Here is a 56,678-nt window from a genome sequence, read left to right on the forward strand (position 1 = left end):
TCGCCACCAACCACGCCGTCGATGTGGTCTCGGGTGAAGCGGTCGTGGCCCTGGCGCAGAAGCTGGACGCCGACCTCGTGGTCATCGGACCGGAGGTGCCACTCGTCCTCGGCGTCGCCGACGCCCTGCGCGAGGCCGGCATCGCGACCTTCGGTCCGAGCGCCCGGGCCGCGCAGATCGAGGGTTCCAAGGCCTTCGCCAAGGACGTGATGGCTGCCGCCGGCGTCAAGACCGCGCATGCGGAGATCGTCGACAACCCGGCCCATCTCGACGCCGCCCTCGACCGTTTCGGGCCCACCTGGGTCGTCAAGGACGACGGTCTGGCCGCCGGCAAGGGTGTCGTCGTCACACCCGACCGGGACGTCGCCCGCGACCACGCCGCCGAATGCCTGGAGAGCGGACACCCCGTTCTGCTGGAGAGTTTCCTCGACGGACCCGAGGTCTCGCTGTTCTGCCTCGTCGACGGCGAGACCGTGGTCCCGCTGCTGCCCGCGCAGGACCACAAGCGTGTCGGCGACAACGACGCCGGACCCAACACCGGTGGCATGGGCGCCTACACGCCGCTGCCGTGGCTGCCCGCCGAGATGACCGAGCGCATCGTCGACGAGGTCGTCAAACCCGTTGCGGCCGAGATGGTCAAGCGCGGTATCCCGTTCTCGGGCCTCCTGTACGCCGGTCTCGCGATCGGGAAGGACGGTCCCGCGGTCGTCGAATTCAACTGTCGCTTCGGTGATCCCGAGACCCAGGCGGTCCTCGCACTGCTGAAGTCGCCGCTCGGTGCGGCACTCAACGCGACCGCCACCGGGACGCTCGCCGACCTCCCGCCGCTGGAATGGCGCGACGGCGCCGCGGTCACGGTGGTCGTCGCCGCCGAGAACTACCCCGGCAAGCCGCGTACCGGTGACATCATCACCGGCGCCGACGCCGAGGGGGTGCTGCACGCGGGCACCGCTCGCAATGCCGACGGCGCGATCGTCTCCGCCGGTGGCCGCGTGCTCGCCGTCGTCGGTACCGGCGCCGACCTCGCCGAGGCCCGCACCCAGGCCTACGCCCGCATCGAGAAGATCAAGCTGCCGGGCTCGCACTTCCGCACCGACATCGGGCGCAACGCTCTCGAAGGTCGCATCAGCATCTAGACACTGGTCCGCTCACGTTCTCCGTTCCCGCTCACCCGATTGATTCGCGTGAGCGGGAGCGGAACGAGTGAGCGAAACGCTCTCATACCGCGAGATTGCGGCCCAGGAACTCGATCTGCTCGGGCAGCACGCTGCGCCAGTACCGGTTGGTGTGACCGCCGGCAGCGGTGCCGAAGGCGGCCGGCGGGTGCAGACCCGCGGCCCACTGGCGGGTGTAGGTGTAGAACTGATCGCTCGAACCGATGTTGATCAGCAGCGGGATCTTCGCAAAGCTCGGTTGCGCGCCGAACAGCGAGTTGGCCTGGTAATCGTCGAGGCTGTCGAAGGCGCGCGGCGGGAAGTTGCGCGGGTCGGCCCACATCGCGGGCGAGCTGACGGCCACGGCCGCGACGCGCGGGGCGCCGACCATCGACGCCAGGCGCAGCGCGCCGTATCCGCCCATGGACCAGCCGAAGAGTCCGATGCGGTCGGTGGACAGGTTGAGCTTCGGGTCGTTCGCGAGCATCGGCAGGAACTCGTCGAGGATCATCGCCCCACCATCGGTGCCGTCGGTCCGGCGATGGTAATAGTTGCGACCCACGTCGGCTGCGGCCAGCGCGAACGGGGTGTTGCCGTTGTCCACGTACTGCTGCATGACGGTCTGCATCTCGAGCTTCGGCCCGAAGATGGACTTCTCGTTGGTGTTCAACGCGTGCAGCACCACGACGACCGGGAGCTTGCCGGTCACCCCGTTGGGCCGGGCCACCGCCCAGCGGGTGTCCCGACCGCCCATGCGGACGGATCTGAAGCTTCCGGTGATCAGTGGGGGACCGCTCGTGACCGGCGGCGGCGACGTCTCGACGGGGAGTTCGTCGTCGGCGGCCCGGCCTTCGAGGTTGCGCGGCTGCACCGAAGTCGAGGGCGCCTTGCCCGAGCAGGCGGCGATCCCGATGGCTGCCGCCCCGACCCCTGCGGCGAGTACGGCTCGACGGCCCACGCGCGGCAGGTCGCGGTCGGCAGCATCGGAGAAACGGGATCGCACGCTGGTCATCGAATCAACAGGGTAATCGTGGACCCCGGGCTCGACGCAACGTCGAGTCGGCCGACTCGCCGACGCTGTGAGATATCTGTCCCTGACTTGACGTTCAGTCGAGTGAGGCGATGGCCTTCTGTAACAGTTCGGCGGCTCCGGCGGCCACGTCGGGGAGGCCGGGGGCGTCGGTCACCGCGACCATGATGTCGGGATTCATCGCCTCGACGATGATCGTCCCGGCGTGGTCGGTGTCGTCGCGCACCACGACGTTGCAGGGCAGCAGCAGGCCGATCTGACGCTCGACGCCGAGCGCCCGATGGGCGAACTGCGGATTGCAGGCTCCGAGGATGAGGTAGTTCTCCATGTCCTCGTCGAGCTTCTTCTTGAGGGTCGCCTTCACGTCGATCTCGGTGAGCACACCGAAACCCACATCGCTCAGCGCTTCTCTCGTGCGGGCGACGGCGTCGTCGAAGCTGGTCTGCAGGGTCGTCCGGTATCCGAGTTTCATGATCGCTCCTCTCGTACTCCTCGCGCCCGATCAGGCGAGCGCCAGGAACAGCTTTTCCAGTTGGTCGATGGTCATCGGTTCCGAGTCCTGCGATTGTTCGCCGGTCATGCATTCCCGAAGGCCCGTCGCGACGATCTTGAAACCGGCCCGATCGAGCGCACTCGACACCGCGGCGAGCTGGGTCACGACATCCTTGCATTCGCGTCCCTGTTCGATCATCGAGATCACGCCGGCAAGCTGGCCGTGAGCCCGCCGCAACCGGTTGAGCACGACGCCGATCGATTCTTCGTCGCCGACCATGGCGACCTCCTACTGTTCTTGCACGTGTGCAACTGCTATGACAAGAGGCAAGTATACCCCTTGGGGTATCAGTTCCGGTCTGCCAGTTCGCAGCGGTAGTCGATCGGCCGGCCGCGCCGGTCGAAGTTCACCCTGGCCATGGAACGACCGTCGGTCACATCACAGATCGGTGAGCGTCCGCCGTCTGTCCCGGTGCGCCAGCTGATGTGCCAGCCGCGCCGTGCGGCCATCCCGTGGATGGCGACCCGATGATCGTTCACCGCAAGGGAACCCATGATCCTCGGCAGTCCGGTGGCGAAGTCGGCGAAGGTCGGCTCGGGAAGGGTGAGGTCGTCGAGAAGAAAAACGCCGCGATCGTCGCCGTCGAGACGAACCGTGCAATACGGACTCATTCCCGTGCTGCCGACGGCCGCCGCCGCGATGACGTCGATGACCCGGTCGGCCGGATCGTCGGCTCGGTCGCGAGACGGACCGGGTGGCAGCGTCACTCGCGGAGAGGTGAAATCGTCGATGCCCAGTCGCGCACCGGCCTCGCGCAGTCTCGACGCGAGCCCGGTCTCGTCGCCGAGCGGGTGAGCCCAGCCCCAGACGATCGCCGACGGTTCAACCACGGCGACCAGCGACGCCCGGCACCGGACGACCGTCACCTCACCGTCCGATCCGGAACCGGCGTCGTCGGAGGTGAACACGACCACCCGGTTGTCCTCGTCGCACCGTACATCGAAGGCGCCCAGCCTCTCACGGAGGAAGTCGACGAACGCGGACTGTCTCAGCGAGGTGTAGAGCGCCGCATAATCGGCGACAGCGTGGAGGCCGTCGAACTGCATGGCATCACGGTAGACGCGGTCGGGCGCGGACCGATCCTCTCGTCCGACGACCGACTGACGTGGACCGTGAACAGTGCATTCAGCACGGGCGTCGTCGTCTTATACGGGAATTCGCCTGTGGTCGTGCCGCTTTGGTCAAAAGCAATACGGCGGTACGGACGCCTTTGGCAGCATGAACCACATGATGACGTCGGCAGCGACACCGAAGGGTGCGCGACGGCGGTCCCGTTTGATCGAGGCCGCCGGTGAGCTGCTGCTCGAAGGCGGCTTCGACGCCGTACGTCATCGTGCGGTGGCCGAGCGCGCCCAGCTGCCGCTGGCGTCGACGACGTACTACTTCGCCTCGCTCGACGACCTGATGGCCGAGGCCGCGGCCAGTCTGTGCAGCCACGACGCGTCCGCAGTCTCCGAGCGCTGCAACGCACTTCCGCGCCGACGCCGCGGGAGGACCGCGACCGCGTCCGCGCTCGCCGAGGTCATCGTCGGCGTGGACACGACGATCCAGCAGCTGTCGGCCCGCTACGAGATGATCGCGCTGTCGGCGCGCTACCCGATGTTGCGTGAGGTGGTGAGCGACCGGTGGCGGACGTTGTCGCTGTGCCACCTCGATGTGCTCGCCAAATCCGGCCGGGTCGCCGATCCAGCCCACATCGCCCAGCTGATCGGGATCGAGGACGGTGCCATCGTCGGTGCACTCGGACGCAACGGTGTCCGGCCCATGGACGCGGTGCGCGACGCCCTGCTCGAGGTGGTCGACGTCCTCGCGCCGCGGGCGTGACGGCATGCAAGGAAACGGATCGGATGTCCGGGGGAGCCGATGAGTAGACACAGCACCCGCGCAGGCCTTGTCGCCGCGCTCATGTGCCTGATCGCCGGGGTGGCGATGCTCGTCGCCCCCGGCGCACACGCCGCGCCCGCCGGTCGCGTCGACGCGGGTGTTCCGCTGTCGTCCGCGGTGTACGGCACCGGATGCACCTATCCGGTGACGATTCCCGTGAACTCGTCGGGTTGGGTGTCGTTCTGGGAGGTCAAACCCGGTCTGCCGGCACGTTTCATCGGCCGCGATCTCCCGTCGGGTGCCCTCGCCTCGGTCACCTGGGTTCCCCGTCGTATCGGTGACAAGTACCTCTATGCCGTACAGAACGGCAAGGCCTCGCCGCCCACGCTGGTGAAAGTGCGTCAGGGCTACGGGTCCAACGGAACGTGTTTCGCGTTCTGAGCGCCGGGGACGGTGGAATTCGGGATCCGTCCGCGACCGACCTACACTGATCGGGTGTCGAAGCCTGCCATCGCCAACGTCCTGGCCAGCCGCTATGCCTCCACCGACCTCGCCGAGCTGTGGTCGGCCACCACCAAGATCGCACTCGAACGGCGCCTGTGGATCGCGGTACTGAAGGCACAGCGCGACCTCGGGATCGACGTCCCGGCCGATGCCATCGCCGACTACGAGCGCGTCGTCGACCAGGTGGATCTCGCCTCGATCGCCGATCGTGAGCGCGTCACGCGCCACGACGTGAAGGCCCGCATCGAGGAGTTCAACGCCCTCGCGGGTCACGAACAGATCCACAAGGGCATGACCAGCCGCGACCTCACCGAGAACGTCGAGCAGCTGCAGATCCTGCGTTCTCTCGAACACGTGCACTCCCACGGTGTCGCGGTCCTGGCCCGCATCGTCGAACGTGCCGCTCAGTATTCGTCGGTCGTCATGGCCGGCCGCAGCCACAACGTCGCCGCTCAGGCGACGACCCTAGGCAAGCGGTTCGCCTCGGCCGCAGACGAACTGATGATCGCCCTCACCCGCCTGCGTGAGCTGATCGACCGATACCCGTTGCGCGGTATCAAGGGCCCGATGGGCACCTCGCAGGACATGCTCGACCTGCTCGGCGGTGACGCCACCAAGCTCGCCGATCTCGAGTCCCGGGTCGCCGATCACCTCGGTTTCGCCCGGTCCTTCACCTCGGTCGGCCAGATCTACCCGCGGTCGCTCGACCACGATGTCGTGTCCGCGCTGGTCCAGGTCGCTGCCGCGCCGTCGTCGCTGGCGCACACCATCCGACTCATGGCCGGCCACGAGCTGGTGACCGAGGGCTTCCAACCCGGTCAGGTCGGCAGCTCGGCGATGCCGCACAAGATGAACACCCGCAGTTGCGAGCGTGTCAACGGCCTCGCGGTGGTCCTGCGCGGTTATGGCTCGATGGCCGCCGAACTCGCCGGTGCCCAGTGGAACGAGGGTGACGTGTTCTGCTCGGTCGTCCGCCGCGTCGCGCTGCCGGATGCCTTCTTCGCCATCGACGGCCTGATGGAGACCTTCCTGACCGTCCTCGCCGAGTTCGGTGCGTACCCCGCGGTCATCGCCAACGAGCTCGACCGTTACCTGCCGTTCCTCGCGACGACCAAGGTGCTGATGGCCGCGGTGCGCGCGGGCGTCGGTCGCGAGACCGCCCACGAGGCGATCAAGGAGAACGCCGTCGCGGTGGCGCTGGCGATGCGCGAGGAGGGGCGTGAGCCCGATCTGCTCGACCGCCTCGCCGCCGATGACCGCATCCCGCTCGACCGGGCTCAGCTCGACGAGCTGCTCGCCGACAAGTCGGTCTTCGTCGGTGCTGCCGAGCAGCAGGTCGCCGACGTCATCGCGGCCGCGGAGAAGATCATCGGCCAGTACCCGGAGGCCGCGGCATACGCGCCTGCGCCGATCCTGTAGCGCACCGACCTCCGGGCGACGCCGCTGACTACGCGGGCTGGTTCTTCCGCTTGGAGATGTCGACGCGGAACTCGTCCTCACCCTCGGGCGGAACGTAGTTGAAGTCGAACGGGTCGCGGTTGAGGATCACGCGGAGAATCAGGTAGAAGTGCGCGAACCCGAGCGCGATCGAGGCGAAGCCGAGAAGCTGGGTGGGCAGCCACGGGTAGTCGCTGTTGACGGCGATCCAGCCGGGAAGGGCTGCGAAACCGTAGGCGGCGGCCATGGTGATCGGCATGATCGGCAGCAACAGTAGCGCCCGCACGCCCGTGAAGTACGACCGAAGCCGGTAACCGAGGGCGACTGCGAGGGTGACGCCGAGCGGGTTGCATGCTTCCCACCACCACGGCAGCTCTCTGACCAACACCAGCGGATGATTGCCGTAGTAGTGGTAGAGGCCCATCGACAGGAGGATCTCCTCGAAGATGATCGCCGCCACCACGAGGCCGCCGAATGCGAACCAGATGTGCTTGGTCGGCGGCTTCTTGGCGAGCGTCGCGTACTCGAATGCACCGAGGGCCGCATAGCCGAACCACGCCGCGACGATCCACCACGGCATCTGGCGACCCATCAGGGTGAAGGCGTGGCCGAGGAATTCGGTGTCGCTCCACGGGAAGTAGACCGCACCCATGATGTCCAGGAAGACCTCGGTGAACACCACCAGAGGAGCGCTGATGGCCAGCATGAGGGGCACGATGTCGCGGGTCCGGCGGTAGAAGGCGACGCCCATCGCCACGCCGGAGAGCCCGAGCAGTGTCATCAGGATCGTGGCGATCACGTTGTTGCCGACGAGGTAGGGCTCGTAGAGGGGCTTCATCGGGAGGTTGAAGTGGTCGTCCATGCTCGTCTCGGACAACCGGTTGTTGTCCTGTTTGGTGATGATGAGGGACACCACCACGAACAGGGTGGCCGCACCGAATGCGACCCACCTGGCTGACCATCGCTTCTTCCCCTGGATCCCCTCGGCGGGATCCGTCGTCAACGCAGACACCGGCGTCACTCCTTCAGGTTCATCTCTCCTGGAACTCCTCACGTGCCGCGCACGTCAGTGGCGGCATGGAAGCCGGCACGTAGGGGACAGGGTTGACCCTTACTTGCCAGATCGTGGTCCGCGTCGACGAAGCGCCACAGCCCCGGATGTGTGATCCATGCCACGGTTCAAAGTATTTGTTATCTAGACTATTTGTCAATCAATAGTTGATCGACATAATTCGAAAATCGAGGCAGACTGTCAGGACGGGTCGCCGTGTCCGAGTCGCCAGTCCGGGAGTGCGACGTCGCGTACCCGTCGCTTGAGTTCGGGTGCGTCGGGGAAACCGCCGTCGCGCTTGCGCTCCCAGATCTGCTTCCCGTCGACGTCGATGTGGAACACGCCCCCGGTTCCCGGGATCAGGGTCACCGAGCCGAGTTCGGTGCCGAAGGTGTTCAGCAACTCAGAGGCCATCCACGACGCCCGCAGCAGCCAGTTGCACTGGGTGCAGTAGGTGATGGTGATGTGTGGTGCGCTCATCGGTCAAGAATGTCAGAGGCTGCCGCCCCCGGCGGACCGGTGACCCTCTAGGGTCGAGTCCATGCGTCCTGAACTGCAGTCCTACCGGCATCTGGCGTCGGGGAAGGTCCGGGAGATCTATGAGATCGACGCCGACACCCTGCTGTTGGTGGCCACCGACCGGATCTCGGCCTACGACCACATCCTGAGCCCCGCGATTCCCGACAAGGGGCGCATCCTGACCGCGATGAGCTTCTTCTGGTTCGACGAGCTCGGCGTCCCCAATCATCTCGCCGGTGGTCCCACCGACGAGCGCATCCCGGGCGAGGTCGTCGGCCGCTCGATGGTCGTGCGTCGGCTCCCGATGGTCCAGGTCGAGTGCGTCGCGCGTGGCTACCTGACCGGGTCGGGACTGCTCGACTACCAGGCGACCGGCGCGGTGTGCGGCGTCGAGCTGCCCGCGGGCCTGACCGAGGCCGGCAAGCTGCCGGAGCCGATCTTCACCCCGGCCACCAAGGCCGAGCAGGGTGAGCACGACGAGAACATCAGCTTCGAACGGGTCGTCGAGCAGGAGGGGGCCGAGTTGGCCGAGGCGCTGCGGTCGGCGACCCTCGACATCTACGGACGCGGCGCGGCGGTGGCCGCTGAACGCGGGATCATCCTCGCGGACACCAAGTTCGAGTTCGGACGCGGCCCCGACGGTGAACTCGTACTCGCCGACGAGGTCCTGACGCCCGACTCGTCCCGGTACTGGGAGGCCGCGACCTACGAGGCGGGCAAGGTGCAGCCCAGTTTCGACAAGCAGATCGTTCGCAACTGGCTCACCAGTGCCGAATCCGGTTGGGACAAGGCATCCGACGAGGCTCCGCCGACCCTGCCCGGCGATGTCGTCGAACGTACGCGGCAGCGGTACATCGAAGCCTACGAATGGATCACGCAGAAGTCCTTCGCCGACTGGCCCACCGCGGAGGTGGTTTCGTGATCGACGAGCGCGAGACCCCGACACCCCCGGTCGCGAAGAAGGTCCCGGCGGAGCGCACCCATCACGGCGACACCTTCGTCGACGACTACGAATGGTTGCGCGACAAGGACGACCCGGAGGTCACCGCCTACCTCGAGGCGCAGAACGCGTTCACCGAGGCGCACACCGGCCATCTGTCGGATCTGCGCAAGCAGATCTTCGACGAGATCAAGAGCCGCACCAAGGAAACCGACATGTCGGTGCCGGTCCGGCGCGGACGCTACTGGTATTTCGCCCGCACCCACGAGGGCAAGCAGTATTCGACGTCGTGCCGGTGCCCGATCGCCGCGGACGACGACTGGACCCCGCCGAAGGTCGACGACGGTGTGGAACTACCCGGTGAGGAGATCCTGCTCGACAGCAACGTCGAAGCCGAGGGACACGACTTCTTCAGCCTGGGCGCACTGACCGTCAGCGACGACGGGAACTGGCTGGCCTACAGCACCGACGTCGTCGGTGACGAGCGATATACGCTGCGCATCAAGGATCTTCGCACCGGTGAGGTCCTCGACGACGTGGTCACGGACACGTCGGGCAGCGCGGTGTGGTCGGCCGACGCCCGCCACGTCTTCTACTCGACGGTCGACGCGGCGTGGCGTCCGGACACGGTGTGGCGCCACGACATCGGTGCCGGCACCGAGGACGTCAAGGTCTTCCACGAACCAGACGAGCGGTTCTGGGTCGGCATGGGCACCACCCGCAGCGACAAGTACGTCGTCATCGGTGTCGGCTCCAAGATCACCTCGGAGAGCTACATTCTCGAGGCCGACGACCCGACGGGTGAATTCCGCAGTGTCGCACCGCGGGTGGACGGCGTCGAGTACAGCGTCGAACATGCCGTCATCGGTGGCGACGACTATTTCGTGATCGTGCACAACGAGGTCGTGGACGGTCAGAAGGCGGAGAACTTCGCCGTCGACATCGCGCCGGTCGACAACCCGTCGGACCGGCGTCCGCTGATCGCACACGACCCGGCCCGCCGAGTCGAGGACCTCGACGCCTTCGCCGACTACCTGGTGCTGTCGTACCGGCGAGAGGCGTTGCCGCGTCTGGCCATCGCCGATCTTCGTCAGATCGAGGGCATCCCCGCCGAATCGGATTTCCACGAGGTCGAATTCGAGCAGGAGCTGAGTACGGCCGGACTCGGTGGAAACCCCGAGTGGTGGTCGCCGAAGCTGCGCATCGGATACGGCAGTTTCATCGAACCCGCGGAGCTGTTCGAACTCGACGTCGCGACCGGCGAACGCACGTTGCTCAAGCGGCAGCCGGTGCTCGGCGGCTACGACCCCGCCGATTACGTTCAGTCCCGCGAGTGGGCGGTCGCCGACGACGGCACCCGGATTCCGCTGTCGGTGGTGCGCCGCAAGGAGACCGACGCCGCCAAGCCCGCTCCGTTGCTGCTGTACGGGTACGGCTCCTACGAGGCGAGCATCGACCCGTACTTCTCGGTGGCCCGTCTGTCCATGCTCGATCGCGGCATGGTCTTCGTCCTCGCCCACATCCGCGGCGGCGGCGAGATGGGACGCTACTGGTACGAGAACGGCAAGGAACTCAGCAAGAAGAACACCTTCAACGATTTCGTCGCGGCGGGACGGCATCTCGTCGAAACGGGGTGGACGACGCCGCAGCAGATGGTCGCCGAGGGTGGTTCGGCCGGTGGTCTCCTGGTGGGCGCGGTCGCCAACCTCGCGCCGGAACTGTTCAACGGGATCCTGGCGTCGGTGCCGTTCGTCGACGCCCTGAACTCGATCCTCGACCCGTCGCTGCCGCTGACGGTCATCGAATGGGACGAGTGGGGCGACCCGTTGCACGACCCGAAGGTCTACGAGTACATGAAGACCTACACGCCCTACGAGAATGTCGACGCGAAACCGTATCCGCCGATCCTCGCGCTGACGTCGCTCAACGACACCCGGGTGCTCTACGTCGAGGCGGCGAAATGGGTTGCGCGACTTCAAGAGAATTCGACGTCGGACAATCCGATCCTGCTGAAGACGGAGATGACGGCCGGTCACGGCGGCGTGAGCGGACGCTACAAGCAGTGGGAGGAAGTCGCCTTCGAGCTGGCGTGGATCCTGCAGCAGTCGGGTGCGTTGGAACGGTCCGGAGACTGACCCCGTGACCGGAAGAGCCCCACCGACCCGCAAGTCGGTGGGGCTCTTCCGGTCAGGTCGCCCGATCAGTGCATCATGATCGGTCCGCGGTCCAGATCCTCTTCGGTCAGGGGTGACGCGATCTTCTTGCGGGGCAGGAAGAACGCCGGGATCAACGTGAGCACGATCAGCACGACCGACACCACGAAGGTGTTGGAGAACACGTCGGCCGCGGTGTCGAAGAACGACTCCGGCAGCGGGTTCGGGACTCCCGGCGGCAGCGGCTTGTCGGAGGTGTTCGCCATGATCGCGAGACCCGCCTCCGGCTTGTTCGCGAGACTGCTGGCGAGGATCACCGAGATCACCGCGGTGCCGATCGAGGTGGCCGCCTGCTGGATGACATTCATCAGCGTCGAACCGTCGGGCACCTGCGCATTGTTCAGGGTGGCGAGCGCCGCCGACATGATCGGCATCATCGTCATACCCATGCCGAGACCCTGCACGAACAGCGAACCGCAGATCAGCCAGTACGAGGTGGTTGCACCGAGCATGGTGAAGGTCGCCATGCCGACGAGGATCAGCACGATGCCGCCCAGCACGAACTTGCCCGGGCCCATCTTGTCGGTGAGCTTTCCGGCGATCGGCATGGTCAGCATGGCGCCGATGCCCTGCGGTGCCAGGAGGAGACCGGCCGCCAGGGTGGATTCGCCGCGGACGCCGATGAAGTACTGCGGGAACAGCAGTGCGGCACCGAAGAACGCGATCATGAACAGCACCATGGTCAGCACCGCGATGCTCAGCGTGCGGTTCTTGAAGAGCTTCAGATCCAGGAGCGGGTTCTTCTTGCGCAGCGCGTGGGCGATGAACGCGACGATCAGGATCGCGCCGATGATCGTCGGGATCAGCACCTGCCCGCTGACGAAGGTCCGGTGCTCCGCGCTCGAGGAGATGCCGAACAGGAACAGCGCCAGGCCCGGCGACAGGAGCAGCAGACCGACGACGTCGATCGACGAGCGCGTGGTCTCCGCGTCGTCGCGAAGGACGATCCAGGAGAAGATCAGGGCGCCGATTCCGATGGGGACATTGATCAGGAAGATCCAGTGCCAGCTCAGCTGCTCGATGAGGACGCCGCCGAGGATGGGGCCCGAGATCGGGCCGAGCAGCATCGGGATGCCGAGGACTGCCATGACCGAGCCCACTCGTTCCGGGCCGGCGGCCTTGGTCAGCATCATCATGCCGACGGGCATCAGCATGCCGCCGCCGAGACCCTGGATCACGCGGAACGCGACCAGCGCACCGATGTTCGGGGCCAGCGCACACAGCACGGAACCGAGGGTGAACAGCACCAGTGAGACGAGATAGACCTTCTTGGTGCCGAAACGCGATGCCGCCCAGCTCGACAGCGGGATGACCGCGGCCAGGGCAAGGGTGTAACCGGTCGCGGTCCATGCCGCACCGGCGGCGTCGGTGTTGAACTCCTGCTGGAAGGTGTTCTGTGCGACGGCCACGACGGTGACATCGAGAATCGACATGATCGCGCCGAGCACGACCACACCGGCGACCATCAGGACGTTGCGGTCCAGCTTGGTGTCCGGCGGACCTTCGTGGAGGTGGCCTCCGGTGGATGATGTCATGCGTGTTCCTATCGGTCGGTCGAGAGACGGCCCTGCGCAAGGGCGGTCTCGATCTACTACGTGCGGGCGACGAGCGGGTGTCGGGAGTTGTTCGCGGTCAACGGGCGAGGAGATTGCCGTGGGGGCGGCCCCGGGTGGGGGTCACGACGCCTCCTGCCTGGTCGGGACCGTCAGGCAGAAGTGGTCGACGGCGTCGTCGACGATGGGTCGCAGCGCCGAACACAGGTTGTCCCGGAGTTCGGCGGGCAGGCCGGCCACGAACCGTCGTACGGTGTCGTGCTGCAGCGCCAGGTGTGTCTCGAGGTAGCGCACGCCGTCGTCGGTGAGCGAGACCCGCTTGATCCGACGGTCCGCCGAGTCCTCACGACGGTCGGCGAAGCCGCTGCAGACCAGCTTGTCGACCGTCCGGCCCGCGGCCGCGAGGGACAGCTGAACCTGCTCGGCGATGGCGTTGACCGGCATCGGACCGTCATGGCTGCCGAGCGCGCAGAGCACCCTCAGCTGCGAGAAGGTGATGTCGGTGGCGGCGAGACTCTCCATTGTCTCGGGCCGGCCGAGGTCGAGGAGCCGATCGAGGAATGCGACGAGGGCCGCCGAAGCGGACTCGATCGATGCAGAATCGATCGGGTCGGCGGCGCCGTAGGCGCACGAGGTTTCCTCAGACACCGGAAAATGCTAACTCCGATGCAACTATTGCGGAAACGCAATAGGTGTGAAATGGCACATATGCTGCGAGATGGTGTGAGCCCCGTCTCACGCTGCGTGGTGCACTTCCGTCGAGGACGTCTAATCTCTCCCCATGGGCAACATCAAAGACATCCCGGTCACCTCTCTCGACGGCTCCGACGTCTCGCTGAAGGACTTCGGTGGGCCGCTGCTGATCGTCAACGTCGCCAGCAAGTGCGGCCTCACCCCGCAGTACGAAGGTCTCGAGCAGCTCGCCAAGTCCTACGGCGACAAGGGGCTGACCGTCGTGGGCGTCCCGTGCAACCAGTTCATGGGCCAGGAGCCCGGCACCGCCGAAGAGATCGCGACCTTCTGCTCGACCACCTACGGGGTCACGTTCCCGCTGCTCGAGAAGACCGACGTGAACGGCGACGGGCGCCATCCGCTGTACGCCGAGCTGACCCGGCACGCCGACGCCGACGGAGAGGCCGGCGACATCCAGTGGAACTTCGAGAAGTTCCTCGTCAACGCCGACGGTGAGGTCGTCAACCGTTTCCGTCCGCGTACCGAGCCGACCGACCCCACCGTCGTCGCCGCGATCGAATCCGTGCTCTGAGCCGATTTGGGGCACCCGGTAAGCTGACCAGGCGAGAACTGATCAGTAGACATTGAGGAGCGGTGCCATGGCGCGAGTGGTGGTCGACGTGATGCCCAAAGCCGAGATTCTCGACCCGCAGGGGCAGGCCATCGTCGGCGCACTGGGTCGGCTCGGATTCACCGGGATCGGCGACGTCCGTCAGGGCAAGCGCTTCGAACTCGAGGTCGACGACACCGTCGACGACGTGACCCTGGAGCGGATCGCCGAAGAGTTGTTGACCAACACGGTCATCGAGAACTTCAACGTCTCTCGGGTCGCGGAGTAGGCGGCATGACAGCTCGGATCGGTGTCATCACCTTCCCCGGCACCCTCGACGACGTCGACGCCGCGCGCGCGGTCCGGCTCGCGGGTGCCGAACCCATTGCGCTGTGGCATGGCGACGCCGACCTGAAGGGCGTCGACGCGGTCATCGTGCCCGGCGGCTTCTCCTACGGCGACTACCTCCGTGCCGGCGCCATCGCGCGTTTCGCGCCGGTGATGGGCTCGGTCGTCGACGCGGCCGGCAAGGGTATGCCGGTTCTCGGTATCTGCAACGGATTCCAAGTGCTGTGCGAGGCCGGCCTGCTGCCGGGCGCGCTCACCCGCAATGAGGGCCTGCATTTCATCTGCCGCGACGAGTGGCTGCGCGTCGAGAACAACACCACCGCATGGACGACCCGGTTCGAGCGGGGCGCGGAGATCCTCATCCCGCTGAAGTCCGGCGAAGGTCGGTATGTGGCGTCGGAGCGCAAGCTCGAAGAGCTCGAGGGTGAGGGCCTGATCGTGTTCACCTACCCGGAGCGCAATCCGAACGGGTCGGCACTCGACATCGCCGGGATCTCCAGCCCCAACGGGCGGATCGTCGGGCTCATGCCGCATCCCGAGCACGCGACCGAACCGCTCACCGGCCCCAGCGACGACGGTCTCGGCCTGTTCTACTCGGTGATCGACTCGGTGCTCGCCTCGGTATGACCGGACCGAGGATCCCGACCAGCGCCTCGGCGTCCGGGCTCGGCGGGTTCATCGACGCGTCGCCGTCGCCCTTCCACGTCTGCGCCACCGTCGCCCGCGAGCTCGAGAATGCGGGGTACACACGGCTTTTCGAGGATCAGGCGTGGCCGTCCGCGGTCAGTGCGGCGTCGTCGAAGTCCTATGTGATCCGCGGTGGCTCCCTCATCGCGTGGGAAACGGGTGGAGGTCCGGCGTTTCGTATCGTCGGCGGGCACACCGACAGTCCCAACCTCCGGCTGAAACAGCATCCCGACCGTTCATCGGCCGGCGCGGCGATGATCGCGCTCGAACCCTACGGGGGCGCGTGGCTCAACTCTTGGCTCGACCGTGATCTCGGACTGTCCGGGCGACTCGCCTATCGGGCGGGAGATCGCGTGGCGCACACGCTCGTCCACGTGACCGAAGCAGTGGTACGGGTGCCGCAGCTGGCAATCCACCTGTCGGAGGACCGGAAAGGCGTCTCGCCCGATCCGCAGCGGCACGTCGACGGACTCTGGGGCCTCGACGACGGCGCCCCCGACGTCCTCGGCTGGGTCGCCGAATATGCGGGGATCGACCCCGGCACACTGCTGGGCTGGGAACTGATGACCCACGACATCGCGCCCTCGGCGCTGATCGGTACGGCGGAGAATCTGCTCAGCGCACCGCGTTTGGACAATCAGGGCACCTGTTACGCGGGACTGCGGGCGCTGCTCGACGGCTCGTCGTCGACGAATACCCGCATGCTGGCGCTGTTCGACCACGAAGAGGTCGGCAGCGGCTCCGAGCGCGGTGCCGCATCGGACTTCCTGGCCTCGGTGTGCGAGCGGATCGTGTTAGCGCGCGGCGGTTCTCGCTCCGACTATCTGCAGGCGATGGCGGCGAGCGTGTGCCTGTCCGGAGACATGGCCCACGCGACGCACCCGAACTATCCCGAGCGACATGAGCCCGGCCATCGGATCTCGATCGGCGGCGGTCCGGTGCTCAAGGTGAACCAGAATCTCCGCTACGCCTCGGATGCTCTGGGGGAGGCCGTCTTCGCGATGGCCTGCGACGACGCCGGCGTACCGATGCAGCGCTACGTCCATCGGGCGGATCTGCCCTGCGGTTCGACGATCGGACCGATCACCGCGACCCGCACGGGACTGGCGACGATCGACGTCGGGGCTCCACAGCTCGCGATGCACTCCGCGCGCGAACTGATGGGTGCCGCCGACGTGCCGATGTATTCCGCTGCGCTACAGGCGTTTTTAGCCCAGCAGTAGTTCGGGTCAGTAGGAACGCGCGAACCCGAGTACGTTGTTCACGTACTCCATCGAGTTGTTGTACCGCAGGATCGCGGTGGTCAGCGACGCCGGGTTGCGCAGGTCCAGGTGGTCGTCGCACAGGTAGCGCGCAGTGGTCAGCGCGGCGTCGAAGATGTTCTGCGGGTCCGACTTTCCGTCACCGTTGCCGTCGGCCGCGTAGGCCTTCCAGGTCGACGGCAGGAATTGCATGGGGCCGACCGCGCGGTCGTAGGCCGCGTCGCGGTCGAGCTCACCGCCGTCGGTGTCGCTGATGACCTCGTTGCCGGCGAGCGTGCCGTTGAGGACGGGACCGAAGATGGCGCTGCGCAGCACGCCGTCGGGATTGACGTTGCCCTGGTCGGCGTGATGGGACTCGACCTTGCCGATGCCGGCGATGACCTTCCAGTCGATCCCGCAGCGCGGGCTGGTGTCGGCGATGGTCGTCGCGGCCCTCTTGTAGGCGTCATAGTTGGTCGCGGGGACTGCGCCGGAGGTGACGCTCGCCGGTCGGATGACCGGGGCGGGTGCCGGCTTCGGTACGGGGGCGACCGGGTGGACTTTCACGGCGGGGGTGAGCGCCGGAGCCGCGGTGGCCGTCACGCCCTTGGCGGGGATGCTGGGCTCCGGGGCGGCTGTCGGGTGGGACAGCTCGGCTCCTGCGGTTGCCGCGCCCGCCAGGACCCCGACGGGGAGGAGGGCTGTGGCCCACAGCGGTGTGCGTGTTTTCTTCCGTGGCTTGGAATGCTTACCCAAAACTGTGACCTCGCGTGTACTGCTGATGGTTCGTGCTTTCGGAACCGAGCCGACCGTACACGTGGTCGTGAGCAAAGCGTTATCTGTCCGTGACCAACCTAGGTCTGGACAGTTGGACGACTGTGTGTCTTCGCAGGTAGCCGCGGGCGCACTCGTGTGGATGTGAGACGGCCCACACGAGCCTCAATTCGGACGCAGAACGGACATCGTGGCGCCCTCGCTGAGGACGATGTAACCCTCGATGACTTTGATCAGCCCGGGGGAGCCGACGCCCTGTTCCCAGGCCACGGTGTTCTCCGGCGTCAGGGCGGTCAGCTGTCCCTGATTCGAGAGGATCATGGTGGTGTCCGTCGACCCGATGCAGGCGGGGTTGGCCAGGATGGGTTGCTCCGGACCGGGCGGCGGACCGCTGCCGATGTGCTTGCCGTCCGCGAGCGCGTACGTCGTCCGCGAACCGTCGAGGCGCCCGAAGTTGACCAGTGAGCCGCAGGCGATGGCCCCCGACTTGGAGAGTTCCCGGTCGCTGATCCGCCACAGAGCGCCCTGTCGGGCCGGGTCGCGGACCTCGTACTCTCCACGGTCGGCGAAGATGCGGTTGGACGCGGTCAGCAACGCAAGCGTCGACGGACCGGACTCCACCTGCAGGCCTTCTGAGTCGCTGACGGGGTCCGCGTCGACGCGTCCGTTGACGGTGGCGTAGCTGGTGACCCGCTCGGCGTTGTGGTCCTGGTGCTCGACGGTCACGCCCGTCGGATAGAGGGCGATGTTGCACTGGTCGCAGGCGATGCGGTTGTCGCCGTTCGTCGGGTTCACCAGGTACTGGCTGGCGTCCGCGGTCTTGACGACGACGATGTCGCCGGTGACCTCGATGTCGACGACCGGCGCGGCGAAGGTTCGTGCCCAGATGGTGTTCCCGGCCGGGGTGTTCAGCGAGACCTGGTGGCCGACGCGGTTGACGCGCAGGAAGTTGTTGCCGAGTCCGACGACCTTCTTGGTGTCCAGGTACTCGGAGGTCTGCGTCGGGTGTCCCGCGTCGTCGACGAGATAGAAGCCGTCGTCGAGCGGCGTGCCGAGTTGGACGGCGCAGCCCACCTGCCCGGCCTCGTTGACGGCGCAGTCGCCTTGGCCGGCGTTGATGGGTGAGTCCCAGAGCATACGACCGTTGCGTCGGTCCACCATCGTGAACGAGCGGCCCAGGCCGGAGGGGTAGGCGATGAGCCAGCCCTCGTCCGAGGTGTCGACGACCTGGATGGTGACCTCGTCGCGATAGTCGGGCAGATCCTCGTGGCCGACGATGGTCCAGGCGATGGACGGCGCCCGGTGGTAGTCGCGCAGTTCCCCATATGCGTACTCGGTGTCGTCCACCTGGTACTTGCCACCGGAGAGCACCACGCCGACGGTGACGAGCATCGCTGCGCAGAGGATCAGTACGACGGTCCCGATACCGAACGGCAGGCGCGCGGAAAGCGCCCGGGCGCGGGAGCGTGAGGACATGGGTAAGAGTGAACCATGGCGTTCTGTCGTCACACGCGGTGGACTTGTCCTCGTGGACTTTTTGCAGGACGTACTCGTGACCCTCACCGTCGTCTCCACTGGACTCAGCGTTGGTGTGCTGGCGGGCTTCGGTTACTCCGTCATACCCGGCCTGACCCGCGCCGGCGCCGACGTCGCCGTCCCGGCGATGCAACGAATGAACACTGCCATTCTGAATCCCCTGTTCGCGGTCATCTTCGGTGGCGGTGTGGTGTTCGGCGCTCTGAGTACGTGGGCGGCCTGGAATGACGGCTTGCGCTGGTGGGTCCTCGGCGCGACTCTTCTCGCTCTGCTCGGTGTCGTCATCACCTTGACCGTCAACGTGCCGGCCAACAACCGCCTCGACGCCGCCGCCGACGCGCGTGGCGACGAGGCTGCCCGCGTGTGGACCGAGTTCACGTCGGTCTGGGTCCCGTGGAACATCGTCCGGTCGGTGTTGACGACCGCCGCCGTGGTGGTGCTCGTCGTCGGGTTGCTCGTGGGTCGGTGACAACCCAGGTCAGAAAGGTGGCGGCTCCTTCTGGTCGGCGAGGCGTTGTTTCTTGTTGCGGGCACGTTCGGCCCGCCGGCGTGCGTGTTTGCGCGCAAGCCGGTTGGTGGGCGACCGGGCGTCCTCGCCGGTGATCACTCGGGGTGTGGGTGGTGCCTGGGGTGGTTGTTCGTAGCGGATACGCCGCAGGTTGGGGAAGAGGTCTTCCAGGGTTTCGGCGCCACCGGGGATGGTGAAACCCTCCGGAGTGCGGTATTCGGTGACGAGGTGGCCGTCGTCGTCGCGGTATTGGGCATCGATCCAGTCGCCGAAGGTCTTGTGCAGGTGCCCGAACCGGCATTTGGCGTTGAGGTTCTCACTCGACGTCGCCCCGCCCTGGGTGGGGTTGGTGCGGTCGTACTCGGTGACGTGGTCGAGGTCGCTGTCGAAGGCTGAACTCGGGCAGCCGGGTTCGGTGCAGTAGCCGTCACGCACCCGCACGAACTCGGCGCACGCGGTGGTCGGGCGGTACGGATCGGCCGCCTGCGCACCCGGATAGACGAAGACGACCTCGGTCGACGGGGCGTCGGTTGCGTCGTCGGCGACAACACGGGCCGGTGGGGTGCGGACCGGGGTGACCGGCTTGATGGTCGCATCGGGCCGGTCGGCGAGGTCACGGACGTGCTCGTCGGAGATCACGCCGTGGCCGTCGACCCAGCCGATACCAGGGGCGCCGTCAAGGGTGGCCGGGTCGGTGACGACGTGGATGATGAGCTCGGTGCTCACCGAGCGGACGACCTCGGCAGGGTCCGGGACCTCGGCGTCGCAATCCTCGCGCCCACACTGACACTCGAAGACGGTGCCGGTCAACAGGGCGAACATGGCATCGGAGTTGCGTTGGTTGCGTTTGCGTCCGTCATGCGCGCAGACGGTGTCGGCGAGGGCTTTCACCGCCTTCTCCGCGATGCGGACGTTCTCAGCAGCCATCACCCCGGTGATCTCGCCGGTACCGTCGGCGAAGTTGTCGATCCACACGCCCCGCTTGTCCAAGGCTTCGCGACGACGCTCCCGCACCGCGTCAGGATCGTGCCGGAACACCAAGCGGTCGACCATGTCCCGCAGTGTGGGTTTCGACCACGCCCCCTTACGGTTGCGCAGGATGTGTTCGATCTCGGTGTCGAGGTCGGCGATCACGGCGTCATCGGAGATGAGGTCGGTACGGGTGATGACGGTCTGGATCAACTCCCGCGACAGGATGCCGTCACGCAGGGTGGTCGCTACTTTCGGTAGCCGGTCGCGCAGGGCGAGTGCTTCGCCGACCCACTGATCAGCTCGGTAGCGGGTGATGGCATCTTCGCGGCACACCCGGGTGACCATCTCGGTGTAGCGATCGATGAAGAACCCGCCATCGCTGTTGACGACGAGTTGGTCGTAGATGGTGGCGATCGATTGGTAGCGGCTCCACGCCAGGTGGGCTTCGCCGTGGCGGATCGACCGCAACCGTTCCATATGGGTTGCGGTGTCGGAGCGTTCGGGGTGGGCAGGATCGACCCCGGCGTGGAACTCGTCCGGTAGATCGGTCCATGCACCCGACACGCTGCCCCCACAACGTCTACAGCCCAACCTGGATGGCTGAATCTGTTACCTACCAATGTAGATCAACCCGCCGACAGGTTCGGATCGTCATCCACAGGTGCGTGGCTAATTGGCTGTGCGCAGTCGGTTACGTCCCGAACGAAGTCGCACGCGACATCAACCCGGCGATACGAACTCGATCGAGCTTGCGTCCCCGGATCGAGGTCGCGTGCGACATCGGACCGTAGCCTCAGAACAACTGGCCGAGGTAGAACTGCGCTCCCTGGTCGTCGGTGCACCGCGCGGAGATACCGTACGGCGCGGTGCGGGGTTCCTCGAGGACGCTGCCACCAGCGGCGCGGACACGTGCGACCGCACCCTCGACATCGTCGATCACCCACATCGGGACCGCCACGGAAGTGTCGGCGCCACCGGCGATCCCGACCTGGGGTCGCACATCGTCGACCTCCCAGCCGTCGTCGATGCGACCGCCGTGGAACGTCCAGCCGAGCACTGATCCGTAGAAGTCCCGGTAGCGCGCGCTGTCCGGCGTGAGCACGGTCAGGTAGCTCATCGCGCCGATGCCGCGGGGATGTTGGGCAGGCCGCACGTCGCCGGGTTCGGTGGCGTACACCGCGAATCGCACGCCCTGGGCGTCGACGGCGTCGACGATCCGGTGCCCGTCGGGACTCGACCCGAATTCGCCCTGTCCGCCGGCTGCGACGATGCGCGCATGGGCCGCCTCGAGATCGTCGACGGCGTAGGCGCAGAACACCGTCGGGTCGCCGTCTGTCTCGAAGATGCCCAGCCGGTGACCGATATTGGTCACACGACGCCCCTCGGGATCGAACTCCCAACCGAGGACCTCGCCGTAGAACCGGCGCGCGCGTGCGGCGTCCGGGGTGTTCAGGGACATGTAGCCGATGTCGCCCTGATGGATGCGGTTGGACAACTGTGTCTTCGACGGTCCGGTCAGCATCCAGCGGTGACCGAACGGGTCGACGATGACCCCGGTCCGCGTGCCGTGCGCCTCGTAGGGTTCACGGGTGACGGAGGCGCCGGCCCGGGCGGTCGTCGCGATGGCTGTGTCGGTGTCGTCGACCGCGACCATCAGACTCACCGACACGTGACCGGGGGCAGGCGCCCGCAGTCCCAGATCCGGGAACTCGGCGGCGAGATAGATGACACCGCCGCCGATCTCGAGCTCGGCGTGACCGATGACGCCGTCGTCCATGACGATCGGCTGCCCACGCAGCCGCGCGCCGAGATTGGCGATGTACCAGTCGATGGCGGCCTGCGGCTCCGCCACGGTGAGGTAGGGAAGTGCGCCGGGGCGTTCGACGATCGCGTCGGATGTGATGGCGGTATCGGTGGTGGTCAGTTCGTCGAATTGTGTTGCGGTGGCCATGATGACTCCTTGCGGTAGGTTCGCCCCGCGTTCGAGGCGGTCGCGCAACGAGGCGGCGAAACCGCGGTCGGGTTCGACGGGATCGTCGAAGCCGGGAGTGTCGGCTGCGCGCAGTACGTGCAGCGGATCCCGTGCCTCACCGAAGCGTGTGCTGTTCCGGGTGCTCATGCGTGACCTCCTCTCCCGCTGCTCTGGGGTTGTGTTTCGGGGTAGGCCGCGCGGAAGGCGCGCTTCGCGCGGGTGAGAAGCGCCTCGGTGGCACCGACCGTGCGACCGAGGATCTCCGCGCATTCGCCGACCGGTAGGTCGTCGACGTAGCGCAATGTGAGGACTGCGCGGTGGATCGGCGTCAGTTGCCTCAGCGTGTGATGGGCGACCATGCGGTCGAGTTCGGTGTCCCACGGGTCGTCCCCGTGGTCGGGGACGTCGTCGACCGGTTCCGGTGTGCGTTGAGCCCGCCGCCAGTGATCGGCGAGCTTGTGCCGCGCGATCCCGATGAGCCAGGGAGTCGTCGGTTCGGTGCCCCGGTGCCGGCGAACGGAGTCCATGGCGGCCAGGAAGGTCTCCGACGTCACGTCCTCGGCGGTTCGGCGATCCGCGCAGCGCCGGACGACGAATCCATACACCGCCGGCAGTGCCTGGTCGTACACCGCCAGCAGTCCCGCTGGTCCGGAAGAATCGGTGTGGTCGCTGCTCACGTATTCATCGTCGTGCGGGGGCCCCGGAATCCGACGCCCTTCAGCGAAGTTTCTTCTCCGACTCTTCCGCGGTGAACGTCGCGATCTCCGCCGCCACCGCATGCGGTTGGTCCAGCGACACGAACGTTCGGGCGTCGGCGATCTCGACGAACCGCGCACCCTCGCCGTCGGCTCCGGTGAAGACCGAGGCGAACCGCCGGCCGTGTTCCAGGGTGAAACACCGATCGTCACGGCCCCACACGAAGCGGACGGGCAGGTCGACCCGCGACATGCGTGCGGTCACGGTGGCGAGCTCCGCGGGGCTGATCTCGCGCAGGAACGCTCTGAAGTCGTCGCGGATGCGGACGTCGTCTTGCAGGGGAACGAACACGGAGGCGGTGAGGTCGGGATCGGGATCGTTGAGCAGCAGGCCGACGCCGAGCGGGGAATGCCGGAGGGTCGTGAGCCGCATCGAATCGACCAGGGGCTTCAGCAACAACCGGTGTCGCATCAATGCGAAGAACAGCCGAAACGGTTGCGGCGGAAACAGATCGAAGGCATCGCAGTTGGTGAACACGACGCGGCTCACGAAGCGGGGATCCTCGTCGAGCGCGAACTGGGTGACCGCGCCGCCGGTGTCGTTGGCCACCAGGGTCGCCGACGACAGGTCGAAGTGTCCGACGAACTCGCGGAGCAGCCGGCTCGCCCCGCGCGGCGAACGATCCGCGTCCGGCCCCCACGGGATCCGGTGCGAACCGAGCGGCATCAACGGGACGAAGCAACGGTGGCCGCGTTCGGCGAGGAGCTCGGCCACCGGTTCCCACAGACGATGGTCGACGACGGCGCCGTGCATGAAGACGATCGGCGGAAGTGCGGTGTCGGCGGGTCCGTACGTGGCGTACTCGATCACACCGGACGGGAGTTCGACGGTCGGCAGCAAGTTTGCCATGGCGAGGTCCGCTTCTCGTAGACTCGGATAACTTACGAACACTGAGTACGAAAGTTACGTGCAGACTGTATGAAAGTCAACCGTCGGACCCAGGCCGAACGCACCGCGGCCACCCGCGCGGCGCTCATCGCCGCAGGTCGCAAGCTCTTCGGTGAACGCGGTTTCGCCGACGTGGGCACCCAGGAGATCGTCGACGCGGCGGGCGTGACCCGTGGTGCGCTCTACCACCAGTTCGGAGACAAGAAGGGCCTGTTCACGGCCGTCTACGACGCGGTGGAACAGGATGTGGTCGCACAGATCGCCGAAGCCGCCGGCGCTCTCGCCGCCGAGGACCCGATCGCCGCGCTCAAGACGGGCATGCGGCTCTTCCTCGAACTCTGCACCGAGCCCTCGGTACACCGGATCACCCTCGTCGAGGCACCGTCCGTCCTCGGCTGGGCGCAATGGCGCGCGCGAGGTGAAGAGTTCGGTTTCGCCCTCGTCGAGGGGTTGATCCAGGCCGCGATCGCGGCCGGTCAGGCCGTCGATCAGCCGACCCGACCCCTCGCCCACGTCGCGATCGGTGCGCTCGACGAGGCCGCCCTGTACGTCGCTGCGGCGCAGGACCGGGACGCAGCGACCGCGGAGGTCGCCGCGGTCCTCGACCGCATCGTCGACTCGTTCCGGACCTAGCTGCCGGCCACCAGCTCGGCACACCGTTCCCCGACGAGCATCACGGTCAGGTTCGGGTTCACCGTGGTGTGCTCGGGGAAGACCGACGCGTCGGCGACGCGCAGGCCCGCCACGCCCTTGACCCGCAGTTCGGGGTCGAGCGGCGACATCTCGTCGTCCGGCGGTCCCATCCGTACCGTGCCCACCGGGTGGTAGACGGTGTTGTGGGTGCGACGGATGTAGTCGGCCAGTTCCTCGTCACCGGTGGTGTCCGGTCCCGGATACAGTTCGCGCGCAACCCATTCTCGCAGCGGTGCGGCGGAAGCGATCTCGCGCGCCTTGCGCAGGCCTGCGGTCATGATCCGCATGTCGTAACCCTCGGGGTCGGTGAAGTACCGCGGGTCGACGCGCGGCTTGTCCCGGAAATCACGGGAGCGCAGCTTCACCGTGCCCCGCGATCGCGCATGGGTGACATTCGGGGTGAGGCAGAAGGTGTTCTCACTGGTCGGGTACCCCTGGCGCAGGGTGTGCATGTCGAAGGGCACGCTGCCGTAATGCATCATGAGGTCCGGCCGATCCAGATCATCGTCGACGGTCGTGAAGATGCCGGCCTCCCACCACTGGGTCGACTCCTGTGTCATGGGCTTTTTCGTCTCGAATCCGATGACGCCCTCGGGATGGTCCTGGAGGTGTTCGCCGACGCCGGGGGAGTCGACGAAGACGTCGAGTTCGTGCTGACGAAGATCATCGGCCGGCCCGATCCCCGAGAGCATCAGCAGTTTCGGGGTGTCGATGGCCCCCGCCGACACGATCACCTCGCGTCCGGCGTCGATCCTGGTCGTCCGGCCGAACGCGTTGTCGGTGATGTCGACGCCGACGGCCCGGAGCTCGCCGTCGATCTTCTCGATGACGATCCGCTTGGCCCAGGATCCGGTACGGATCGTGAGATTCGGCCGATCGAGGTGCGGGTGCAGATAACTCACCGACGACGACGCCCTGATTCCGTCGGGACGTCGGTTGATCTGAAAGAAGTTGGCGCCGTTGACGACCGTCTTCCCGCTGTTGAACTCGGTCCGCGGGATGCCGACGGCCTCACAGGCATCGAGCACGGCGACACCGCACGGGTCGTTCGGCGGCACCGTCATGATGTGGACGGGTCCGCTGCGGCCGTGATGGTCGCCGGGGGCGTCGTTGGTCTCGATCCGAGGGAAGAGTCGATACAGCTCCTCCGAACCCCAGCCTGCACAACCGAAGTCGCGCTCCCAGGAGTCGAGGTCCTCTCGCGGTGCCCAGAACGCGATGCAGCTGTTGTGGGAACTGCAGCCGCCCAGCACCTTTGCGCGGGCGTGCCGCATGAAGTCGTTGCCGTTGCGCTGCGGCTCGATGGGATAGTCCCAGTCGTACCCGGATTCGAGCAGCTCCATCCAACGGTCGAGTCGCAGGATCGCGTCGTCCCCGACATCGGACGGGCCGGCTTCCAGCAGGCACACCGTGACCGACGGGTCCTCGGACAACCGGGACGCCACCGCGGCGCCCGCCGAACCGCCGCCGACGACCACGTAGTCGTAGGTCTCCGTGCCGTGCGACTCGCTCACTGCGGCCCCTTCCGGTTCTCGAACCAGCCGGTCACACCCGGCCGGAGATTCTCGTAGACGTGCTTGGCCTCGCGGTACTCGGCCAGACCCGACGGTCCGAGCTCACGTCCGAAGCCGGACTGGCCGTAGCCGCCCCACTCCGCCTCGGGTAGGTAGGGGCCGAAGTCGTTGACCCACACCGTTCCTGCCCGTATGCGTCCGGCGATGCGGCGGGCGCGGGCGGCGTCGGCCGACCACACCGCCCCGGCGAGACCGTAGACGGTGTCGTTGGCCAACCTCACCGCCTCGTCCTCGGTGGTGAAGGTCTCGACGGTCACGGTGGGGCCGAAGGCCTCGTCGTGCACACAGGCCATCGAACGGTCGGCGCCGTCGATGACGGTGGGCAGGTAGAACCAGCCGTCGTCGAGGCTGCCCGACCCCTGGTCGCCGGTCGCGAAGGCGCCGCCGGTGCGGATGATCGCGCCGTCGGCTCGGGCCTGTTCGACGTAGGCGTGCACCTTGTCGCGATGCGCCTCGGAGATCAGCGGTCCGGTCTCGGTGCCCTCGGAGTACGGCAGTCCCAGACGGATCTGCTCGGCGCGCCGGACCAGTTCGTCGACGAACCGGTCGTGCGCCGACTCCTCGACGACGAGTCGTGCGCCCGCGGAACACACCTGACCCGAGTGCAAGAACGCCGCGTTGAGTGCGTTGTCCACCGCGGCGGCGAGCAGATCGTCGGTGGCGCAGGCGTCCGCGAACACGACGTTCGGGTTCTTGCCGCCGAGTTCGAGGGCCACCTTCTTCACCGTCGCCGCGGCCTCGCGCGCGATGACCCGCCCCGTCACCAGTCCGCCGGTGAAGGAGACCAGGTCGACGTCGGGATGCGACGACAGCGGCGCTCCCGCATCCGCTCCGGCGCCGAGTACGAGGTTCGCAACCCCGGCCGGAAGGCCGAGGCCGTCAAGCACTTCCAGCAGGAGGATCGAGGTGTGCGGCGTCAGCTCGGCGGGTTTGAGGACGAAGGTGTTGCCGGCCGCCAGGGCGGGCGCCACCTTCCACGCCGCCTGCAGCAGCGGATAGTTCCACGGCGTGATGAGGCCGCAGACGCCGACCGGTTCGTAGACGATCCGCGAATCGGCATCGGGCGACCCGGTGTCGACGACACGACCGGCGTCCTGCGCGGCCAGCTTTCCGAAATACCGGAAGCAGTTGGCGATGTCGGTCATGTCGATATCCGACTCATACGGACGTTTGCCCGTGTCGAGGGTCTCGGCTCGGACGAATTCGTCTCGGCGCGCATCGATCTGATCGGCGACGCGGAGGAGGAGATCGCCCCGCTCGGCGGCCGGGGTGGCGCTCCACTCCCCGATATCGAAGGCGCGCCGGGCAGCTGCGATCGCCGCCTCGGTGTCGTCCGCGGACGCCTCGGCGACCACACCCACCATGGAATTGTCGGCCGGGCAGCGTATCTCGCGGGTCTTGCCGGATCTCGCGGCGCACCACCGGCCGTCGATGTAGAGAGTCTCGCTCATGGAGCAGGCGCTCCTTCCGGATCGCTGTCGGGTATGTCCGCCTCTGCGACCGTACCGGCGTTCGGGAATCCGGTGCCGGCGACGGTGTCCGGGAGGTCGGCGGCAGGGTCGTGGTGATCGGCGGCCGAGTCACGTAGATGGAGATAACCCAGATGTCGTTCGTACTGATCGAGAATGTCGCCGATGATCTGTTCACGGTTGTACCCCGACAACGAATATCCCTGTGAACCCTCGGTCAGGTATACCTCGCACCGGAAGTACCGGTCGTCGGAACGCTGGCTGCGAACCGCATACGTGGGCGTCGGTGCGGACACCGGCCACACGCAGTACTCGAAGGCCGGGACGTCGGCGAGTTCGACGATGAGGCGAGGCGACGGCAAACCCTCGTTGACCTCCGACTCGTCGACCGTCGCCGTGACGCCCTCCCGACCGAACTGTTCCGCGACCTCGTGCATCGCCGGGACAACCGTCGCCGTGATGTACCTGCGGGTGGCGACCCGACCGGGGAACCGGAGTGTTCCGACCAGGCGTTGGCGCCAGCTGCCGTGTTCGGTCGGCCCGCGTCCGACCGCGATCACCTTCGGCAGCGTCGTACGGAAGCTGTCGAGTTTGTACGACTCGTTGCGTACCGCACGCAGTAGTGACACCCCGATCAGGCCGAGGACGAAGGAGAAGGGCAGGCCCATGATGACGGTCGCGGCCTGCAAGGTCAGGATCGATCCGTCGCCACCTCCGGCGAACAGCATCGACAGGGTCAGCAGGCCGATGGCGACCGACCAGAAGATGCGAAGGGAGCGTTGGCAATCGGCCATCGGGTCGGTGAGGCGGCTGGTGAAGTTGCCCATCACCAGCGAACCCGAGTCGGCGCTGGTCACATAGAACAGCAGGCCGGTGATGGTCGCGACACCGATCAGCAGCGTTGCCCCCGGGTACTGCTCGAGCAGCGAGTAGAAGCCGGCCTCCGGGGTCGAGGCGGTGGTCTCGGCGAACTCCTGATCACCGCGGGCGACAGCCAGGGCGCTGTTCCCGAAGATCGAGATCCAGATGAGGATGAAGCTGAACGGGACCACGAGGACGCCGAAGATGAACTGCCGCAACGTCCGTCCGCGGGAGATACGCGCCAGGAACAGTCCCACGAACGGCGCCCAGGCCACCCACCAGGCCCAGAAGAACAGCGTCCAGCCGTCGACGAAGGCCCGAGCGTCCTGTCCCGGCGCGGGATTCACCTGATCCCACGCGAAGGTGTCGAGGGTGCGGTCGGCGAACGTCGACACGTAGTCGCCCGCGTTCTGGACCAGACCGTTGAGCAGGAAGCCCGCGTCCTTGGCGACCGTGATGTAGACGAGCATCACGATCGCGAGGATCACGTTGATCTCGGACAACCGCCGAATACCCTTGTCCACACCGGACGTCGCCGATGCGGTGGCGATGACCACCGACAGGGCGATGAGCCCGATCTGGGCGGCCTTGCCCTGCTCGATGCCGAAGATCTCGTTGAGGCCGAAGTTGAGCTGTACGACGCCGATTCCCAGCGAGGTCGCGATGCCGAAGATGGTGCCGAGCACGGCCGCGACGTCGATCGCGTCGCCCCATCGTCCCTCGACGCGCTTGCCGAAGATCGGGTACAGGGCCGCGCGGATGGTCAGCGGCAGGTTGTGCCGGAACGCGAAATAGGCCAGGGCACCGCCCATCAGCGCGTACATCGCCCAGCCGGTGATCCCGTAGTGGAAGACCGTCCACGTCACGGCTTCCCGTGCCGCGAAGTTGCTCTCCGGGACGCCGGTCGGCGGGGTGAGGAAATGGGTGACCGGCTCGGCGACCGAGAAGAACATCAGGTCGATACCGATGCCTGCGGCGAACAGCATCGACGTCCAGGTGAACAAGCTGTACTCGGGACGGGACTCTTCCGGCCCGAGGCGGTACCGCCCGTACTTGCTGACACCGAGGAACACGACGAGACCGACGATCGCGGTGGCGAGGATGAAGTACCACCAGCCGAACCAGCGGGTGATGAAATCGCGGACGTCGTTGATGACGGTCTCCGCCGCAGCCGGTGCGGCCAGCGCCCAGATCGCGAAGGCGAGCACGATGGCGGCCGACGCGACGAAGACGGTCAGGTTGACCGAACTCGGACGTCGTGACGGTTCCCCGGTGTCCGGGGAGGCGGGAGTGGACGGGACTGCAGGTCTTTCGCCGGCACTCATGACCTGTGACGCTAGCCTCTCCTGATCGGGGCGGTCGGGTGAATTGCCCGACTCGGTCGTGACCGATGAATTCGGCGCCCTCGTCCGGTCAGGATTGGTATGGCAACCGCAACGATCGGCTCAATGATACTGTCCAGCGACGACCCCGCACGACTCGCGCACTGGTACGCGACGGCGTTCGAGGCGAAGGTCGAGTCCACCGGCGACGGCGGGCCCGGCTACGACGTCGTCGAACTCGACGGCTTCTACCTCATGTTCGACAAACGCGACGATGTGTCCGGCCCCAACGGCGACGGCGCCCGCTCGATCCTGAACGTGGAGGTCGACGACCCGCGCGCGACCGCTGCGCGCCTGGACTCGCTCGGCGCCGAGTGGATCAGTCCCCTCGAGGAACGCGACGGCAACTTCCTCGGGACGGCCACCGATCCCGACGGCAACTGGATCCAGATCGTCTGGTTCTCCGACGCGGAGGAGATCGCGCTGGGGCCGCCCGCGTCGACGTGCAGCACTTTCGCGGTCCGCGACCTCGACGAGGCCGAGCGCTTCTATCGGGACGTCCTCGGAATGCGGGTGCTGCGCTATCCGATGGGTGTGGCCGGTGTCCGGGTGAGCCGTCAGACGACGGTGATGGTGTACCCGAAGGACGATCACCGGTCGGGGGGGTTCACCGTGCTGAACATCGCCGTCGACGACCTCGCGAAGACGGTCGACGACCTCGTCGGCAAGGGGGTCGAGATCCTGCGCTACGACGGTTTCGAGCACGACGAGCGGGGCATCGTGCGGGGTGGTGACGGGGAGCCGGACATCGCCTGGTTCACCGACCCGTCGGGCAATATTCTCTCGGTCTTGTCGGTCTGAGCCCGGTTCTTCCTCATATCGGGTGATATCGGGTGATCCGGCGGCCCGTTCGCTCTCGGCGTAGCGGACCGGGAACACCGCCCCGGCCTGCGCAGTTGTACAGTGCACATCCCCGCCGTCGCGGTCAATCCGTGCAGTCTGCACGGGCGTTAACTGCAGGTACACCCGAGACGACCTCTAGAGTAGAAGCAGGCTGGTCGTCGCCTACCCGCACCGCGTTGTCCCGACCGGACACACGAGGTGGTTCTCGCGGCGGCCGGGGCGCTAGCAATGTGAGGGAGAACAATGTTCGAACGGTTCACCGACCGCGCGCGACGGGTTGTGGTTCTGGCCCAAGAAGAAGCGCGGATGCTCAACCACAATTACATCGGTACCGAGCACATCCTCCTCGGCCTCATCCACGAGGGCGAGGGCGTGGCTGCCAAGGCGCTCGAGTCGCTCGGGATCTCTCTGGAAGGTGTCCGCAGTCAGGTCGAGGAGATCATCGGCCAGGGCCAGCAGGCGCCGTCCGGGCACATCCCGTTCACCCCGCGTGCCAAGAAGGTGCTGGAGCTCTCGCTGCGCGAGGCCCTGCAGCTCGGCCACAACTACATCGGTACCGAGCACATCCTGCTCGGCCTCATCCGCGAGGGTGAGGGTGTCGCCGCGCAGGTCCTGGTCAAGCTCGGCGCCGACCTCAACCGGGTCCGCCAGCAGGTCATCCAGCTCCTGAGCGGCTACCAGGGCAAGGAACCGCAGGAGGCGGGCACCGGCGGTCGCAGCAGCGAGTCCGGCACCCCGTCCACCTCGCTGGTCCTCGACCAGTTCGGTCGCAACCTGACCGCTGCCGCCGCCGAGGGCAAACTCGACCCGGTCATCGGCCGGGAAAAGGAAATCGAGCGGGTCATGCAGGTCCTGAGCCGCCGCACCAAGAACAACCCTGTTCTCATCGGCGAGCCCGGCGTCGGCAAGACCGCCGTCGTCGAGGGCCTCGCGCAGGCAATCGTCAACGGCCAGGTCCCCGAGACGCTCAAGGACAAGCAGCTCTACACCCTCGACCTCGGTTCGCTGGTCGCGGGCAGCCGCTACCGCGGTGACTTCGAGGAACGCCTGAAGAAGGTCCTCAAGGAGATCAACACCCGCGGCGACATCATCCTGTTCATCGACGAGCTGCACACGCTCGTCGGCGCAGGTGCCGCCGAGGGTGCGATCGACGCCGCCAGCATCCTCAAGCCGAAGCTGGCCCGCGGCGAGCTGCAGACCATCGGTGCGACGACCCTCGACGAGTACCGCAAGTACATCGAGAAGGACGCCGCTCTCGAGCGTCGCTTCCAGCCGGTCCAGGTCGGTGAGCCGTCGGTCGAGCACACCATCGAGATCCTCAAGGGTCTGCGTGACCGCTACGAGTCGCATCACCGCGTCTCGATCACCGACGGTGCGCTCGTCGCCGCCGCCACGCTGGCCGATCGCTACATCAACGACCGGTTCCTGCCGGACAAGGCGATCGACCTCATCGACGAGGCCGGTGCACGCATGCGCATCCGCCGGATGACCGCGCCGCCAGACCTGCGCGAGTTCGACGAACGCATCGCCGACGCGCGCAAGGAGAAGGAGAGCGCGATCGACGCGCAGGACTTCGAGAAGGCCGCCAGCCTCCGCGACAAGGAGAAGCAGCTGGTCGCCGAGCGTGCCGAGCGGGAGAAGCAGTGGCGCAGCGGCGACATGGACGTCGTGGCCGAGGTCGACGACGAGCAGATCGCCGAGGTCCTGGGCAACTGGACCGGTATCCCGGTGTTCAAGCTCACCGAGGAGGAGACCACGCGTCTGCTCCGCATGGAGGAGGAGCTGCACAAGCGGATCATCGGCCAGGAGGACGCCGTCAAGGCGGTCTCGAAGGCGATCCGACGCACCCGCGCCGGCCTGAAGGATCCGAAGCGTCCGTCGGGCTCGTTCATCTTCGCCGGCCCGTCCGGTGTCGGTAAGACCGAGCTCTCCAAGGCACTGGCCAACTTCCTGTTCGGCGAGGACGACGCGCTCATCCAGATCGACATGGGCGAGTTCCACGACCGGTTCACCGCGTCGCGTCTGTTCGGTGCCCCTCCCGGCTACGTCGGTTACGAGGAGGGCGGCCAGCTCACCGAGAAGGTGCGCCGCAAGCCGTTCTCGGTAGTGCTGTTCGACGAGATCGAGAAGGCCCACTCGGAGATCTACAACACCCTGCTGCAGGTCCTCGAGGACGGCCGTCTCACCGACGGTCAGGGTCGTACGGTCGACTTCAAGAACACCGTGCTGATCTTCACCTCGAACCTCGGTACGAGCGACATCTCCAAGGCCGTGGGCATGGGCTTCTCGTCGAAGGACGACACCAAGTCCGGCTACGAGCGGATGAAGCAGAAGGTCAACGACGAGCTCAAGAAGCACTTCCGGCCCGAGTTCCTCAACCGTATCGACGACATCGTCGTGTTCCACCAGCTCACGCGTGACGAGATCATCCAGATGGTCGACCTCATGCTGACGCGCGTGGAAGCTGCGCTGAAGAACAAGGACATGTCCCTCGAGGTCACCGACCGCGCGAAGTCGCTGCTGGCCAAGCGCGGTTTCGATCCGGTGCTCGGTGCGCGTCCGCTGCGTCGCACCATCCAGCGCGAGATCGAGGACCAGCTCTCGGAGAAGATCCTGTTCGGCGACATCGCCCCCGGACAGATCGTCCTGGTCGACGTCGAGGGTTGGGACGGCGAAGGCGACGGCGAGGACGCCAAGTTCACCTTCACCGGTTCGGAGAAGCCGCGTGCGGTTCCGGATGCACCGGTCGAGCTGTCCAAGGCAGGCGACGGCGGTTCGGACGCGAGCTGACCTCAGCTGATCTGACACAGACGGCGGCGTCACCCGAAAGGGTGGCGCCGCCGTTTTGTATCGGCCGCCTGCATCGTCGGTGACGGCTCTCGATAGCATCACCCGTGTGACGAGCGATACATCAAAGGCCGGCCGGAAGGCCACCCAGGCCGAACCCACCATCACCGTCGAGCGCGACGGCGACATCGCGATCTTCTGGCTCAACCGCCCCGATCGTCTCAACGCCTTCATGGTGCAGATGGGCGAGGAGCTCCGAGCGGCATTCGACGAGACCGACGCCGACGACTCCGTGCGCGCCGTGGTGCTCACCGGTACCGGTCGGGCGTTCTGCGCCGGCGCCGACCTGGAGGAAGGCGGGTCCACCTTCGACGCATCCTCGGAGGTCGCCGGCGACGAGGTCCCGGCGGACGAGGGCGGCAAACTGACGATGCGCATGTTCGCCTCGCTGAAGCCGATCGTCGCCGCGATCAACGGCCCGTCGGCCGGTGTCGGCGTCACCATGACCCTGCCCGCCGACGTCCGGATCGCTTCCGAAGATGCCAAATTCGGCTTCGTCTTCGCCGCCCGCGGCCTCGTTCCGGAGGCGGCGTCGAGCTGGTTCCTCCCGCGACTCGTCGGCCTGCCGACCGCTCTGCAGTGGACGATCGGCGCCAAGATGGTGCAGGTCGACGAGGCGCACGAGCGCGGACTGATCCAGCAGGTCGTGCCGAAGGACAAGGTCCTCGAGACCGCGATCGCCGTGGCGCGCGAGATGACCGCGGGCAGCGCCCCCGTCTCGGCCGCACTGACCCGCCAGCTGTTGTGGCGGATGGCCGGGGCGCCCAGCCCGCTCGACGCCCATCACGCCGATTCGAAGGCGATCTTCTATCGTGGCCAGTCCGGCGACGTCTACGAGGGCGTCATGTCGTTCCTGGAGAAGCGGTCGGCGACATACCCGAACACGGTGTCGGAGGACCTCCCCGACATCTTCTGAGATCGGCCCGGCAGGCCGCGAACACACTGTGTTCAGCACGTGAACATCGGCGAACACACGGCTTGAACGGTGGCAGGCTCCGCTGACCGCGGTTATCGTGGCGGACAGCAGACCAGAAGAGAACTGAAAGGAGGTGGCGCAGATGTCGATCGGTATGGCGGTGTTCGTTCGCGAGTGGCGGATGACCGACCTCGGCTGCCGGTACGGGCTACCAGCCCGAACCCGGTCCGGACCAATCACATCCAGCGTCACCAGTTCCTGAGGTCGTGAACCTCGATGGTCGGCGCGCTCACTCGCCCACGCATCGAGGAGTATCCATGACCATCTTCGTCACGAATGCGGGATTACAGATCCTCGCGCGCGTCACCTGGCGGCGCGCTGCCGTCCTGCTGACCACCGAGGTCGCGCGCAACGTCGAGGGCACCCCCCTGGTGCGCGTGGTCCATTCGCCGACGGTGTCACTGCCCATCCACAAGGTGGTGGCCATCAAGCGGGACGCCTACCGTCCGTACGCAGGCAAGACGATGGATTCCTACGCCTCCAACGCGACGATCCTCCGTCGTGACCAGTGGATCTGCGCCTACTGTGACGGTCCCGCCGACACGGTGGACCACATCCTGCCGGTATCCCAGGGAGGGCCCAGCACTTTCGGCAACCAGGTCGCGGCGTGCAAGTCCTGTAACGGTTTCAAGGCCGACCGGACTCCCCGGAAGGCGGGAATGGCGTTGCGGCACGCCCCCTTCGTCTACGACCCGTGGGCGGCGGACCAGAAAGAGGTCTGGGAGATGTTCACGTTGCATCCCAAGACCGACTGACGGCCCAGAGGGGTTCAGTCCAGAAGGTTCAGGTGGGCAGGGGTTCGGCGCCGCGTTCCTTCAGGAGCATCGACATCTGACCGATTTCGTTGCCCTGGTCGCCGAGCATGTTCAGGGCGAGTTGCTTTGTCGCCGGTGCGGAACGGTCGTCGTTGTACGCCGCCTGAGCCATCTCGAGACCGCCGCGGTGGTGCCGGATCATCAACTGCAGGAACAGTTTCTCGGCCTCATCGCCACGCAGTGTGGCGAGTCGGCCGAGTTCGTCGGTGCTCGCCATGCCCGGCATGGGTGGGGTGTCGGGCGTCGCCGCCGACGGCTGGCCGTGTGAATGCGAATCGTCGTGGGGCATCCATGACATCGGCGAGTCCGAGGTCAGCGGCAGCCCGAAGAACTGCAGCCAACCGCGCATCGTGGCGCTCTCCGCGGACTGGGCGACGACGAGCTGGTCGGCCAGTCCGCGGATCGTCGGGTCCACATCGGGGGCGGCGAGAATCGTCCGGGCCATCAGCAGTGCCTGATCGTGGTGCGCCGACATGTCCTGTGCGAAGCCGATGTCGGCAGCACTCATCGTCGTCACGTCGTCCTGCGAACCAGGTGACCACACCGAACCCACGACGATTCCGATCGCCACGAGCAGTATCGCCAGCGAGGTCAGTCCGGCGATCTGCGGCCACGCGGGTCGCTGTCTGCCGGTGCGCCTGTCGGTGTGCCGTTCGGTCATCCGAGGAACGAATCCTGATCCGGCGGCGGGGTGTAGACCCGGCTGCTCAACTCGAGCGCGTAGAAACCGCCGTCGGAGCAGGTGGTGAAGATCCTGTTGCCGCGGAACTCCGGCGGGGAGAAGCACCAGTCGGTGGCCATGTCACCACCCACGACCATGCCGATCCGCGGACCGATCATCTCGTTCAGCTTGGCTCGCCCGTTCGCGAGAGACATTCCGAGGCTGAGGAATTCGATCCCCGGGGCGCCGATGATCGAGCCCAGCACGTGCGGCGAGTTGGGCCGGCCGAGCGCGGTGGCGCCCTTCTGTGCCGGCGGGTTGTAGTAGGCGATCTCCTTGATCGCGGAAAGGTCGCGGATGTCGAACACACGGATGCCGGATGACTCCCACGCACAGGCCAATGCCGTCGGATCCTTCGGACGGTCGACCGCGCAGTAGTGCGGGTTGCTGCCGAACAACGAACCGCCCATGGACGACCGGAACTGGGTGTCCTGATGCTCGGGCAGGTTGATCTCGAGCTTGAGTTGTGCGGCGTACCGCGGTGTGTTGACCCGGGAGACGTCGAAGATCTTCACGCCGCCCGAACCGCCCTCATCGGCGGTGATGACGTGCGGTGTACCCCGATAGGTGACCGGGATCGAGTGCTGGTTGAGCTGGCCGTCGGGCCACAGATACGCAGCCACATGCGGGACCTGCGGGTAGGGTGCACGCCGTTGGACGGCGCTGATGTCGAGGACCGTGACACCCGCCATGTTCGACAGGTACATGCGGTTGCCGTCGGGCGTGATGCCGAAACCATGCCCCAGGAAGCTGTGCAGACCCTGCCAGATCACCCGCGGATTGCGCGGGTCGGAGACGTCGATTGCACTCAGGTGCCCCGGAGCGACCCCCGACGCCCAGTACGTCCGGCCGTCGGGCGACCAGCCACCCTCGTGCGAGGTGAACGGGATGGGGTAGGCGATGCCGCCGCCGCGGGCGTTGAGCAGCTTGGGACGGGTGCAGTCGGAGATGTCGTAGACCGCGAAGAAGCCGGCACCCCACAGAAGCGGAACCCCGGTCGCGGCGAGCAACTTGCGCTTCTTGTTGACCTTCAGGGTCTCCCAGGTGCCACCGCGCATCGCGGTGTCGGTGAGCGAGCCCACCACTCGCGGCTTCCGGGGATCGGAGGCATCGATGACCTGGACGCCCGGCTGAGGCATGAAGTTGTTGCCGGGGAACAGGCTTCCGGTGTAGCTGCAGTGCTCGAACGACGCCGACACGATGCCGCCGCCCGCGGCGGTCACGTTGCCGAGTTTCGTCAGGTTGCAGTGGTAGCCACGCATGCTGCGACCGGACAACCGGTCCTCGGCGCTGACGTCGCCCTGCAGGCCGGGCTCCGGTCGTGAGCCCGGACCGCAATCGGCCTTCGGTACCGAGCTTTCGGAGATGTCCGGGAACCAGTGGTTCGCGGCGGTCGCCGGTGCGGACACCAGCATCGTCGACACGAGCAGCGCCCCGGCGACGAGGCAGGCGACCGCGTGCAGTCGCCGCCGCATCGTGTGAATACCCCATCGATCTGGCGTCATCGCCCCTCCGATCGTGACCTGAGTCACGCTAACCCGGTGAGGTGAGACGACGGGGCACATTCGTCGAAAGACGCACGTCGGCCGACCGAACGACTCCGGGACAGCCGGGGAACATTCCCGACCCGCTCCCGCTCCAAGTACACGAACGCAGCAGACAGCCCGCACCGGCGGGCACGACGAAAGGAACACCATGAGCACCCAGATCCCCGCAGACGGAATCGTGGTCGACACCGACGATGACGGCTACGCCGAGTCGATCGCCTACGACACCAACGACGACTGCGTGATCGACCTGATCGAGGCCGACAGCGACGGTGACGGCTGCACCGACATCGCGGTCGCCGACACCGACTGCGACGGCATCTTCGACACCGCGGTCGACGATCAGGGCAACGTCGAGGTCGGCGACTTCGGCAGCATCGACGGAAGCGACGCCGTCTGAACCAGGCTCAGTCGATGGCGGGTTCGGGCCCCACCCGCGATCGGCTCCTCCGGTCGGCGACGAAGGCGAGGAATGCGGCGGCCAGGCATGCGGCCGCGCCGACACCCAACCCCACCCGCGGATTGGTGGCCTCGATGATCGCGCCGATGAGCGGACCGCCGATCGGCGTCGACCCCATGAAAGCCACTGACCACAGCGCCATGACCCGTCCTCGCATCCGGGGTTCGGAGTTGAGCTGGAGAGTGGCGTTGCCGGTCGACATGAACGTCACGCTGAGCCAACCCACCAGGAACAGCGCGCAGATGGCGGTGATCAGGTCCGGTGCCAGCGCCGCCGCGGCGATCGTGATGCCGAATCCGAACGCGGCCAGCGTGAGCGGCCGCAGTCCGATGGTGCCGCGCGCCGCGACGACGAGCCCCCCGACGACCGCGCCGACCCCCATGGCCGACGTCATGAAACCGAGAGCCTGTGGCCCACCGTTGAAGACGAAGTCGGCGGCAGCCGTCAGGGTGACCGGGAAGTTGTATGCCAGGGTGCCGACCAGGGCCATGGTGGCGAGGGGAATCCACAGCGACGGGATGCCGCGGACATAGCGGATGCCCTCGCGCAGCTGTCCTTTCGCGCGGGGGACGGGGGTCTCCTGGGTGATCTTCGTGCCGTCGAGCGCGATGAGCGAGACGACCACCGCCAGGAAACTGACCGCGTTGATCGCGAAACACCAACCCGCACCGACGAGTGTGAGGATGACGCCGGCGACGGCCGGACCGACCGCGCGAGCGGCGTTGACCATCACCGAGTTCAACGTGACCGCGTTGCGGATCAGCGATTTCCCGACGATCTGATGAATGAATGCCTGCCGCGCAGGCTGTTCGAAGGCGTGTCCGAGGCCGAGCAGCACCGCGAGGATCGCCACGTGCCACACCGCCACCACCGCGGCGAGCGTGAGTGCGGCGAGCACCGCTGCCAGCAGGCCCATCATCGCCTGGAGGACCGTCAGCAATCGCCGACGGTCGACGCGGTCGGCGATGACACCGGCATAGGGTCCGATCAGGAGAACCGGCAGAGCCTGCAGCGCGACGATCAGGCCGAGGACCGACGCCGATCCACTCAACGTCAGCACCAGCCAGGCCTGGGCGGTCGCCTGCATCCAGGAACCGGTCATCGACACGGACATGCCGGCGAAGAAGATCCGGTAGTTGGGGACGTGCAGCGAAGCGAAAACGCTGTCGCGTGAATCAGATGAGTCTGATGAGTCCGACGAGTCGCGGTCGCTGATCTCGGGAGCGCGGTCGTCGGTCATCGACATCCATGCTAGGCCCGAAGGAAGTCGTCGATGGCATCCATCAGCGCGAGGGGCTGTTCGAGTGGGATGTGATGGCCGGCCCCGGCGAGTTCGACGACGCGCGCCGGTTGGTCGAGGCCGGCGGTGACGATGTCGATCATCGCGGGGGTCACGACCCCGTGCTCCCCGTAGACGACGCCGAGTCGGCAATCGCTCGGCGGGTGCGGCGGGAGATCGGTCAATTCGTCGGCGAACCCGCGATCGAACTTCCATCGCCATCCGTCGTCGTCGCGGACCGCCGACTGCCGGGCGACATGGTCCTTGGCGTAGTCGAGGCTCGCGTGGTCGGGCACGAGGCGGAACCGTTCGAGCGCTGCGTCGAGCGAGGGATAGTGCTTGCTGCGTCGAGGGATGCCTCCCTCGGGCTGGTGGCGCTGGATCTCGTCCAGCATCTCGGCGTCGAGGATGCGCGAGTCGACGAGCACGAGGTCGGTGATCAGGTCGGGGTGGGCGATCGACGTCCGGATGCCGACGAGGCCGCCGAGACTGTGTCCCACGAGGACCGCGTGGTCGCCCGCGTGTGCGGCATGGGCGACGGCGGTGACCTCGTCGGCTCAGGTGTCCAGGGTGTAGGTGTCGCGCCAGTCGCTGTCGCCGTGGCCGGACAGATCGAGGGCGACGACGCGACGTTCTCCTGCATACCGCGGCGCGATGTGGTCCCACCAGCCGGCGTGGGCCGCACCGCCGTGGACCAGGAGGAGGCCGGGTGAGCCGGGTTCACCCCAACAGCGGTAGGTGATGCGCGCACCATGGACGGTGACCGACGAGTGCTCGGGTTTCGTCGCGACGGCCGTGCGGAACCACTCCGGTGCCTCGGAGGTGACGTTCGTGCTCATCGACACAGCCTCTCACGCATACGGTGAGATGAATGCACACATTCAGACACCTGCAGTAGTGTCGCCGATGTCGAACGAAGTGCGAGAGACAAGGACGGATTGGCGATGGCACAAACGGTGATCGTGTCGGGCGGTACGGGCGGATTGGGTTCCGCGGTCACGAAGAAGCTGCTCGACGACGGTTGGCGTGTGGTGGTGCCGTGGGTCGTCGAGGCCGAACTGTCGCGTCTTCCCGAGTCCGGTCGGCTCGTCACCCTCCGTGCCGATCTGTTCGACGAGTCGTCGGTGGCAGAGGTCGTCGCGACCGCCGCGGGGGAGTCCTCGGCGCCGGTGACCGCGGTGGTCAACCTGGTCGGCGGGTTCGCCATGGGGGAGCGCGTGGACGTGACGCCGGTCGAGGAGTTCGAGCGGCTGCTCCGCCTCAATTTGCGGTCGCTGTATCTGCTGTCCGCGGCGGCGATCCCGAAGCTGATCGAGGCGGGTGGCGGATCGATCGTGGGAGTGTCGGCGAAGGCCGCATTCGCGCCGTTCTCCGGTGCTGCGGGTTACATCACTTCGAAGGCTGCCGTCTGGGCGTTCATCAGTGCCCTCGCCGCCGAGTACAAGGACGACGCCATCCGGGCCAACGCGATCCTGCCGTCGGTGATCGACACCCCGGGTAACCGGGAGAGCCAACCGGATTCCTCCCGCAAGGGCTGGGTGTCCCCGGAGACGATCGCCGAAACCGTCGCCTTCCTGGTCTCCGACGCCTCCGCCGCGGTCACGGGAGCGCAGGTTCCGGTGCCGGGCGTCGGCTGACAGCCGGATCATCCCTCACGTCGGTAGGCGATGCGACCGCGGATCATCGTGCAGTGCAACGCCTCCCGGCCGGTCTGCAGTGCTGACTCGAGCGTGTCGTCGAGCAGGACGAGGTCGGCCGGTTCGCCGGTGCGGACCGTTCGCGGCGCTGCGCCCACGGCGCTCAGCGGCGTCAGGTAGCGATCCAACGCCGTCACGCGGTCGAGCTTCTCGTCGGCACCGACCGTGCGGCCGTCCGGGGTGAGACGGTTTGCGGCCGCCGCGATCACTTCCCACGGGTCGACGGGGCCGTACGGTGCGTCACTCGACATCGCAAGCGGCACACCTCGTTCGAGGAGGGAAGCGCACCGGTAGAGGTCGGGGACGTCCGAGGCGTCGAGGCGATCCAGATAGTCGTCACCGCGTGCCGCGATGAATCCCGGTTGGGTGACGACGGCGATCTGCGTGTGGCTCAACTCGTCGACGGTCTCGGCAGCGATGATCGCACCGTGTTCGATCCGATCGTCCGGCCGACGGCCGACCTCGTCGAAGGCGGCGAGGAGCAGCAGGAGGGCTTCCCGGGTCACGCAGTGCGCGGCGACCCCGCGTCCCCGCGAATGCGCGGCGCGGATCCGCTCGCACAGGCTGGGGAAGTCGGGGAGGTCGGAATCGGCCAGCACGATCTTGAACGGGCCGACGGTCACCGTCGGTGGGAGGTCGGGGGTCGCATCGAGTGGGACTCCCAGTAGGTGAAGTCGTTGTGGCACAGCCCCGTTCATATGTGATGAGACGAGTGCGTCGACGGACTCCGTCGACACTTCCGGCGTGGCGTCGGTGACGCCGGTGATGCCGAGTCGGGCCAGTTCGGAACCGACCTGCGACAGGTCGGGTGGACGGGAGTGGCCCATCCGCTCACGAAGCCAGTCGTCGGCGCGCCACACGCGTCCGGTCGGTGCGCCGGAGTCGTCCCGCTCGACACCGGGATGTTCGGCGGTCCGCAACCCGACGGCCTCGGCCGCTGCGGTGTTGAGGAACCACACCGCGCCGCTGCGGTGCTGGATGCGGACCGGTCGGCGGGAGTGGAGGCGATCGAGGGTGGTGCAATCGAGCAGCCCGGCAACGGTTTCCACGTATCCGACGCCACGGACCCAGCCGGCGGGGTCGAGATCGGGGGCGCGGTCCAAGGTGGCGGCGAGATCGTCGGAGCTCGTCACCAGCGGCGGACCGCACTGCACCGACGCCGAGGCCGCCGCGAGCGCGTGGAGGTGGATGTGATGGTCGTGAAGGCCGGGGATGAGCGCTCCGCCGTCGCCGTCGATGATCTCGAATCCTCCGGGCGCGTCGCCTGCGAGATCCACTCCGACCGCTGTGATCACACCGCGGTCGACGGCGACGTCGCGGACTCCCGCGGGGAGGGTCACACGGCGGAACAGTGTCGCGCTCACCGGATGATCCCCAGTTCGGTCAGCACCGAGTTCGTGTCCCGCCCCGACGGTGCGGCGTCGGCACTGGAACCGGCCCGTGCCCGGGGCGGATCGAGTGGGACTGTGCCGGAATCGGTGTCGACCACCCACTGATCGCCGTCGCGGTACGCGGGTGGCGGCGGTGGTCCGCCGAGGGTCGACGCGACCGTGGCGCGCATCGACAGGTCCCACAGGGTGCCGCGACCGGGACCGGGTTCACACATCGCGAGCGCGGCGGCGGTCAGCCCGGACAGCGGGTCGGCGATCGCGTCGCCCACGAACATCAGGCCTGCGTCGTCTTCGGTGACCAGTCCCGCCGACGCGGCGACGTCGTCGCCGAAGCCGATGCGGTCGGAGTCGCGCCCGGCGGCGGTGATGGAGATCCAGGTGGTTCCGGAGGCGACGAAATCCTCGGCGCGCAGGCCGAATCCGCGCAAAGCCCGTGGTCGGGACGCTTCGATCACGATGTCGGCGGCCGCGACGAGTCTTTTCAGCGCGCCGCGTTCGGCGTGGACCGTCGGATCGAGGACAACCGACGCGTGCCCTCCATGCAGCAACCGGTAGAAGTCTTGGTCTCCGCGCCGAGCGCCGTCCGGACGTTGCGGTGTCTCGATCTTCACCACTCGCGCTCCGGCGAGACCCAGCAGGTGTGCGCACAGCGGGCCGGCCCACAGGGCACTGAAGTCGACGACGAGCAGGCCGTCGACCGAACGCGGAACGCCATTCGGACGCAACGCGTCACGTGCCTGGTCGGCGATCTCGTCGCCGTGAGCGACACCGCCGCCGGCGATCCCCAACAAGGTGGCGCGTGTGTCGAAATCCGCTCGGGTGTGCTGGGACGTCCACTCGGCGACCGCCGGCCAGACGCTGTCCTCGGTCACCTCGCGTTCGATCAGCGCACCCAGCAGTAGTGGGTCGTCGGGGCGGGCGGAACTCACCGCGACCCAACCGTCGTCGGCGGGCAGGAGGCGCCCTGATCCGCCCGGGGTGAGATCGCCTTGCCGAGAGTGCCCGGTCAGTGCGGCGCGCTCGGCGAACAGGGCAGCGCCGTCGATGTCGGCGGCGCCGTTGCTCGCCTCCCGAATCCAGTCGCCGAGTTCCCGCGCGAGTGTCGCTGCCCGACCCGGCGGGATGAGAGGTGGACCGTCGGATCGGCCGGTGAGATGCGGGATACCGCTGGCGGCCCAGTCGCGCACCGGATCATGGGACGCATGGCTGGACACGGACGAAATGCTACCGTCCGCACGTAAAGCTCAGGAGGTTCACCGCCATGCAGATCCGTCGTATCTCGATCGCCGACCTGGCCGCAGCACCGGTCATCGGAGGTGGGGACCTGCTCGGCGACGGTGCAGCCGTGGCGTCGCCGGTCGCGCTGGTGGACCTCGACACCGTGGACGACGTGACCGACGACGACCTGGTCCGGGCGGCCGACCGTGCCTCGGCATCGGACGTCATCCTGGTGGGGACGTCCACCAGGATGATGGACGACGAACTGTTCCCTCTGCTGGATGGCCTCGATCTCACGTATGGCCCACCCGGCACCGACCATCGCGCGGTGATCGGCGTCGACGACGTGGAGGTGGCAATCCGGAACTTCACCGACGCGGTCTCGCGATGTCCGCAGGCCTCGCTCGTCGCCGCGCAGGTGGTGCGCGCAGCCGAACCGCTCGATCCCGTCCCTGCCATCGACGTCGAATCCCTGGGCTACTCGACACTGCAGGGCGGCGACGAATTCGGCCGATGGCTGGAGGAGCGTCGCGCCAAGGGGCGCCCGCTTCCGCCGCCCGCCGTCGACGCGGTGCTGCTCGACCGCGACGGTGACACCCTGCGCATCACCCTCAACCGGCCCGAACGCCGCAACGCCTACGGCACCGCGCTGCGCGACGCGTTCGTCGACGCGTTGCGCCTGGCAATACTCGACGACTCGATCGATCACGTCGTCGTCGACGGGGCGGGCAGTGCGTTCTGTGCCGGTGGCGACCTGGACGAGTTCGGACACATGCCCGACGCGTCGACGGCCCACCTGATCCGCACCCGCGGGGGAGCGGGACGACTCGTGGCCGTGCTCGCCGACCGCGTCGAGGTCCGCCTGCACGGTCACTGTGTGGGCGCCGGCATCGAGATCCCCGCCTTCGCAGGCCGCGTCGTCGCCGCCCCGGACACCCGTATCCGTCTGCCCGAGGTGTCGATGGGCCTCATCCCGGGAGCCGGCGGCACCGTCAGCGTGCCCCGGCGCATCGGACGGTGGCGGGCATTGCACCTGTTCGTCACCGGTGCCGAGATCGACGCCGAGCAGGCACTGGGCTGGGGGTTGGTCGACGAGATCGGGGCTGAGTCTGGAGCGTTCCGCGGAACGCTCGCGAAGTCGTGACCTGCGAAACTGTCGGTAGTCGGCGGTAGCTTGTTCGTATATCTGTTCGAACTGGCTGGGAGGTCGGGATGTCTATTACCGCGTTGCGTGGCGAGGGCGTGTCGTCGTTGTTCGACGGTGCGGATCCGGCGTCGTTGTCGGACGAGGTACTCGAGGGGCGGGTGCTCGGCTATGCCGCGCAGATCACCGCGATGACCGCTGAATTCCTCGACCATGTGGCGGAGTTGGATCAGCGGGATTCGTGGCGGGGTCCGGGGATTCATTCGCTGGGGCATTGGTTGTCGTGGCGGGCGGGGCTTTCGCAGCGCACGGCGCAGGAGCAGATCCGCGTGGCCAGGGCGCTGCGTGAACTTCCAGCGGTCCGGCAGATGTTCGGTGAGGGCCGGTTGACGTACTCGAAGGTGCGTGCGTTGACGCGGGTGGCAACCCCGCTTCGTGAGAAGGAACTGGTGAATGTGGCGTTGTCGTGCACGGCGTCGCAGTTGGAGCGGGTTGTGCGGGCGATGCGGCAGATCGACAGCTCGGCCGGCGGTGATGGGGAGCAGCAGCCCGTGGAGTCACGGGGTAGTTGCGAGTGGAACTTCGACGGCACGTTGTCGGTGTCGATGAGACTGGCGCCGTTGGACGGTGCCCGGTTCTTGGCGGGTGTGGTGCGGGCCGAGTACGAGAGGACTCGCACGGTAGGTGATCCGGATCTGCCGGTGTCGGGGAGCGTTCCGCGGAACGCTTCGGACGATCGGCTGGAGACCGTGGGTGCTGCGGATTCGGAGATCAATCCGGCGAACCGGCCGGATCTATGGCGCAACGTGCCGTCGAACCTGGCGCCGGCGGTGGTCGCGATGGCTGATGCGGTCCACGAAGGGATCGGCATGCCGGAGTTGGCGCCCGGTGCGGAGATCCTGGTGCATGCGGGTGAGGGGGTGAGGCCTCACCTGGATGACGGACCCGCGCTGGCGGAGGGGGAGCTGGCGGAAGCGGCGTGTGGGGCGTCGGTGCGGGAAGCGTTGTCGAAGAAGGTGTCTGGTCGACCCGGTAAGCGTGCGTTGTTGGGGTTGGGGCGTAAGCAGCGGACGCCGTCCAAAGCGATGATCCGGGCGCTGTTTCTACGGGATCGGTGCTGCCAGACGCCGGGGTGCGGGCGCACGCGGCATTTGCATGCGCATCACGTCGTGTTCTGGTCCAACGATGGCGAGACCGAGCTCGACAACCTGATTCTGTTGTGCGGGACGTGTCACCGGGCGTTGCACAGAGGTGAGTTCGCGATCAAAGCGCATGGGGGACAGCGGTTCACGTTCTACATGCCGGATGGTTCGGAGATAGGCGTGAGTCCAGATACCAAAGCGCCGGGCGGGTGGACGCCTGACGAACGGATCGCTGCGGATGCCACGGTGCCGGTGGGTGGCGGCAAACTCGACATCGGGTACGCCACCGAGGTGATCTATGCCGTCTGGGAGTGGAAGGAACGCCAGCGTATGGCGACTGCTGCATCTGCGGCTGCGTGACCGGGTGAGTTCATTACGCGACCGTCATTCCAGTTAACACCCGCGTCACATGACCCTTGCTATCGTCAAAACACGACTTCGGTCGCGTTATGAGGATGGACGAGAGGAGGGGTGTGGACATGACCGATGCCGGTTCCGGGCGGGTCTGGGGCACGATCCCGCCTACGCGTCTTCCCGGGGGCCTCCGCAAGAAACCGCTGCAGGAGCGATCCAAGGCGGCGATCAGGAACGTCCTCGACGTTGCGGCTCAGATCGTCCTCGAACAGGGCGTCGACGCCCTTGTCGGATCGCCGACGCTGCTGCTCGAACGATCGGGCTTCAGTAAGGGTTCCTTTTATGCGTTCTTCGAGACCCCCGACAGCGTTCTCGATGAGCTGGCACTCCAGTGCATGCTGGACTCGCGGGAGGAGCAGGCGAAACTCTTCTCCGACCCGGGCTTCGGGACCTGGACGGAGTTCGTCGACGCCCTCGTCGACCAGTACTGCGATTGGTTCCGCATACCGCTCGTTCGTGCCATCTGGGTCGGTCAGCGCTTCACCGCCAATACCCGCCTGCGCGACCGCATCTGGATCGAGGAGATGGCGGTCATGCTCCACGCGGAGTTGTCCGGTTACGAAGGGTGCTTCGAGAATCTCACGCTCACGCAGTGTGAAGTCGTCGTCGAAGTACTGGAACGCTTGGGGCAGGTCGCATTCCGTGACGATCCAGACGGATCTGAGTCGGTGATTGACGAGATGCGAACTCTAGTCCACGGCTATCTGGCCGTCTGTCAATAACTTACAAGAACCCACGTGTGTCTGCGCGTGGGTTCTTGCGTGTTCGCAGTCGGCTGGCATGGTTCCGGCAATTTGACGAGACATTTTGTATGCGAACACTTTTCGATGTTCCTTGGTCAATGCGACACGCGACGCTCACCTCCCTGGAAGCTGTTACTCCCGTGTCACCCCGATTTACGTATCGGACACAAATGAGAACGCATACTCAAGTCGCGACTGAAGTCGCGTTTGGAACCCCGGGCCGATCCCGCCGACGACGTCGCGACCGGCTACCGCGCGAATCGATTCGCGCGCAGAGATTTCACGGACCAGACAACTTCGGACCAAGGAACACGACATGACCATCGAACAGATCAAGGTGCCGCAGGCGGCCGCCGCTACGGCACCTGCGGCGCCGCAGCGCCTACGCGGCGATATGGGCGTCGGCGAGCTCGTGATGAGCGTGCTCGCCTTCTCGGCGCCGCTGACCACGGTTGCCGGCTTCATCCCGGTTCTCCTGCTCTTCAGCGGGTCGAGCGCGCCGGCAATCTATCTCGCAGTGACGGCGCTGCTGCTCGTCTTCTCGGTCGGATTCGTCGCGATGGGCCGGACAGTGCCCAATCCCGGTGGCTTCTACGCCTTCATCACCGCGGGGCTCGGACGATCCGCCGGACTGGGTAGCGCGCTCCTCGCGACGGCCGGTTACATGGCCATCGGGTTCTTCGCGCCGTCGATGTTCGCGATCACTGCCAAGGGCTTCCTCGAGCCACTCGGATTCCCGGAGATCCCCTGGTACGTCTACGGGCTGGGCATCATCGCGGTGACCACCGCTCTCGCCTACCGGCGCATCGACCTGTCCGCCAAGGTCCTGACACTGGTGATGGGGCTCGAGGTCATCGCGGTCGTCGTCTTCGACGTCGCATCGTTCGTCAACGGCGGACCAGCCGACGGCGGTGGCGCAGGATTCACGCTGCCGGCGATCTCCGACAACGCTCTCGGACTCGCGGTCCTGTTCGTACTGGGCAACTTCCTCGGATTCGAGGCAACGGTGATCTACCGCGAAGAGGCCAAGGACGCGGAGAAGACCATCCCGCGCGCGATGTTCATCGCAGTGGCCGGCATCGGCGTGTTCTACGCACTCGCCGCTTGGGCCTACCTGGCCTTCCTCGGTGATGACAAGGCGCAGGCGGCGGCTGAGGCGGACACGGCTGGACTGTTCAACTCCGCCATGCTCACCCTCACCGGGCGCGTCGTCTCCGACATCATCACGGTGCTGCTCATCACGTCGATCCTCGCCTCGATGCTCTCGATCCAGAACGCCTCGGCTCGCTATCTGTTCTCGCTGGGTACCGACGGTGTGCTTCCCGAGAAACTCGGTCGCGTCCACCCGAGTCATCGCTCGCCCTTCATGGCCGCTTCGTTCGTCGGCGCCGTGTGGACGGTACTGCTCGTTGCCTTTGCGGTGATCGGTACCAGCCCGGACAGCCTCTACGCGAAGGCCGCCGGCGCCGGGAACCTCGCGATCATCCTCGTCATGTTCCTTGCGAGCCTGGCAGTGGTGGCCTACTTCTACAAGCGCCGCGCCGTGACCACGCTGTCGAAGTGGAAGACCGTGGTCGCCCCGGTCGTCGCGTCTGTCGGGCTTGGCATCGTCGCCTACCTCGCAGTCGCCAACTACTCCGATCTCCTGGGTGACACCGGCACGGTAACCACCGTCTTCCTGGCGATCACCTTCGGCATCCCGATCGTCGGCTTCCTGTACGCGCGGGTGCTGCGCGGCCAGAAGCCCGACGTCTACCAGCGCATCGGACGCCAAGAGTTCTGAGAACGACTCCCGATCCAGGTCTGCCGCCGGGTCGTGAATGCCCGGCCCGGTGGCGGCCAACCCCTCAACCCCGAAAGGCCGAGCCATGAACGTGATCATCCTGTACGGCACCGAATCCGGAAATGCCGAGATGGTGGCCGACGACGTCGCAGAATTCCTAGGCGGCAACGACTTCGACGCGACCGTGACCGCCATGGACGACTTCGACGTCACCGGATTCGACGACCTGACCGCCGGTGACACGCGCCTGCTGCTCATCACCTCGACCTACGGCGAGGGCGGTCTGCCCGCTACCGCGGAACCGCTGCACTCCGAACTCTCCGGTTTCCGCCCGGACCTGACCGGGATCGAGTTCCTGGCCTTCGGTCTCGGGGACAGCACTTACGAGACCTACAACAACGCCGTCGACGTGCTCTCGGCAACCTTCACCGATCTCGGCGCCCGACTTGTCGGGGAGATCGGGCGCCACGATGCCGCGTCGGGTGAGGACCCCTCGGAGATCGCCACCGACTGGGCGCGTGTAGCACTGGTCGAATCTGCCGCTCTCGCAGTCTGATCCACTGATCGCGCGCGAATGCCTTGCGCCAACGACCGCCCACCAAACGCGACTCCGGTCGCTTCCCGACGAAGGAGCTCAACCATGACCGTCACGATCGAACCGGCCGCCTCGTTCGACGATCCCGCTCTGCCCCCGGAGTCCGAGCTGCTGCCGTGGGACGACCAGGAGTTCCGGGACAACCCGTACCCCTGGTACGAGAAGGTGCGTGCGGAGAGCCCGGTCTATCAGGTCTCCGACGGGACGTACCTCGTCTTCCGGCACGCCGACATCGTGCGGTGGGGCAAGGACCCGTGCATGAGCGTCGCAGACCCCGACATGGGTGCCTGGGAGGCCTTTGCCTACACGATGCTATTCAAGGATCCGCCGGAGCACACCGCGCTCCGTCGTCGTACGGCCAAGTGGTTCACCCCGAAGCTCATCAAGCGGTGGGCTGAGCACACCGCCGACGTCGTGCGCGAGACGCTCGACGCGGCGACTCCGGGTGAGGTCATCGAGGCGCACCTCGAACTGGCCGTGAAGCCGACGCACGTCACGATGTGCCGCATCCTGGGTTTTCCGGAGCATGATGTGAAGCCGGTTCCGGAATCGATGATCACGGCCATGGATGCTCTTGTCGCCGAACCGCATCCGGACTCCGATGCCGCTGCCGCGCAGGCGTTCGCCTACCTCGAGGGTCGGGTGCGTGAGATGATCGCCGAGAAGCGACGCAACCCCGGCACCGGACTTGCCGACGAACTCATCGCCGCCCAGGATCGGGGTGAGCTCACCGAGCTGAACGTGCTTCAGACCCTCATGCTGCTATTCGGTTCCGGCGGGCACAACCCCGGATTCACCGGAGCCATCGGCCTCGAGTTCTTCGCCCAGCGGCCCGACATCCTCGAGACCTACCGCAACCAGCCCGAGGAGCGGTCGATGATCATCGAGGAGCTCATCCGACTCAACCCGGCCGAGATGTCGTTCCCGCGCATCACGACCGCCGACATCGAGATCAGCGGCGTGCAGATTTCGGCCGGCAGCACGATCCGCTTCATGATCGGTTCGGCCAACCGCGATCCCGAGGTGTTCGAGCGCCCTGACGAGTTCGACCACACCCGTCCGCTCGCGGCGAAACACCTCTCGTTCAGCATCGGACCGCATGCCTGTGCCGGACAACTTCTTTCGCGGGTGGAACTCGAGACGATGTTCACCACCGTCGCCGAGCGGTGCGAGCGCATCGAACTCGCCGGTGAGCCGGTCACCTACCACACCGACCGCGGGCGCAACTACCGCTCGCTGCCGATTCGCCTGCACTGAACCGAGAGAGCCTGACATGACGAAAACCGTTGCAGGACAGAATACTCGACACGCCGAAGTCGCCATCGTCGGTGCAGGTCCGTCGGGTTGCTATACCGCCATCGCGTTGCGGCGGCTGATGCCCGACGCGGCGATCACCGTCTTCGACCGGCGCATGACACCGTTCGGCCTGCTCCGCTACGGCGTTGCCGCCGACCATCAGGGCATGAAGAACGTCGCCCGGCAGTTCGACCGGGTCTTCGCTTCGCCGGGTGTGCGGTTCGTCGGCAACACCGGCATCGGTCGTGACCTGTCCCTGACCGACCTCCATGCCGCCTTCGACGCGGTCGTCGTCGCTACCGGGTTGCCGAACGATCGGCCCATCGGGATAGCGGTCCACCCTGACGCCAGGGTCCTGGGTGCGGGGGAGTTGCTGCGCTTCATCAACGCCGATCCGGACAGCGTCCTTCGCGGCGCCGACGCCGATTCGTGCAGGCCGCTGGGCGAATCGGTGGTCGTCGTCGGCGCGGGCAACGTCGCGATGGACGTCGCTCGACTCCTGTCCAAGACGGCGGAGGACCTTGTCGGTAGCGATGTCGACGACGAGGCCCGAGCCGCGCTCGAAGCGGAGAACCTCCGGCGCATCGACATCGTCGCGCGCGGTCCTCGCGATCGGGTGCGGTGGGACGCCGCCATGCTCCGCGAACTCTGCGAGCTGCCGGGCGTGGGTGTGTCGATCGACGGTGAGCAGGTGGCGGGTGATGGTGAACCGCGGGTGGCCGTGAACGTCCACTTCGCGGTCGATACCCGCGCGGTGGATCACCGCGACGGCCGGGCGGTCCTGGCGGGGACACATTCTGCGTCGAACACCGAGGTCGAGTTCGTCGCGGACACCGTGATCACCGCGATCGGGTTCGTGGCGGAGAGCGACGCTCCTGTCGACCCGGTGATCAGCACGCAGATCTTCCGGGTCGGAGGTGCGCAGAGCGGAGTGCTCGGGAACCTGGCCCAGAATCGAGCTGCCGCGAAGAACGCTGCCGCACAGGTTGCAGATGCGCTTTCCGTCAGGTGCATCAGCAAGCCGGGCCTGGCCGGCGTCGAGCACCTCCTGCCTGCGAGGGTCGTCGACTTTGCCGACTGGCGGATCATCGACGATGCTGAGGTCGCACGTGCCCGGCCCGGGCGGTGCCGGACCAAGTTCAACTCCCGAGAGGAGATGATCGACGTGGTTCGGTCCAGCGACGGGGTACTTGTCTAACTCAGTTCGTTCATTTTCCCCATTGGGCGGCCCCTTTCTGATTACGATCACTCGTGAGCTGCGGCCGACGCCGCCCGATTCCGCGTGAGCGCGTTCGCAGCGATCGTCGAATCGGTGAGGGGTCAGCGACAATGTCCGACGCAGTTCTCGTGGAGCGCCGGGGGCGCATCCTCGTCATCACGATCAACCGGCCGCAGGCGCGGAACGCCATCAATTACGAGGTGAGTCAGTCGCTCGCCGACGCGATGGACGAACTCGACGACAGTCCGGAGCTGTCGGTCGCCATTCTGACCGGTGCGGGTGGGAACTTCTGTGCCGGAATGGATCTCAAGGCCTTCGCGGCGGGCGAGTCGGTGGCCATCGAAGGGCGCGGGCTGGGCTTCACGCAGAAGCCGCCGGCCAAGCCGGTCATCGCGGCCGTCGAGGGGTTCGCGCTCGCCGGCGGAACCGAACTCGTTCTCGCCACCGACCTCGTCGTCGCGTCGAAGTCGGCGAAGTTCGGCATTCCGGAGGTCAAGCGCGGCCTCGTCGCGGGCGCCGGCGGACTTCTGCGCCTGCCCAGGAAGATTCCCTATCAGAAGGCCCTCGAGCTGGCGCTCACCGGCGACAACTTCACCGCCGAGCAGGCCGCGGACTGGGGCTTCGTGAACGTCCTCACCGATGAGGGCGGTGCGCTCGACGGTGCTCTCGCCCTTGCCGAGCGCATCACCGAGAACGGCCCGCTGGCCGTCGCCGTCACCAAGCGGATCATCGCCGAGTCGGAATCGTGGAGCGACGACGAGAAGTGGGACCGTCAGGGCGAATTGCTGGCGCCGGTCTTCACCTCGAAGGACGCGATCGAGGGTGCCCGCGCGTTCGCGGAGAAGCGCAAGCCCGAATGGACCGGCGCCTGAGGGTCGTCCGCAGTCAGGGCCCGCTGTCAATCTGACCATGAGATCGATGTGAGGAGAACAGATGTCGTTTGAGGGTGAAGTCGTACTGGTGACGGGCGGTGCCGGTGGACTCGGCGCGGCGACGGTGCGGCGCCTGCACGCCGCCGGTGCGTCGGTCGTGATCGCCGACCTGGCCGACCGGCCGGCGAAGGAACTCGCGGAAGAACTGGGCGAGCGGGCGGTCTACGCGCGCACCGACGTGCTCGACGACGATTCGGTGGACGCCGCGCTCGAGCAGGCGAGCGAACTCGGTGTCCTGCGTTATGCGGTCATCGCACACGGCGGTTTCGGTGTGGCACAGCGGATCGTCAATCGCGACGGATCGCCCGCAGAGATGAAGGGGTTCGTCAAGACCCTCAATCTGTATCTCACCGGAACCTACAACGTCCTGCGTCTCACCGCGGCGAAGCTCGCGGCCGGTGAGCCCAAGGAGTCCGGTGAGCGCGGTGCGATCGTGATGACCAGTTCGATCGCCGGTTACGAGGGTCAGATCGGGCAGACCGCCTACGCCGCCGCCAAGGCCGGCGTCATGGGTCTCACCCTGTCGGGCGCGCGCGATCTCGGCTCGGTTGCGGTGCGCCTGAACACCATCGCTCCCGGAACGATGCGCACGCCGATCATGGAATCGATGGGGGAGGAGGCGCTCACCAAGTTCGCCGCGGGTGTGCCCTACCCCAAGCGACTCGGTCTCCCCGACGAATTCGCGGCGCTGGCGCAGCATCTGCTGGAGAACGGCTACATCAACGGGGAGATCGTGCGCCTAGACGGGGCGCAGCGGTTCCAGCCGCGCTGATCACAAACGCCTAACGACGACCGTCTCGGCTTGGGACGTCCCGCCGATCTCGGTTACCTTTGTTACGTCTGAGAACATTGTTAACAAAAGGGGCTACTGGTGCGTTCCTCGTGGAAGAGGCGACTGAGTGTCGTCGCGTGTGCCGTCGCGGTGGCGGCGACCGGATGGGCACCGGCGGCGCTTGCCGCACCGGCGCCCGACCCGAATCGCGCCCGGATCGACACCGTCATCCACGATTCGGCCCACCAGACGACGCTGATCGTCTACTCGGCTGCGATGCGCCGACTGGTCCCGGTGAACGTTCTGCGCCCCAACAACCAGACCAAGCCGCGTCCGACGCTCTACCTCCTCAACGGGGCCGGTGGCGGCGAGGACTCGGCGACCTGGGCGGCGAAGACGCAGTACGCGAAGTTCTTCCGCGACAAGCAGGTCAATGTGGTGACGCCCATCGGCGGTGCGTTCTCGTACTACACGGACTGGCAGCGTGACGACCCGGTCCTCGGCCGCAACAAATGGACGACGTTCCTGACCCGAGAACTTCCCCCGTTGGTGGACAAGGAATTCAACACCACGAGGAAGAACGCGATCGCCGGGATCTCGATGGCCGGTACATCGGTGCTGAACCTCGCCATCGCCGCACCCAGGCTCTACAAGTCGGTCGCCGCCTACAGCGGTTGCGCCCGCACCAGTGACCCGCTGGGGCAGACGTACATTCGGATGGTCGTCGCCGACCGCGGCATGGGCAACGTCGACAACATGTGGGGCCCGATCGGTTCGGCGGGATGGCGCAAGAACGACCCGTACGTCAATGCCGCGAAGTTGCGCGGAACCAAGGTCTACATGACCAGTGGCACCGGACTTCCCGGGTGGTACGACCGTCTCGAGGCCCCGCTGGTCGCCGGGGATCCCTTCACGCTTGCCAGCCAGGTGGTCGTCGGTGGGGTCATCGAAGCCGCGGTCAACGAGTGCACCAAGCAGATGGCGCAGCGCATGCGCGCGCTGAAGGTCCCGCACAAGGTTCTGTTCCGTCCCGACGGCACGCATTCCTGGGGTTACTGGGAGCGCGACCTCAAGACCACCTGGCCGATGATCGCCAACGACCTGAAGTGAGCGAACCCGATCGACTGTGGGCCGATGACCTCGAGGCCGGACAGGTCTTCCGGTTCGGCACGCACCACGTGACCGAAGAAGAACTGCTCGACTTCGCGCGGACCTGGGACCCACAGGACTTCCACACGGACAAGGCCGCGGCCGAGGCCGGCGCCTACGGCGGGCTCATCGCGAGCGGACTGCACACGATGTCGATCTACCAGAAGCTCGCCGTCACCTCGGTCCTGTATCGCTGGAAGGTCATCGCGGGCAAGCGTCTTGCCGATGTCGTCTTCCTGCGGCCGGTGCGTCCCGGCGATACGTTGACGGGTTCGCTGACCATCGACGCCGTCGAATTCGACGACCGCGACCGGGCGCTCGTCACGTCCACCTCGGAACTCGTCAATGTGGCCGGCAAGCCGGTGATGCGGACCGTCGTCGAGGCATATGTGCATGCCCGGCCGAAAGCCGCACCCTGAGAGGTCCGTGTCGGGCTCAGCTCAGTTGGCGCGGTCCTTGAGCAGCAGCCGGACCGTGAGCTCGAGGCGATTGGTGACGTCGGTGGCCGACGCGCGGCGGGTCAGCCACTGCACGAGGTTCGACATCCACACATCCGAGAGCACGCGGGCGATCGCGAGATCCTCTTCCGTGGGCTCGCCCACGCCGACGATGGCGCCGGCGAGGAGCCGGTCGATGATGCCGGCGACCTGATCGACCTCGGCGGTCGCCGACGCGTCGGCGAACATGAAGGCGCGGGTCATCGCCTCGGTGAGCAGTGGGTCGCGCTGCATCGCGAAGGTGATCATGTCCAGGACGTGGCGCAGACGGTCGATTGCGGTGTCGCCCCGCAGCTGTGAGCGATCGACCTTCGATTCGACGCGTTCGAACTCGCGCGCCAGTGCGGTGACCAGCAGGTGGACCTTGGACGGGAAGTAGCGGTAGAGCGTGCCGACCGCGACGTCGGCCTTGTCGGCGACGGTGCGCATCTGGACGGCGTCGTAACCGCCCTTGGAGGCAAGTGCGAGCGTCGCGTCGAGGATGCGGCGGCGGCGTTCGCGCTGCGCGGTGGAACCGGCTTCGGGCGACGCGGCAGGGGTTGCGGCCCCCGCTGGGGCGTCGACCGCGGCGTTGCCTGGTGCAGAGCGGGCCATGTGTGTACGGACATCCTCACGTGATCGGCGACCGGGGAGGCGGGGGATTCACGGGTGGCTACCCGATCACCTCCACCCATGGCATATTAGAACAGGTTCTAATTATTCCTCACAACTCGACATACAGAGGATCACTCGTGACTATCGCCACGTCTCCCGAACAACAAGCCGTATGCCACAGTATCGAGTCCTGGGCGCGCGCCGCGAAGGTGACCGAACTCGTCCGTTCCGACCTCGACAAGCCGCGCGACCAGTGGACACGGCTGTTCGGTCAGCTCGCGGAGTTCGGTGTGTTCGCGGCCGCGGTGCCGGAGGCGTCCGGTGGCCTCGGGGCGGGATTCGTCGACGTCGCGGCGATGGTCGAGCAGTGTGGCATCGAATTGGTCCCGGGGCCCGTCGTCCCGACGGTGACCGCTGCTCTCGCGCTCGCCACCAGCGCCGATGCCCGGGCGCAGGCGCTCCTCGACCAGGTTCTCGAAGGTGCGGTACCCGTCGTGACGCCGGTCGCGAGCCACGCCGGCGGGGCGGCCGCACCGCTGTCCGACGCCCTCGACCTCGGGCTCGTCGGCGGCTACTCCGAGGGTGTCGCGGTCCTCGCGGCGCTCGACGTCCCCGGTCGCGACGGTCGCTGGTGGATCCTCCCGCCGAACGTCGGCAGCGCCGACATCGCGCCGGAGGCCCCGCTCGACGGCACCACCTCGGTGGCCCGCGTGCGGCTGACCGGTGTCACCGCCGACGATCTCGTCGAACTGCCCGATGCGCCCCTCGTCGAGGGACTGCTGTCGGCGACCCTTGCTGCGTATCAGAGCGGCGTCACCCGCTGGACCCTCGACACCGCGGTCGACTACGCCAAGGTCCGCACACAGTTCGGTGCGCCGATCGG

At 66.8% G+C, this 56,678-nt stretch carries 54 protein-coding genes and 1 pseudogene (2 of these 55 only partly in view); 30 read left to right on the forward strand and 25 right to left on the reverse strand.

The window, feature by feature from the left end; translation table 11 throughout:
- A protein-coding gene (gene purD, locus GAA2_RS03120) for a phosphoribosylamine--glycine ligase (RefSeq protein WP_191834713.1) crosses the window boundary here: on the forward strand, positions 1-1,136 show its 3' portion. It extends 118 nt beyond the left edge of the window; 1,136 of the gene's 1,254 nt are visible here — the last part of the coding sequence; the start codon falls outside the window, past its left edge; it ends in the stop codon at positions 1,134-1,136.
- Positions 1,137-1,218: 82 nt separating this feature from the next.
- Here the strand turns inward: purD and GAA2_RS03125 are convergent, their stop codons facing one another.
- From GAA2_RS03125 to GAA2_RS03140, 4 genes are all read right to left on the reverse strand, one after another.
- Positions 1,219-2,166, reverse strand: a complete 948-nt coding sequence (locus GAA2_RS03125; protein ID WP_096273032.1) for an alpha/beta hydrolase — start codon at positions 2,164-2,166, stop codon at positions 1,219-1,221.
- A 94-nt stretch (positions 2,167-2,260) separates the two neighbouring features.
- Positions 2,261-2,656 carry a DUF302 domain-containing protein gene (locus tag GAA2_RS03130; protein ID WP_024500179.1) on the reverse strand — a complete coding sequence of 132 codons (396 nt, stop codon included), beginning with the start codon at positions 2,654-2,656 and terminating at the stop codon, positions 2,261-2,263.
- 30 nt (positions 2,657-2,686) lie between these two features.
- A complete protein-coding gene (locus GAA2_RS03135; protein WP_006435820.1) occupies positions 2,687-2,956 on the reverse strand; it encodes a metal-sensitive transcriptional regulator in 270 nt (89 codons plus the stop codon).
- Between the two features lie 68 nt (positions 2,957-3,024).
- A complete protein-coding gene (locus tag GAA2_RS03140) occupies positions 3,025-3,783 on the reverse strand; it encodes a DUF6882 domain-containing protein (RefSeq protein ID WP_024500178.1) in 759 nt (252 codons plus the stop codon).
- Between the two features lie 184 nt (positions 3,784-3,967).
- On the opposite strand from GAA2_RS03140, the gene GAA2_RS03145 reads away from it, so the two are divergent.
- From GAA2_RS03145 to purB, 3 genes are read left to right on the forward strand one after another with little or no spacing between them, the layout of a single operon-like run.
- The gene (locus GAA2_RS03145; RefSeq protein ID WP_191834971.1) at positions 3,968-4,561 is read left to right on the forward strand and encodes a TetR/AcrR family transcriptional regulator; all 594 of its coding nucleotides are present in this window, start codon (positions 3,968-3,970) and stop codon (positions 4,559-4,561) included.
- 39 nt (positions 4,562-4,600) lie between these two features.
- Positions 4,601-5,002, forward strand: coding sequence for a hypothetical protein (locus tag GAA2_RS03150; RefSeq protein WP_024500176.1), 402 nt, complete (start codon positions 4,601-4,603; stop codon positions 5,000-5,002).
- A gap of 54 nt (positions 5,003-5,056) precedes the next feature.
- Positions 5,057-6,484 (forward strand): adenylosuccinate lyase, encoded by a 1,428-nt coding sequence (gene purB / locus GAA2_RS03155; RefSeq protein ID WP_024500175.1) that lies wholly within the window; start codon positions 5,057-5,059, stop codon positions 6,482-6,484.
- Between the two features lie 28 nt (positions 6,485-6,512).
- Here the strand turns inward: purB and GAA2_RS03160 are convergent, their stop codons facing one another.
- Positions 6,513-7,514, reverse strand: a complete 1,002-nt coding sequence (locus GAA2_RS03160) for a hypothetical protein (protein ID WP_232513058.1) — start codon at positions 7,512-7,514, stop codon at positions 6,513-6,515.
- Positions 7,515-7,754: 240 nt separating this feature from the next.
- Positions 7,755-8,033, reverse strand: coding sequence for a SelT/SelW/SelH family protein (locus GAA2_RS03165; protein WP_096273035.1), 279 nt, complete (start codon positions 8,031-8,033; stop codon positions 7,755-7,757).
- 61 nt (positions 8,034-8,094) lie between these two features.
- On the opposite strand from GAA2_RS03165, the gene GAA2_RS03170 reads away from it, so the two are divergent.
- Both GAA2_RS03170 and GAA2_RS03175 read left to right on the forward strand, forming a co-directional pair.
- A complete protein-coding gene (locus tag GAA2_RS03170; RefSeq protein WP_159404503.1) occupies positions 8,095-8,994 on the forward strand; it encodes a phosphoribosylaminoimidazolesuccinocarboxamide synthase in 900 nt (299 codons plus the stop codon).
- On the forward strand, positions 8,991-11,147 hold the full coding sequence (locus tag GAA2_RS03175) for a S9 family peptidase (RefSeq protein WP_159404502.1): 2,157 nt from the start codon (positions 8,991-8,993) through the stop codon (positions 11,145-11,147). Before GAA2_RS03170 ends, GAA2_RS03175 begins: the two co-directional genes overlap by 4 nt.
- 65 nt (positions 11,148-11,212) lie before the next feature.
- Here GAA2_RS03175 and GAA2_RS03180 read toward each other — a convergent pair whose 3' ends face one another.
- Together GAA2_RS03180 and GAA2_RS03185 are read right to left on the reverse strand one after the other, a co-directional pair.
- Entirely contained in the window at positions 11,213-12,760 is a 1,548-nt protein-coding gene (locus tag GAA2_RS03180) for a DHA2 family efflux MFS transporter permease subunit (RefSeq protein WP_024500170.1), read from the reverse strand.
- A gap of 141 nt (positions 12,761-12,901) precedes the next feature.
- Positions 12,902-13,426, reverse strand: a complete 525-nt coding sequence (locus tag GAA2_RS03185; protein WP_159404501.1) for a MarR family winged helix-turn-helix transcriptional regulator — start codon at positions 13,424-13,426, stop codon at positions 12,902-12,904.
- 133 nt (positions 13,427-13,559) lie between these two features.
- Between GAA2_RS03185 and GAA2_RS03190 the strand changes: the two genes are divergently transcribed.
- The 4 genes from GAA2_RS03190 to GAA2_RS03205 all read left to right on the forward strand — a co-directional run bounded on the left by GAA2_RS03190 (position 13,560) and on the right by GAA2_RS03205 (position 16,318).
- Entirely contained in the window at positions 13,560-14,042 is a 483-nt protein-coding gene (locus GAA2_RS03190; protein ID WP_006435809.1) for a glutathione peroxidase, read from the forward strand.
- Between the two features lie 67 nt (positions 14,043-14,109).
- A complete protein-coding gene (purS, locus tag GAA2_RS03195; RefSeq protein WP_006435808.1) occupies positions 14,110-14,349 on the forward strand; it encodes a phosphoribosylformylglycinamidine synthase subunit PurS in 240 nt (79 codons plus the stop codon).
- A gap of 5 nt (positions 14,350-14,354) precedes the next feature.
- On the forward strand, positions 14,355-15,035 hold the full coding sequence (gene purQ, locus GAA2_RS03200; protein WP_096273041.1) for a phosphoribosylformylglycinamidine synthase subunit PurQ: 681 nt from the start codon (positions 14,355-14,357) through the stop codon (positions 15,033-15,035).
- On the forward strand, positions 15,032-16,318 hold the full coding sequence (locus GAA2_RS03205) for a M18 family aminopeptidase (protein ID WP_096273043.1): 1,287 nt from the start codon (positions 15,032-15,034) through the stop codon (positions 16,316-16,318). Before purQ ends, GAA2_RS03205 begins: the two co-directional genes overlap by 4 nt.
- A gap of 6 nt (positions 16,319-16,324) precedes the next feature.
- Here GAA2_RS03205 and GAA2_RS03210 read toward each other — a convergent pair whose 3' ends face one another.
- Together GAA2_RS03210 and GAA2_RS03215 are read right to left on the reverse strand one after the other, a co-directional pair.
- Positions 16,325-17,092: a lytic transglycosylase domain-containing protein gene (locus tag GAA2_RS03210; RefSeq protein ID WP_191834714.1), complete on the reverse strand. Its 768-nt coding sequence runs from the start codon at positions 17,090-17,092 to the stop codon at positions 16,325-16,327.
- 183 nt (positions 17,093-17,275) lie between these two features.
- Complete coding sequence (locus GAA2_RS03215; protein WP_006435804.1) at positions 17,276-18,586, reverse strand: PQQ-binding-like beta-propeller repeat protein; 1,311 nt, start codon at positions 18,584-18,586, stop codon at positions 17,276-17,278.
- A gap of 52 nt (positions 18,587-18,638) precedes the next feature.
- Between GAA2_RS03215 and GAA2_RS03220 the strand changes: the two genes are divergently transcribed.
- Positions 18,639-19,115: a DUF1772 domain-containing protein gene (locus GAA2_RS03220; RefSeq protein ID WP_040004642.1), complete on the forward strand. Its 477-nt coding sequence runs from the start codon at positions 18,639-18,641 to the stop codon at positions 19,113-19,115.
- 9 nt (positions 19,116-19,124) lie between these two features.
- On the opposite strand, the gene GAA2_RS03225 is transcribed toward GAA2_RS03220, so the two are convergent.
- The 4 genes from GAA2_RS03225 to GAA2_RS03240 form a co-directional block, all read right to left on the reverse strand.
- Positions 19,125-20,690 carry an HNH endonuclease signature motif containing protein gene (locus GAA2_RS03225; protein ID WP_191834715.1) on the reverse strand — a complete coding sequence of 522 codons (1,566 nt, stop codon included), beginning with the start codon at positions 20,688-20,690 and terminating at the stop codon, positions 19,125-19,127.
- 229 nt (positions 20,691-20,919) lie between these two features.
- Complete coding sequence (locus GAA2_RS03230) at positions 20,920-22,245, reverse strand: VOC family protein (RefSeq protein ID WP_191834716.1); 1,326 nt, start codon at positions 22,243-22,245, stop codon at positions 20,920-20,922.
- Complete coding sequence (locus GAA2_RS03235; protein WP_096273049.1) at positions 22,242-22,775, reverse strand: RNA polymerase sigma factor; 534 nt, start codon at positions 22,773-22,775, stop codon at positions 22,242-22,244. The genes GAA2_RS03230 and GAA2_RS03235 overlap by 4 nt, the downstream gene beginning before the upstream one ends.
- 40 nt (positions 22,776-22,815) lie before the next feature.
- Entirely contained in the window at positions 22,816-23,703 is an 888-nt protein-coding gene (locus GAA2_RS03240; protein WP_096273051.1) for an alpha/beta fold hydrolase, read from the reverse strand.
- Between the two features lie 69 nt (positions 23,704-23,772).
- Between GAA2_RS03240 and GAA2_RS03245 the strand changes: the two genes are divergently transcribed.
- Positions 23,773-24,375 (forward strand): TetR/AcrR family transcriptional regulator, encoded by a 603-nt coding sequence (locus GAA2_RS03245; protein ID WP_096273053.1) that lies wholly within the window; start codon positions 23,773-23,775, stop codon positions 24,373-24,375.
- Here the strand turns inward: GAA2_RS03245 and GAA2_RS03250 are convergent.
- From GAA2_RS03250 to betT, 3 genes are read right to left on the reverse strand one after another with little or no spacing between them, the layout of a single operon-like run.
- Positions 24,372-25,949, reverse strand: coding sequence for a GMC family oxidoreductase (locus GAA2_RS03250; RefSeq protein ID WP_159404498.1), 1,578 nt, complete (start codon positions 25,947-25,949; stop codon positions 24,372-24,374). The two genes, GAA2_RS03245 and GAA2_RS03250, sit on opposite strands and share 4 nt — an antisense overlap.
- Entirely contained in the window at positions 25,946-27,460 is a 1,515-nt protein-coding gene (locus GAA2_RS03255) for an aldehyde dehydrogenase family protein (protein WP_191834717.1), read from the reverse strand. Before GAA2_RS03255 ends, GAA2_RS03250 begins: the two co-directional genes overlap by 4 nt.
- On the reverse strand, positions 27,457-29,664 hold the full coding sequence (betT, locus tag GAA2_RS03260; protein WP_159404496.1) for a choline BCCT transporter BetT: 2,208 nt from the start codon (positions 29,662-29,664) through the stop codon (positions 27,457-27,459). Before betT ends, GAA2_RS03255 begins: the two co-directional genes overlap by 4 nt.
- Positions 29,665-29,763: 99 nt before the next feature.
- Here betT and GAA2_RS03265 point away from each other — a divergent pair, with 99 nt between their 5' ends.
- The 4 genes from GAA2_RS03265 (at position 29,764) to GAA2_RS03280 (ending at position 35,142) form a co-directional block, all read left to right on the forward strand.
- On the forward strand, positions 29,764-30,522 hold the full coding sequence (locus GAA2_RS03265) for a VOC family protein (RefSeq protein ID WP_191834718.1): 759 nt from the start codon (positions 29,764-29,766) through the stop codon (positions 30,520-30,522).
- Between the two features lie 285 nt (positions 30,523-30,807).
- A complete protein-coding gene (locus tag GAA2_RS03270) occupies positions 30,808-33,354 on the forward strand; it encodes an ATP-dependent Clp protease ATP-binding subunit (RefSeq protein WP_024500160.1) in 2,547 nt (848 codons plus the stop codon).
- Between the two features lie 106 nt (positions 33,355-33,460).
- Complete coding sequence (locus tag GAA2_RS03275) at positions 33,461-34,327, forward strand: enoyl-CoA hydratase-related protein (protein ID WP_191834719.1); 867 nt, start codon at positions 33,461-33,463, stop codon at positions 34,325-34,327.
- A 317-nt stretch (positions 34,328-34,644) separates the two neighbouring features.
- A complete protein-coding gene (locus GAA2_RS03280) occupies positions 34,645-35,142 on the forward strand; it encodes an HNH endonuclease (RefSeq protein ID WP_024500158.1) in 498 nt (165 codons plus the stop codon).
- 28 nt (positions 35,143-35,170) lie between these two features.
- Here the strand turns inward: GAA2_RS03280 and GAA2_RS03285 are convergent, their stop codons facing one another.
- Positions 35,171-35,863, reverse strand: coding sequence for a DUF305 domain-containing protein (locus tag GAA2_RS03285; protein WP_191834720.1), 693 nt, complete (start codon positions 35,861-35,863; stop codon positions 35,171-35,173).
- Entirely contained in the window at positions 35,860-37,338 is a 1,479-nt protein-coding gene (locus tag GAA2_RS03290) for an LVIVD repeat-containing protein (protein WP_248664847.1), read from the reverse strand. The genes GAA2_RS03285 and GAA2_RS03290 overlap by 4 nt, the downstream gene beginning before the upstream one ends.
- Before the next feature lie 280 nt (positions 37,339-37,618).
- Here GAA2_RS03290 and GAA2_RS03295 point away from each other — a divergent pair, with 280 nt between their 5' ends.
- Positions 37,619-37,870, forward strand: coding sequence for a hypothetical protein (locus GAA2_RS03295; RefSeq protein ID WP_191834721.1), 252 nt, complete (start codon positions 37,619-37,621; stop codon positions 37,868-37,870).
- Between the two features lie 7 nt (positions 37,871-37,877).
- Here GAA2_RS03295 and GAA2_RS03300 read toward each other — a convergent pair whose 3' ends face one another.
- From GAA2_RS03300 to GAA2_RS23045, 3 genes and pseudogenes are all read right to left on the reverse strand, one after another.
- Positions 37,878-39,170: an MFS transporter gene (locus tag GAA2_RS03300; RefSeq protein ID WP_191834722.1), complete on the reverse strand. Its 1,293-nt coding sequence runs from the start codon at positions 39,168-39,170 to the stop codon at positions 37,878-37,880.
- Between the two features lie 11 nt (positions 39,171-39,181).
- A pseudogene (locus GAA2_RS23040) lies at positions 39,182-39,733 on the reverse strand (alpha/beta fold hydrolase); the annotation flags it as partial.
- A gap of 33 nt (positions 39,734-39,766) precedes the next feature.
- Entirely contained in the window at positions 39,767-40,048 is a 282-nt protein-coding gene (locus GAA2_RS23045) for an alpha/beta fold hydrolase (RefSeq protein WP_248664690.1), read from the reverse strand.
- A 105-nt stretch (positions 40,049-40,153) separates the two neighbouring features.
- On the opposite strand from GAA2_RS23045, the gene GAA2_RS03310 reads away from it, so the two are divergent.
- Entirely contained in the window at positions 40,154-40,846 is a 693-nt protein-coding gene (locus GAA2_RS03310; protein WP_191834723.1) for an SDR family NAD(P)-dependent oxidoreductase, read from the forward strand.
- 8 nt (positions 40,847-40,854) lie between these two features.
- On the opposite strand, the gene GAA2_RS03315 is transcribed toward GAA2_RS03310, so the two are convergent.
- Positions 40,855-42,270 (reverse strand): amidohydrolase family protein, encoded by a 1,416-nt coding sequence (locus GAA2_RS03315; RefSeq protein WP_191834724.1) that lies wholly within the window; start codon positions 42,268-42,270, stop codon positions 40,855-40,857.
- Positions 42,267-43,511, reverse strand: a complete 1,245-nt coding sequence (locus GAA2_RS03320) for a CoA transferase (RefSeq protein WP_191834725.1) — start codon at positions 43,509-43,511, stop codon at positions 42,267-42,269. Before GAA2_RS03320 ends, GAA2_RS03315 begins: the two co-directional genes overlap by 4 nt.
- Positions 43,512-43,558: 47 nt before the next feature.
- Between GAA2_RS03320 and GAA2_RS03325 the strand changes: the two genes are divergently transcribed.
- From GAA2_RS03325 to GAA2_RS03375, 11 genes are all read left to right on the forward strand, one after another.
- Positions 43,559-44,659, forward strand: coding sequence for an enoyl-CoA hydratase/isomerase family protein (locus tag GAA2_RS03325; RefSeq protein WP_191834726.1), 1,101 nt, complete (start codon positions 43,559-43,561; stop codon positions 44,657-44,659).
- 68 nt (positions 44,660-44,727) lie between these two features.
- On the forward strand, positions 44,728-46,161 hold the full coding sequence (locus GAA2_RS03330; RefSeq protein ID WP_096273072.1) for an HNH endonuclease: 1,434 nt from the start codon (positions 44,728-44,730) through the stop codon (positions 46,159-46,161).
- Positions 46,162-46,280: 119 nt separating this feature from the next.
- The gene (locus GAA2_RS03335; protein ID WP_157753361.1) at positions 46,281-46,937 is read left to right on the forward strand and encodes a TetR/AcrR family transcriptional regulator; all 657 of its coding nucleotides are present in this window, start codon (positions 46,281-46,283) and stop codon (positions 46,935-46,937) included.
- Between the two features lie 337 nt (positions 46,938-47,274).
- Positions 47,275-48,741, forward strand: coding sequence for an APC family permease (locus GAA2_RS03340; RefSeq protein ID WP_198362490.1), 1,467 nt, complete (start codon positions 47,275-47,277; stop codon positions 48,739-48,741).
- A gap of 85 nt (positions 48,742-48,826) precedes the next feature.
- Positions 48,827-49,297 (forward strand): flavodoxin domain-containing protein, encoded by a 471-nt coding sequence (locus tag GAA2_RS03345; RefSeq protein WP_096273076.1) that lies wholly within the window; start codon positions 48,827-48,829, stop codon positions 49,295-49,297.
- A gap of 84 nt (positions 49,298-49,381) precedes the next feature.
- Positions 49,382-50,593, forward strand: coding sequence for a cytochrome P450 (locus GAA2_RS03350; RefSeq protein ID WP_157753362.1), 1,212 nt, complete (start codon positions 49,382-49,384; stop codon positions 50,591-50,593).
- Positions 50,594-50,609: 16 nt separating this feature from the next.
- Positions 50,610-51,830: an FAD-dependent oxidoreductase gene (locus GAA2_RS03355; RefSeq protein ID WP_157753363.1), complete on the forward strand. Its 1,221-nt coding sequence runs from the start codon at positions 50,610-50,612 to the stop codon at positions 51,828-51,830.
- A 131-nt stretch (positions 51,831-51,961) separates the two neighbouring features.
- The gene (locus GAA2_RS03360) at positions 51,962-52,723 is read left to right on the forward strand and encodes a crotonase/enoyl-CoA hydratase family protein (protein WP_096273083.1); all 762 of its coding nucleotides are present in this window, start codon (positions 51,962-51,964) and stop codon (positions 52,721-52,723) included.
- Between the two features lie 61 nt (positions 52,724-52,784).
- A complete protein-coding gene (locus GAA2_RS03365) occupies positions 52,785-53,555 on the forward strand; it encodes an SDR family NAD(P)-dependent oxidoreductase (RefSeq protein ID WP_096273085.1) in 771 nt (256 codons plus the stop codon).
- Between the two features lie 99 nt (positions 53,556-53,654).
- Positions 53,655-54,665 carry an alpha/beta hydrolase gene (locus tag GAA2_RS03370; protein ID WP_096273087.1) on the forward strand — a complete coding sequence of 337 codons (1,011 nt, stop codon included), beginning with the start codon at positions 53,655-53,657 and terminating at the stop codon, positions 54,663-54,665.
- The gene (locus GAA2_RS03375) at positions 54,662-55,123 is read left to right on the forward strand and encodes a MaoC/PaaZ C-terminal domain-containing protein (protein WP_096273089.1); all 462 of its coding nucleotides are present in this window, start codon (positions 54,662-54,664) and stop codon (positions 55,121-55,123) included. The genes GAA2_RS03370 and GAA2_RS03375 overlap by 4 nt, the downstream gene beginning before the upstream one ends.
- A gap of 21 nt (positions 55,124-55,144) precedes the next feature.
- Here GAA2_RS03375 and kstR read toward each other — a convergent pair whose 3' ends face one another.
- On the reverse strand, positions 55,145-55,795 hold the full coding sequence (gene kstR, locus GAA2_RS03380) for a cholesterol catabolism transcriptional regulator KstR (RefSeq protein WP_005194416.1): 651 nt from the start codon (positions 55,793-55,795) through the stop codon (positions 55,145-55,147).
- Positions 55,796-55,932: 137 nt separating this feature from the next.
- On the opposite strand from kstR, the gene GAA2_RS03385 reads away from it, so the two are divergent.
- Positions 55,933-56,678: the 5' end (the start) of an acyl-CoA dehydrogenase gene (locus tag GAA2_RS03385; protein WP_096273091.1), read on the forward strand. The gene runs 1,441 nt beyond the window's last position; only the first 746 of its 2,187 coding nucleotides appear in the window; the start codon lies at positions 55,933-55,935; its stop codon lies off the right edge, out of view.

The organism is Gordonia ajococcus, from assembly GCF_012974285.1.
In the GTDB taxonomy this organism is placed as follows: Bacteria; Actinomycetota; Actinomycetes; order Mycobacteriales; family Mycobacteriaceae; genus Gordonia; species Gordonia amicalis.

What these genes read in the sequence shown, in the direction of transcription:
- GAA2_RS03125 (WP_096273032.1), bottom strand. Translation starts at nt 2,166, where the DNA reads ATGACCAGCGTGCGATCCCGTTTCTCCGATGCTGCCGACCGCGACCTG.
- GAA2_RS03130 (WP_024500179.1), bottom strand. Translation starts at nt 2,656, where the DNA reads ATGAAACTCGGATACCGGACGACCCTGCAGACCAGCTTCGACGACGCC.
- GAA2_RS03135 (WP_006435820.1), bottom strand. Translation starts at nt 2,956, where the DNA reads ATGGTCGGCGACGAAGAATCGATCGGCGTCGTGCTCAACCGGTTGCGG.
- GAA2_RS03140 (WP_024500178.1), bottom strand. Translation starts at nt 3,783, where the DNA reads ATGCAGTTCGACGGCCTCCACGCTGTCGCCGATTATGCGGCGCTCTAC.
- GAA2_RS03145 (WP_191834971.1), top strand. Translation starts at nt 3,968, where the DNA reads ATGACGTCGGCAGCGACACCGAAGGGTGCGCGACGGCGGTCCCGTTTG.
- GAA2_RS03150 (WP_024500176.1), top strand. Translation starts at nt 4,601, where the DNA reads ATGAGTAGACACAGCACCCGCGCAGGCCTTGTCGCCGCGCTCATGTGC.
- GAA2_RS03165 (WP_096273035.1), bottom strand. Translation starts at nt 8,033, where the DNA reads ATGAGCGCACCACACATCACCATCACCTACTGCACCCAGTGCAACTGG.
- GAA2_RS03170 (WP_159404503.1), top strand. Translation starts at nt 8,095, where the DNA reads ATGCGTCCTGAACTGCAGTCCTACCGGCATCTGGCGTCGGGGAAGGTC.
- GAA2_RS03180 (WP_024500170.1), bottom strand. Translation starts at nt 12,760, where the DNA reads ATGACATCATCCACCGGAGGCCACCTCCACGAAGGTCCGCCGGACACC.
- GAA2_RS03190 (WP_006435809.1), top strand. Translation starts at nt 13,560, where the DNA reads ATGGGCAACATCAAAGACATCCCGGTCACCTCTCTCGACGGCTCCGAC.
- purS (WP_006435808.1), top strand. Translation starts at nt 14,110, where the DNA reads ATGGCGCGAGTGGTGGTCGACGTGATGCCCAAAGCCGAGATTCTCGAC.
- purQ (WP_096273041.1), top strand. Translation starts at nt 14,355, where the DNA reads ATGACAGCTCGGATCGGTGTCATCACCTTCCCCGGCACCCTCGACGAC.
- GAA2_RS03205 (WP_096273043.1), top strand. Translation starts at nt 15,032, where the DNA reads ATGACCGGACCGAGGATCCCGACCAGCGCCTCGGCGTCCGGGCTCGGC.
- GAA2_RS03215 (WP_006435804.1), bottom strand. Translation starts at nt 18,586, where the DNA reads ATGTCCTCACGCTCCCGCGCCCGGGCGCTTTCCGCGCGCCTGCCGTTC.
- GAA2_RS03230 (WP_191834716.1), bottom strand. Translation starts at nt 22,245, where the DNA reads ATGAGCACCCGGAACAGCACACGCTTCGGTGAGGCACGGGATCCGCTG.
- GAA2_RS03240 (WP_096273051.1), bottom strand. Translation starts at nt 23,703, where the DNA reads ATGGCAAACTTGCTGCCGACCGTCGAACTCCCGTCCGGTGTGATCGAG.
- GAA2_RS03245 (WP_096273053.1), top strand. Translation starts at nt 23,773, where the DNA reads ATGAAAGTCAACCGTCGGACCCAGGCCGAACGCACCGCGGCCACCCGC.
- GAA2_RS03255 (WP_191834717.1), bottom strand. Translation starts at nt 27,460, where the DNA reads ATGAGCGAGACTCTCTACATCGACGGCCGGTGGTGCGCCGCGAGATCC.
- betT (WP_159404496.1), bottom strand. Translation starts at nt 29,664, where the DNA reads ATGAGTGCCGGCGAAAGACCTGCAGTCCCGTCCACTCCCGCCTCCCCG.
- GAA2_RS03265 (WP_191834718.1), top strand. Translation starts at nt 29,764, where the DNA reads ATGGCAACCGCAACGATCGGCTCAATGATACTGTCCAGCGACGACCCC.
- GAA2_RS03270 (WP_024500160.1), top strand. Translation starts at nt 30,808, where the DNA reads ATGTTCGAACGGTTCACCGACCGCGCGCGACGGGTTGTGGTTCTGGCC.
- GAA2_RS03280 (WP_024500158.1), top strand. Translation starts at nt 34,645, where the DNA reads ATGACCATCTTCGTCACGAATGCGGGATTACAGATCCTCGCGCGCGTC.
- GAA2_RS03285 (WP_191834720.1), bottom strand. Translation starts at nt 35,863, where the DNA reads ATGACCGAACGGCACACCGACAGGCGCACCGGCAGACAGCGACCCGCG.
- GAA2_RS03290 (WP_248664847.1), bottom strand. Translation starts at nt 37,338, where the DNA reads ATGCTGGTGTCCGCACCGGCGACCGCCGCGAACCACTGGTTCCCGGAC.
- GAA2_RS03295 (WP_191834721.1), top strand. Translation starts at nt 37,619, where the DNA reads ATGAGCACCCAGATCCCCGCAGACGGAATCGTGGTCGACACCGACGAT.
- GAA2_RS03300 (WP_191834722.1), bottom strand. Translation starts at nt 39,170, where the DNA reads ATGACCGACGACCGCGCTCCCGAGATCAGCGACCGCGACTCGTCGGAC.
- GAA2_RS23045 (WP_248664690.1), bottom strand. Translation starts at nt 40,048, where the DNA reads ATGAGCACGAACGTCACCTCCGAGGCACCGGAGTGGTTCCGCACGGCC.
- GAA2_RS03310 (WP_191834723.1), top strand. Translation starts at nt 40,154, where the DNA reads ATGGCACAAACGGTGATCGTGTCGGGCGGTACGGGCGGATTGGGTTCC.
- GAA2_RS03325 (WP_191834726.1), top strand. Translation starts at nt 43,559, where the DNA reads ATGCAGATCCGTCGTATCTCGATCGCCGACCTGGCCGCAGCACCGGTC.
- GAA2_RS03330 (WP_096273072.1), top strand. Translation starts at nt 44,728, where the DNA reads ATGTCTATTACCGCGTTGCGTGGCGAGGGCGTGTCGTCGTTGTTCGAC.
- GAA2_RS03335 (WP_157753361.1), top strand. Translation starts at nt 46,281, where the DNA reads ATGACCGATGCCGGTTCCGGGCGGGTCTGGGGCACGATCCCGCCTACG.
- GAA2_RS03340 (WP_198362490.1), top strand. Translation starts at nt 47,275, where the DNA reads ATGACCATCGAACAGATCAAGGTGCCGCAGGCGGCCGCCGCTACGGCA.
- GAA2_RS03345 (WP_096273076.1), top strand. Translation starts at nt 48,827, where the DNA reads ATGAACGTGATCATCCTGTACGGCACCGAATCCGGAAATGCCGAGATG.
- GAA2_RS03350 (WP_157753362.1), top strand. Translation starts at nt 49,382, where the DNA reads ATGACCGTCACGATCGAACCGGCCGCCTCGTTCGACGATCCCGCTCTG.
- GAA2_RS03355 (WP_157753363.1), top strand. Translation starts at nt 50,610, where the DNA reads ATGACGAAAACCGTTGCAGGACAGAATACTCGACACGCCGAAGTCGCC.
- GAA2_RS03360 (WP_096273083.1), top strand. Translation starts at nt 51,962, where the DNA reads ATGTCCGACGCAGTTCTCGTGGAGCGCCGGGGGCGCATCCTCGTCATC.
- GAA2_RS03365 (WP_096273085.1), top strand. Translation starts at nt 52,785, where the DNA reads ATGTCGTTTGAGGGTGAAGTCGTACTGGTGACGGGCGGTGCCGGTGGA.
- kstR (WP_005194416.1), bottom strand. Translation starts at nt 55,795, where the DNA reads ATGGCCCGCTCTGCACCAGGCAACGCCGCGGTCGACGCCCCAGCGGGG.